Here is a 56336-nt window from a genome sequence, read left to right as displayed (position 1 = left end):
ACATCACCGATAATCTGAATGATAAAGACGATGATGAGTATAAATACTGTCGCTACAAACGTTACATCCGTATTATTGGACTGGTAGCCTTCTACATATGCAAGGTTTCCGAGTCCGCCTGAACCGATGGCGCCGGCAATGGCGGTAGATCCGATCAGGGCGATGGCCGTAACGGTGATGCCTGAAATTAACGCAGGCATTGATTCAGGAATCAGCACTTTGAAGATAATCGTCGATGTCTTTGCTCCCATTGATCTGGCAGCTTCGATGACTCCTTTATCGACTTCCCGGAGCGCAATTTCCGCAAGACGGGCGTAAAACGGCGCGGAGCCGATAATCAGCGCCGGCAATGCGGCGTTCGGTCCTAAAATCGATCCGACCAAAATCTTAGTAAAGCCGAGAAGCAGAATAATTAAAATAAGAAACGGAATAGACCTGAAAATATTAACGACCGCCGCAATCACGGTGTTAATGATTTTATTTTCCCATAAGCTTCCCTTGCCCGTTAAAAAGAGCAGAAGACCGAGAACCGCTCCGATGATAAATGAAAAAACTAAAGCGATGACCGTCATATAAAGGGTCTCGTATGTGGCCGTCCACAGCTCGGTTATATCAACGTTCGGGAACCATTTTTCAAACATTTGTGATCACCTCTGCTTCTACCTGTTTGTCTTTGATGAACCGGATCACGTTTTCTACTTCTTTTTCCTGACCGTCAATATGAATGAATAAAGAACCGTAGGCTCCGTCCTTCGTCTGTGAAATTTTCCCCTGCAGAATATTGACGTCCACATCAAAGTTTCGGATCATTTCCGTAATGAGGGGCTGCTCGGCTGCCTGCCCGACAAATGAAAGCTGAATCGTTTTTCCTGTCGCTGTTTCCTGCAGAAAATGCTGGATGGTTTCTTTCGTCTCCTCTGGTTCTGTCACCTGCTGAACGAAACGCTTGGTCATCGGTTCGCGCGGGTTTCTGAAAACTTGGAGTACTTCGCCTTCTTCAACGACTTTCCCGTTTTCCATGACTGCGACTCTGTTGCAGATTTTTCGGATGACGTGCATTTCATGGGTAATGAGCACGATCGTCAGGCCGAGTCTGTCATTTATATCGGATAAAAGATCCAAAATTGAATCGGTCGTCTGCGGATCGAGCGCTGATGTCGCTTCATCGCACAGAAGGACTTTCGGATTATTGGCGAGCGCCCGGGCGATGCCGACACGCTGCTTTTGACCGCCGCTCAGCTGCGACGGATAAGATTTTTCTTTCCCCTCTAATCCGACCAGTTTAATCAATTCATCAGCGCGGCGGACCCGTTCGCTTTTTTTCACGCCGGCGATTTCCAGCGGAAACATAATGTTCTCCCGGACGGTGCGCGACCACAGAAGGTTAAAATGCTGGAAGATCATGCTGATTTCCTGGCGCGCTTTTCTCAGCCCGCGGCTGCTTACTTTATTTAATTCCGTCCCCGCGACTTCCACGGTTCCCGACGTCGGCTTTTCAAGGCCGTTCAGGAGACGGATTAAGGAACTTTTACCAGCTCCGCTATATCCTATAATTCCAAATATTTCGCCCTTTTTGATATCAAGAGTGACATCTTGGACAGCATTGACATCCCCATGCTTCGCTTTGTAAATTTTTGAAACATTTTGAAGATGGATCAAAGCAATCACCCGCCTTACACTATTCTAAGAAATCTTCCGGGTTTCTCCGCAAAAGAAAAGCCTTTCTGCAAAAATGAGCAGAAAGGCTTATTGAAAAAGGCCTTTCTCTCATCTTTCAAAGCAGACCGCTTCGAGTGAATTGGCACCATTTCAACATTGTTGATGGTTGCCGGGCTTCATAGGGCACTTCCCTCCACCTCTCTTGATAAGAGAAAACATATCGTATTTTCGTCCGGAAATTCTTACTGTAGAATAGCACGGCGAATGATAAAAAGTCAATAAAATAAATATTGGAAGCTATTGTCACATAGTAGATTGAGTTACGGCCGTTTACTGATCGCCTGAAAAAATCCGTTTGTCAGCCAGAGGATGGCCTCCAGCTTCAGCAGAGCTCTGAATGATCCTTTCACTTTGAGTTTTCCGCTTTGGATAAGCTTTTGCAAAGAGACATCACCATGCAGGAGATGAATGATTTCCGTCTGGTTTCCGTAAAAGGTCAAATTAGATTTTTCCTTTGAAACCGACGTTTTTCTCATTTCTCCCTGTCCGTTAATTGAGACCGTTAAGGCTTCTGTTTCTCCTTGGAATGTAATCAGCAGCGTTGAGGCGTTTAATAGCGGTTTCAAAAACAGATGCTGTCCGTCATTCTCTGAAACTTCTATTTTCTCCACTCGTATAACCTCCCGTTTTAATGGCCATACATACACTTTCTCTTTTTAACGGACAGAACCCTTTATAAACCGCACGACATTTTCCTGTAAATATTGTCACATCGGGAACGTTTGCGATGTTTTTTGTTTAATCAGCTCATATAAATAGGAAACGGAGCGGAAGGCGTATCCTTTCTCAACAAGCTCTCCGCCTTTAAACAGCAAAAAGCACGGAACGCTTTCAATCTGATAGGCTTTGGCGAATGCGGGGGAATAATTCACGTTGTTTTTATAGAAGGCGGCGCCGGGCAGCATTTCTTCGACGACAGTTAGCATTTTGGACGCCAGCTGGCATGTGCCGCAAAACGGGGTGTACAAATACAGGAGATAAACGTCATCCTGAATCGATTCGAGTTCATTTTCTTGGAGTTCTTTCATGTTTACCACCTCAGGTCGTTCTTTTTCAAAAATACAGTGTCAGCATCAAAGCCGGCTCTGATCAGCACAGATGCGAGATGATGGCCCGGGCACGACTCGACTTGCCTGTATGTTCTGTCTATATAAATATGGCGCGCTTCGGGAAGCTCCCGTTTCAGCTGTTTTCTTAATTTTTCTCCGGAGTCATCTGCGTCCGTTAAAATATAGACGTCTCTGTCAAACAGGCGGTCCGCCAAATCTTCCAGTTCGGTTTGGCCGATCGTCCCGTTTGTACAGACGATTTCCACGGGTTCGATGAGCACTTCCCTGACTTTGATTTTATCAGATTTTCCTTCTACGATAATGACCTTTTCATCTCCGTTGTACATAAGCGCGTCACCTGCCGATTGTTTTAGCGTCAGATTGAAAAAGAAGGCAGTGAAATTCACCGCCAACTGTTAACACCAGCCATTCTCATAATCGCAATCGACATATTTCGGATCGCTGCCGTTTATGACATCGGCTGTTTTATAAAATTTTTGATTTTCAAATGAAAAGCCCTGTTTGAGCTCGTACTGGTCCATGCCTGTCATCTCGCCGATGGCTTCATTTTCATGAAACAAGGAAAACCGGCCGTTTTGAAAGCGGCCCGTAACGTTCTCCGTCACATCGACCTTCTGTTTATCAAAAGCCATTTTAGACACCTCCCGTTACATATAGAATGTCCAAATGGCCCCTTTGCTATCCGATCAGTCTTCTTGTGTCATTTCGTCATATTGCTCGGAAGTCATGAGGTTTTCGATTTCTTCAGCATCAGTCGGTTCCACGACGATCATCCACGCTTTTTCATAAGGAGACTCGTTTACGAATTCAGGACTGTCATCAAGGTCTTCGTTCACTTCCGTCACCGTTCCTTTAATCGGTGCGTACAGTTCGGAAACAGTTTTGACGGATTCCACGCTGCCGAATGGCTCGTCCGCTTTAATTTCGGCGCCGACTTCCGGAAGCTCGACAAAGACGATGTCGCCAAGTTCGGCTTGCGCGAAATGTGTAATCCCGATGCGGGCTTTTCCGTCCTCAACTTTGACCCATTCGTGCTCTTTGGAATAACGCATATCTTTCGGTGTGCTCATCTAAATCCCTCCATTTTTTTCTTATAATAAGAAGATACCATAATTCTTTGAACCTGGCATTACATCCAATATTTTTCGAATTGGTCTTCTTTAAAGCCGACAGTGACTTTTTCGCCGTCTGTCGTAATCGGGCGTTTCAGGAGCATACCGTCTGATGCCAGGAGTTCGAGCTGTTCATCCTCTGACATATGGTACAGTTTTTCCTTTAAGTTCAGCTCGCGGTATTTCATTCCGCTCGTGTTGAAAAACTTTTTGAGCTCAAGACCGCTCTTTTCATAGAGGTCTTTAATTTCTTCTTTCGACGGAGTTTCCTCCGCGATATGTATTTCGTTTATTTCCTTACCGCGGTCTTCCAGCCATTTTTTCGCATTACGGCACGTTCCGCATTTAGGGTACCAGTAAAAATTTAACGACATCTTCTTCACCCCTTGTAAATGATCGTCGTTATTTTAACACAATCACTTGTAAAAACCTATAACGTTGCTTCATGAAAAAGCGCCCCTGATGAAGGAGCGCTTTCAGCATGTGATCAGACCGTATATTTTTCTTCACGGAAGACGGCGGCTGCCGCTTCACGTTTTTTCTGAATGAGGTTTTTCGGCGTCAGGCGCGTCAGTTTGCGCAGCACGGAAAGCATCATGCGGAGGGAATCTCCTTCCTCCATGGCGATCAGTGATTCTTTAGCGTGCGCTTCAATGTTCTGAAGGGCTTCCTGGGCAAAGATTTCCGTATATAACAGCTTCTGCGCGGCTTTTTCGGCACCGTCCGCCGCAATCGCTTTTTCCGTTCTGAGGACGGCTGATTCCAAAGCGTACAGCGCGCTGACGATATCGGCAATGTTCACCATGATTTCCTGCTCGCCTTCGATCTCTTTTCCGTATTTCTGCGCCGCGAGACCCGCTGTCAAGAGGGCGATCTTTTTCGCCTGTCTGACAATGTATTTTTCCTGTCCAAGAGGCTCCGAGCCCGGCTCTTCAGGCATCAGCATCATGAGTTCTTCTTGGAGCGCTTTTGCTTTTTCAAAGAGCGGCAGCTGACCTTTTACGGCTTTTTTCAGGAACGTGCTCGTTACGATCAGGCGGTTGATTTCATTTGTGCCTTCAAAAATTCTGTTGATTCTTGAGTCGCGATAGGCGCGCTCCACTTCATATTCCTGCATAAATCCGTAACCGCCGTGAATTTGAACGCCTTCGTCGGCAATATAATCAAGCGTTTCAGAACCGCACATTTTGTTGAGCGAGCATTCAATCGCGTACTCGGCGATTGACTTCGCGACTTCGCGTCCGTCTTTTTGCTCCGCTTCCGTCAGTCTGCTCATATTATCTTCGAATAAGCCCACTGTTCTGTATACAGAGCTCTCCATGGCGTAAAGCCGGGCTGACATCGTCGCAAGCTTTTCCTGAGTGAGCGTGAAGCTTGAGATCGGCGTTTTAAATTGCCGGCGCTGGTTTGCATAAGCGGCAGACAGCTCAATCACCCGTTTTGAAGCGCCGATTGTGCCGACGGCAAGCTTGTAGCGCCCGATATTCAGGATATTAAAAGCGATGACATGGCCTTTTCCGATTTCGCCGAGAAGGTTTTCTTTCGGGACTTCCGCCTGATCTAAAATCAGCGTTCTTGTCGATGAACCCTTAATCCCCATTTTTTTCTCTTCCGGTCCCGTTGACACGCCCGGATAGTTCTTTTCTACGATAAATGCGGAAAACTTATCTCCGTCCACTTTAGCGTAGACGACAAAGACATCTGCAAAGGCGGAGTTTGTAATCCATTGCTTTTCTCCGTTAAGAATATAGTGTGTGCCCGCTTCATTCAAAACAGCCGTGGTTTTCGCGCCGAGGGCATCTGAACCTGAACCGGGCTCAGTTAAGGCGTATGCCGCGATTCTTTGTCCTGAAGCCAAGTCCGGCAAATAGGTTTTTTTCTGTTCTTCCGTTCCGAAGAACACGATCGGCAATGAGCCGATACCGACGTGAGCGCCGTAAGATAGCGAAAAGCTGCCGGCACGTGAAAACTTTTCCGTAATGAAGGCTGAACTGATTTTATCCAGGCCGATTCCGCCGTACTCTTCAGGCACGTCTGCTCCGAGGAGGCCGAGATCTCCGGCTTTTTTCAGCAGTCTGACCGAATGCTCAAACTGATGGTTTTCAATTTCATCGATATAAGGAAGCACATCGTTTACGACATAGTCTTCTGTCGTTTTGCCGATCATTTTATGTTCGTCTGTAAAGTCCTCCGGAGTGAATATTTGATCATATCCCGTCTCTTCAATCAGAAAGCTGCCGCCTTTTTTGACGTTGACCGTTTCCTGTTTCATGCTTCGTTTCCCCCTTGTTTTAAATGAGCTCAAATACGCCGGCAGCGCCCATGCCGCCTCCGATGCACATCGTCACCACGCCGAATTGCTCGTTTCTCCGTTTCATTTCATGAATGAGTGACAGGGTCAGCTTCGTTCCCGTGCATCCGAGCGGATGTCCGAGCGCGATGGCGCCTCCGTTGACGTTCACCTTTTCTTCATCTATCCCAAGCGATCTGATGACTTGAATGGCCTGTGAAGCAAAGGCCTCATTCAATTCAAAAAGCCCAATATCCTGTAATTCGAGTCCGGCAAGCTTGAGCGCCCGCGGAATGGCTTCAATCGGACCGATCCCCATTACCTCAGGCGGAACGCCGCCTACGGCAAAGGAACGGAATTTGACAAGCGGGGCCAATCCGAGCGACGAAGCTTTTTCGCGATCCATCAGCATGACAGCCGCCGCGCCGTCACTTGTTTGTGAAGAGTTCCCGGCCGTCACGGTTCCCGTTTTAGAAAAAGCCGGACGGAGCTTCGCCAAGACGTCAGCCGATGTGCCGGGACGAACGCCTTCATCTTGAGAAAAGGTAAATTGTTTTTTCCGCGGCTTATGGTCATCACCGACTTCTGTCAGCGATACTTCAACCGGCACGATTTCGTCATTGAATTTCCCTTCTTTAAGGGCTTTTGCGGCATTCTGATGGCTGCGGACGGCAAATGCATCCTGGTCTTCTCTGGATACGCCGTACGTTTCGGCTACCTGCTCCGCTGTGTGCCCCATGCTCATGTAATACTCAGGCGCATGCTCCGCCAAAGCGATATTCGGGCGGGTCACATGCCCCATCATCGGAACTTGCGACATGGATTCCGCACCGCCCGCAATGACGGTGTCACCCGCGCCGATCATGATTTTTTCAGCACCGTAAGCGATGGATTGGAGCCCGGAAGAGCAGTAGCGGTTCACCGTAATGGCCGGCACCGTATGAGGAAGCCCCGCCAGCGCACCGATATTCCGCGCCATATTTAATCCTTGTTCGGCTTCAGGTGTTGCACATCCGATAATTAAGTCATCGATATTTCCTTCATATCCGCCTGCCCGTTTCAGCGTTTCTTTTACACAAAGCGCGCCTAAATCATCAGGACGAACGGCTGCAAGCGATCCCTTTTTCGCTTTACCGACCGGGGTTCTCGCACCGGCCACAATGACTGCTTCTCTCATAAACACCCTCCTAGTTCCGTAAAGGTTTGCCTTTGACGAGCATATGCTGCATTCTCGCTTGAGATTTCGCCTCGCCAGCGAGGCTTAAAAAGGCTTCTCTTTCAATCTCGAGTAAATATTCTTCTGAAACCTCCGTGCCGAACGGGACTCTTCCGCCGGCAATGACATGGGCCAGCTTCTTCGCAATCTTCATATCGTGATCGGATAAATAACCCGACCGTCTCATTTGGTCTGCTCCGAGCAGTAATGCCGCACATCCGGTTTCCCCGGTGACTTTCACTTTTTTGCGGGCAGGCGGGCGGTATCCGCTGTCATATAAGGAAGCAGCCAGCTGTTTCGCATCGTGCAGCAGGTGATCCTGATTCATGCTGACACGGTCAGCCGCGGACAAAATCTGCATATCACGGGCTTCGTGTGCCGAACCGGACACTTTGGCAAGCGCGATTGTTTCGAAGGTTTTAATCGCTGCGTCCATCAGTTCACTTCCGCCGTCCAAATAATTCATGTACAGCTCTTTGTTTCCTCCGCCGCCCGGAATAAGACCGACGCCGGTTTCAACGAGACCCATATACGATTCGCTCGCCGCCTGAACGCGTGCCGCCGGGAGACAGACTTCCGTGCCGCCGCCGAGTGTCATCCCAAATGGCGCCGCGACAACGGGTTTAGCGCTGTATTTGATGTTCAGCATCGTCTGCTGAAAACGGCGGATGACAAAATCGACTTCCATGAAGTTATCATCCTGAGCTTCCATCAAAATCATCGCAAGGTTTGCCCCCGCGCAGAAATGTCTGCCTTGGTTACCGATGACAAGACCTTTATAATTCCGCTCCGTTTCCTCAAGCGCATTGTCAATCATCTGAATAATGTCTAAGCCGATCGCGTTGCTTTTCGTATGAAATTCCAGCAGCGCGACATCATCGCCGAGATCAATCAGACTTGCGCCGCTGTTTTTACTGATAACGCCTTTTGTTTCTTTTAACGTTTGCAGGCTGATCCGTTTCGGATTTTCTTTCACAGCCCTGTATTGGCCGTCTGAATAGTAAAATGGTGTTCCGTTTTCCTTCATATAAAATGTTTCATGGCCCTGATCAAGCATTTCTTTCACCCAGCCGGGGAGTGCTGCGCCTTCTTCTTCGAGCCGCTCCGCTGATTTTCTGACGCCGATGGCATCCCACATCTCAAACGGGCCGAGCTCCCATCCGAAGCCCCATTTCATGGCGTCGTCAATCGCTTTGATATCATCAGCGATCTCACCTAAAAGCCGGGCTGAGTATAAGAGTGTTTGCGATGTAATATTCCAAAGCAGGCGTCCGGCGCGGTCACCAGAGTATATAAGCGCTTTCATTTTGCCTTTGGCACCCTTTGCCTGTTTGGCGGCTTCTAAAGCGGGTGTCTTCATTTTCGAGCGCTCACCGTATGTCATGGTCAGCGGATCGAGTTCATATATTGTTTTACCTTCTTTTTTGTAAAAACCTTGGCCTGATTTGCTGCCCAGCCAATTGTTTTTCAGCATGTCATTCATAAATTCAGGAAGCTTAAACATGTCTTTTTCAGCGCCGTCGGCTTTATCATACACATTTTTTGCCACATGGGCGAAAGTATCAAGCCCCACAACGTCAAGGGTTCTGAAGGTCGCGCTTTTCGGTCTGCCGATCAAAGGCCCGGTCACCGTGTCCACCTCGCCGATGCGGCAGCCGGAAGAAAGCATTTCTCTTACCGTGACCAGCAGGCCGTACGTACCGATGCGGTTGGCGATAAAGTTAGGCGTGTCTTTTGCGATGACGACCCCTTTCCCAAGCGTGTTTTCTGCAAATGAAGTCATAAACTCCAGCACGTCAGGATCTGTTTCCTGAATCGGAATGATTTCCAGAAGCTTTAAGTAGCGGGCCGGATTAAAGAAATGGGTTCCTAAGAAATGAGCTTTAAAATCGGCAGATCGGCCTTCCGCCATTTTTGTGACGGAGATACCGGACGTATTGCTCGACACGATGCTTCCCGGTTTCCGGTATTCATCAACGAGTGAGAAAATCTGTTTTTTTACGTCAAGATTTTCGACGACGACTTCAATAATCCAATCAGCATCCTTCAATTGAGCTGCGTCATCTTCCAAATTCCCCGCCGTTATATAGTCGAGATTGGCAGCCGAAGTCAGCGGCGCCGGTTTTTGCTTCAGCAGCTTTTGCATGGCCGATCGGCTCAGTCTGCTGCGGACCTCCGGGCTTTCTAATGTCAGCCCTTTTTTCATCTCATCCTTTGTCAGCTCGTTTGGCACAATATCAAGCAGCAGGACGGGAATTCCGATGTTAGCCAAGTGCGCGGCAATTCCGGACCCCATAACGCCTGATCCGAGAACGGCTGCTTTCTTTATAAACTTGTGCATGAGTCATCCCCCTTGAACTTTGAATGAATAGTCATTCATTTTTTCGGCAAAAAAAATGAAACCCTTTTCTTCTTTCATCTTAAAAGATTTTCAGGATGACTTCAATAGCAAATATGGAATTTTTTTAAATTTTTCTGCTTCCGCATGTTCCATGGCGCGGGCGGGAAACTTAAACCCGGAGGTGAAGGGAATGGTGCGAGGGAGAAAAGATCCGTCTTCTGCCGCAGTGAGCGCGGCCAGCATGAAAGGAAATGCGGGACCGAAACAAAAATACGGCGGCGGCAAACGGACGAGCCAAAATCAGCAATATAAAAAAGACAACATGGAATAACATGCTGCGGCTGCTTTTTGGAGCAGCCGTTATTTTTTGAAGATCCCTTTCAGCACAAATGCCGCATTTGCCGGGCGCTCGGCAATTCTTCTCATCAGGTACCCGTACCAATCGGTTCCGTACGGGACATACACCCTCATCCTGTATCCTTCTTCGGCAAGCTCCTTCTGGCGCTCCGTTCTGATGCCGTACAGCATTTGGAATTCAAACTGCTCCCGGGGAATCTGATGTTCGCTGATGAGTGTTTTCGTAAAAGAAATGATGTCATCATCATGTGTCGCCACCGCCGTTTCATGGCCGCTCAAAAGCTGCAGCTTAATCAGCTGCTGAAAATGAAGATCGGTTGCTTTTTTATCAGGGAATGCAACGGCCGCCGATTCTTTATAAGCGCCTTTTACAAGCCTGAGCCGCGGCTTGTATGGCATCAGACCGCTGATATCTTCAGCTGCGCGGTACAAATAAGCCTGAATGACGGTGCCGAGCATCGGGAAATCCGGCTTGCACCGCTTATACAGCTCAAGCGTACGGCCGCATCTTGAATAGTCCTCCATATCAATCGTTACAGGCACGCCGCGTTCTTTTGCCTCCGTCAATATGTCTCTGACATGCTGTTCCGCAAGTTTCTCGGAAATATCCAGACCGATGGATGTTAATTTCAGCGACAGCTCACAATCCAGTTGATTCTCGGCAATCGCCCTGATTGCTTTTTTACATTCTTCCGCCGTCCTTTTCGCATCCTTCTCTGAACCCGCATATTCACCTAGATAATCAATCGAAGCCGACAGCCCTTTTTGGTTCAGCCGCTTTACCGTTTTAACAGCTTCCGTGAGTGTTTCCCCTGCAACGAACCTTCCCGCACCGAAGCGGATTCCGTAAGCCTGGGCGAATTTTGTAAGCATTTTATTTTTCGACAAAAATAAACATATGCTCCGCAGCAAGGATGAACTCCCTCCTTTTTCTTTTATCGTGTATGAAATCCCGATCGCAGAGAAAGCTAAAACACAAAAGCTATGCAAATTGCCAAGATATCAGTTCATATATCCATACAGACTCTGATGTCAAAGCAATGTATTATATTATCAAGATATTCAAACGGTTTTAATGAGTCACAAAAAGAGTCAATAAAAATCACTACTTCTTAAATTGAGTTTTCGAGCTATAATTCCGCTTCTTCGTTAAATTTTTCCCCGAAAAACTTTTAATTTATATTTCTTTATCCCCTTATAATTTGAAAATATTCCTTAAAAGATAATTGATTTATAATTTACAATGGCTTATATTTAAAATTGATAATTCAGTTTATTGAACGTATCTATTAAGAAGGAAAAGCAGAATTTCAAAATGATAATTCTGCTGAATTTATCTTTGCCTCACAAACATACCTCCAAAGCATTATTATTTCTTTCTAATAGCTTTACGATCCTTCATTTTTAAAGATGGCTTCTCTTCCCTAACGGAATTTAAAGAAGGGACCTGCCTGAGTTATCCATTCACCTAATTTTGAAGAATCACTATGCTCGAAACATATGAAAAGAGGGAACCTTCAAGTGGATTCAACAGGAAAATCTAAACGTACACTTTTATTAATTGGACTTATTATAGCCATGTTTTTTTCTGCTCTAGACGGAACAATCGTAGGAACGGTTATGCCTAAGATTGTAGGAGATCTCGGCGGCCTGAGCATGATGACTTGGCTGACTACGGCCTACCTATTAACATCTACCTCCATCGTTCCGATCGCTGGAAAACTTGCAGATCTATTAGGCCGCCGGGCAGTATATGTGGCCGGGCTGATTATATTCATGATTGGCTCTTCACTGTGCGGCTTGGCTGATAATATGAAAGAATTAATTGTGTTTCGAGGTTTACAAGGTCTTGGCGGAGGCATTATGATGCCGATGGCTATGATTGTCATTGGAGATTTATTCACAGGCAAACAGCGTGCCAGATTTCAAGGCGTATTTGGCGGTATTTACGCTCTTGCTTCTGTAATCGGACCGCAAATTGGGGGATGGATTGTAGATTCTTTCAGCTGGCATTGGGTATTTTTTATCAATTTACCCGTGGGAATGGTAGCTGTGTTCTTTATTGCGATGGGATTGCAGGCCAGAAAATACACGGGTCCGATTCATTTTGATTTCATCGGGATGTTTACAATGATTACGGGTGTAGTCTGTTTGCTGCTTACACTCAGTTTCGGCGGAAAAGAATTTGACTGGTTATCATGGCAGACATTTTGTCTGTTAGCTTTGGCCACTATAAGTATTATTAGTTTTGTATTTGCAGAAAAAAAAGCTGAAGAACCAATTCTGCCTATACATCTTCTAAAAAGCAGAACTTTTATCTTCCTAAATTTAATAGGGTTCTTTATGAGTATTGGGATGTTTGCAGCAATCACCTTCGTCCCTTTCTTCATGCAAGGAATAATCGGCATGAGTGCATCAGAGTCCGGGACAATCATGATGCCGATGATGGTCGCAATGATTATGTCCAGTATTATAGGCGGGCAGCTGGTCTTTAAAATCGGCATTAAAGCTCAGATTATCACGGGGATGGCAATCATATCCTTTGCCTATTTTTTATTATCCACATTAGAAGCTGACACCAGCAAATTAACTGCAACTACTTATGTAGCTATCATCGGCTTCGGTATGGGCCTTGTTATGCCCATTATTACTCTGGCACTTCAAGAGAGTTTCTCTAAAGAAACGCTCGGCGTGGTTACTTCGTCAAGCCAATTTTTCCGCTCTATCGGAGGTACGTTTGGAATTACGATTCTGGGAGCAGTGATGAATGCCAAGTCAGGAAATATATTAACCGATAAATTAGTTCCTTTTTTAGACAATTTCCCAAAACAAGAAAACGCATTGGCAACTCATCTCAAAGACTTGATCAGCAGCAATCCTCAAGTCCTGCTACAGAGGCTATTCAGTTCTGATTCATTCGAACAATTTCCGCATTCTATAGCAAAGCACATCATACCGATACTGAAGACAGCGTTAATGGACTCTCTTCGCAGTGTATTTTTCGCAGGGCTTATACTATTAATTGCCGGAGTATTTTCTGCTTTTCTTTTACCAAAAATAAAAATAACCGAAAGAAAAGCCGGCACTGATCTAGACAATAAACCGGCAGCTGAAGTCCAATCCTAGTGCCGCTGCTGACTTTCGCATATATTGAACTGTTAACATGAACAGGCATTATCCGAAGGTTTATTCTTCTGATAGTGTCTTTTTTTATTGTAAATATTGATGTCTCTGCTGCAAATCGTGGTTATTTTAATTTATCTGTATGAAATCCCGATCGCAGAGAAAGCTAAAAAGAACAGAATTGAAGGAGGCGTTTATATGAACAATCAAGAGCAGCACGGAAACTTGCCGCCTGCCGTCATCTCAACGAAAGACCATTTGTATCTTGAGGACATGCTGAACTGGAATCTGCTTGCCATGAAAAAAGCGCATTTTATGGCGGAACACTGCCAGAATCAGACGTTAAAACAAGAGCTTGATCAGATCGGCCGGATGCATCAGAAGCATTATCAGCACATATTAGGCCGCTTGAACCCCGATCAAGGCGGACAGACAACAACAGGCTATATGCAATAGGAGGACAATACATGGAACAGCAAAACCAAAAAATCACGAATCCGCAAACGGCCGTGCCCAATACGGCGCAAATGAATGACCGAGACTTGGTGAATGAGCTGCTGACAACGGAAAAATACATCACGGCTTCATATTGCACAGCCCTGCACGAGTTCAGCCACGAGTCTCTTTATCAAGATATTCAGGCGATTTTCGATGAGTCACAAAAAGCGCAAAGAAGATTATACGATGTGATGTTTCAAAATGGCTGGTATTCCATTGAAGCAGCCGATACCCAAAAGCTTCAGCAATCGTATCAGAAGTTCCGGCAGACCATTCAGCAGCAGTCTCCCTACCAGCAGTAAAACGAAGAAGGATTTGATGTTTTCGACAAGCATCAATCCTTTTTTTATTTTTGCACAAAAAGATTGACTTGTCATTAATCCTTATTTATATTTAACTAATGTTAATTATTTTCTCAAGGAACAAGATGAGGAGGAGTTATGAAAAACGCGGATCAATATGTGTCTGACATCCAGAAATCTCTTCAGACGCTGCTGCAAAACATACAGCCTGAAATGGTGGAAAGCATGGCAAAACACGAGGTGACGCCTGCCCAATTATTTGTTTTAGCCAGCCTGAAAAAACACGGGAGCTGCAAAGTTTCCGAAATTGCGGAACGCATGGAGGTAAAGCCGAGTGCAGTGACGCTGATGGCCGACCGCCTCGAACAAAAAGGACTTATCGTCCGCAAACATAACCAGCAGGACAGACGCGTCATCGACATCAGCCTCACCAAAAAAGGCGAAACAAAATTCGAAGATGTTGTGGAAGGACGGAAAGCGATACTGGCGCGAAACCTATCCGTTCTGACTGAAGATGAACTGATTCAGTCCGTGAACATCATCCGCAAAGTAGCGGAAGCCGCCGAGAAATACGCGGCTGAGCAAAAAGAAAACGAATAGAAAAGAGGAGCTGCCGAAACATGAGCATTGAAAAGAAAGATCCAAAACGCACATTATTAATAACCGGCTTAATCATCGCCATGTTTTTCTCAGCCCTTGACGGCACCATCGTAGGAACGGCGATTCCTAAAATCGTGGGTGACCTCGGGGGATTAAGCATGATGACGTGGCTGACCACAGCATATCTTTTAACTTCGACGACGATCGTTCCGATTGCGGGGAAACTTGCAGATTTATTGGGGCGCCGCGTCGTCTATGTGTCAGGTTTATTGATTTTTATGGGAGCTTCCGCACTGTGCGGAATGGCCAGCAACATGACGGAACTGATTATTTTCCGCGGACTTCAGGGAATCGGCGGCGGTGTCATGATGCCGATGGCTATGATCGTCATCGGGGATTTGTTCACAGGGAAACAGCGTGCCAAGTTCCAAGGGCTTTTCGGGGCGATTTACGGGCTTGCTTCCGTGATCGGCCCGCAAATCGGGGGCTGGATTGTTGACTCATTAAATTGGAAATGGGTTTTCTATATCAACCTGCCTGTCGGAATTTTAGCCGTGATCTTTATCGCAAGAGGACTTCAAGGCAGAAAACAGACCGGGCCGATTAACTTTGACATCGCCGGCATTTTCACAATGATCGTCGGAATCGTCAGCCTCCTCCTCGCGCTCAGCTTCGGAGGAAAGGATTACGCATGGGGCTCTTGGCAGATTCTCGGTCTCTTCGCGCTTGCACTTGCCGGGATTGTCGGATTCATTTTCGCTGAAATCAAAGCAAAAGAGCCGATTCTGCCGATGTACCTGTTTAAAAACAGAACGTTTACCGTACTGAATCTGATCGGCTTTTTCATGAGTATCGGCATGTTCGGCGCCGTTACGTTCGTTCCTTTCTTTATGCAGGGAATTATCGGAGTCAGCGCCACCGCGTCCGGCACGATTATGACGCCGATGATGGTATCTATGATTATCACAAGTATTATCGGAGGCCAGCTGGTTTATAAGATCGGTATTAAACCGCAAATCATGATCGGCATGCTGATCATGGCCGTCGGCTTCTTCTTATTAACAACCTTACAGCTGGATACAAGCAAGCTCGCGGCTACATGCTATATGGCCGTGATCGGTCTGGGAATGGGGCTCGTCATGCCGCTTCTCACACTCGCTCTGCAAGAAACGTTTTCAAAAGAAGAGCTGGGTGTTGTGACCTCTTCAAGCCAATTTTTCCGGATGATCGGGGGAACGTTCGGTATTACGGTGCTCGGCGCTGTCATGAATGCCAGATCAGGAAGCCTTTTAACCGACAGACTGGTGCCTTACTTAGACTCACTCCCGAAACAGGCAAGTGCCTTTGCCGCCCAGTTTAAAGGTATGATTGACAAGAATCCTGAAGGGCTGCTTCAATCCTTGTTCAGCCAGGAATCGATTAAGCAGATTCCGGCCGCATTTTCTTCCCATATCGTGCCGGTTTTGAAAACGTCACTGATGGATTCGCTTCACAGCGTGTTTTTCACAGGCCTGGCCTTTATCGCTGCCGGATTGATCCTCACGCTGTTTGTTAAATCAATTAAGCTGACAAATAAAAAGACAGGCAAACAAGAAGAAAAGGCGAAAGCCGTTTAACAAAGAAAAATCCCGCGGATGCCGCGGGATTTTTTTATATCATCTGGGAATGACCAGTCTTCCGCCTCATTGGAAATGGGGGGTGAAAATTCAAAAAAATAGTGATGGAATTCTTTAATAAACCTTAAACATTTCATAGTTATCTTTATAGTACGACATAATAAAGTCACGAAAATTTCTTACCGAAGAAGATAATAGCTTATGTCTCATCCAAGATAAGCCGACTGGATATGAAGCAGAGTGATCAGTCACTTTTATAAAATTCAGCCCCAATGTTCTGCAAACTGAAATAGGAAGCAACGCCACACCTTGATCCAGCTTTATAATCTCGACCAGTAAATGAGAATCTGCCTCAAATGCAATATTTGGGGTGAAACCAGCTTTCTCACAAAGCGAGGCTGTGAAACCTCTATACTCTTCATTATTAGCAAGGGTAATAAATGGTTCATCGGCGACAAGACGTAAAGAAATTTCAGTTTTACCCGTAAATCGGTGGTTTGAGGGCAAAGCCAGAACGATATCTTCATTTACCAGCACACAACTCTCTATCTCTTCATCTTGAATCGGATGACCTGTTATTCCTAAATCAATGTCCCCTTTTTTTAAACTTGTTATGATCTCGCTTTTAACTCCGATTGCTTGGAGAATTTTTGATTGAGGAGAGCGGTTGATATATTCACTCATCAGTCCTGCAAGGAATCTTGGATTGGAAATAGATATTCTGATGGTGCCAGAAATTTGATGTTCCTCCAATTGAATTTCCGTTTGTGCATTTTCAATCTCAGTAAAAATCCTGTTTACATGTTTTAAAAGAATTTTCCCTGCTGAACTCAGCTTAATATTTCTGCCTTTTCTCTCAAACAAGGTTGTTCCCAGTTCATTCTCAAGTCTTTTTATAGTGAGACTTAAAGAAGGCTGGGCAATCTTTAATTGTTCTGCTGCTTTAGAAATATGTTCAGTATAGGCAACTGTCTGAAAGTATTTTAGCTGCAGCAATTCCATCTGTCTGCACCCCCTCATTTATTTCAATAAATATATATATACCTTATTATGTATTGGATTAAATGTAAATGCGAATGTAAGATAATAGCATAGTTAAAGAAAAGGAAAGGGTGTCATTCAATGAAAATTGATGTGAAAGATATAGCAAAAAATTTAAGTACGCCACTAACAGCCCCTGCTTATCCTATCCCAAATTATAAATTTGTTAACCGTGAATATTTAAATATTATTTACCGAACGGATGAAAAAGCTTTACGTGCGGCAGTGCCGGAACCTCTTCAAATTACTGAACCTTTAGTGAAATTCGAAGTCATGTGGATGCCCGATGTTTCCGGACTTGGTGCCTATACAGAGGCAGGACAAGTCATCCCTGTCAGCTTTAATGGTGAAGAAGGAGATTATGTACATTCTATGTATGTTGACAATTTCCCGGCTATTGCAAGCGGACGGGAACTTACTGCATATCCAAAGAAATTGGGTGCCCCTAAGCTGTATATAGACTCTGATACTCTTGTTGGCACATTGGATTATGGCAGTCTTCGTGTGGCAACTGCCACTATGGGATACAAACATTTCGAAATGGACAAGGAAAAAGCGAAAAGGGAAATTTGCCGACCTAATTTTATGGTTAAGATTGCTACTGATTACAATGGTGATTTAAGGGTTTGTGATTTGGTGCGGACGCAAATAACGAATATAGAAGTTAAAGGTGCCTGGACTGGACCGGCGCGGCTTCAATTATTTGAACATGCTCTGGCACCTCTTGCAGATTTGCCTGTATTAGAAGTCGTTTCAGCATCTCATATTATTACGGATCTAACCTTAAATGCAGCACAGCCGGTTTATAACTACTTAGAGGAAAAATAAGGAGCGTTGACAATGAGAATTGCAGTTTTAGGAGCAGGTTCTTTAGGAACCATAGTTGGAGCATATCTGTCTGCTGGCGGAATGGATGTCGAATTGATTGATTCATACAAAGAACATGTAGATACTCTAAATCAAATAGGTGCTAAAGTAGTTGGTACAACGGCATTTCAGGCAAAGGTAAAAGCCATTACCCCTGAAAACAAGTCAGGCAAGTATGATTTCATATTACTTCTGACGAAACAATTATATAATGACTCCATTCTTAAAGAGTTGCTGCCTTTTTTAAAGGATGACAGTGTAGTATGTTCCTTGCAAAACGGTATACCTGAACAGAAAGTTGCTTCGATCGTTGGTGATGAACGTGTTATTGCAGGTTCTGTTGAATTTGGTGCTACGTTTATTGAGCCGGGCGTATCCAGACTTACAACTGAGTATACTCAATTTAAAGAGTACGCTTTTCAAATTGGAGAATTACATGGTGAAACAACAGAAAGAATCCAGCGTATTAAATCGGTTTTAGACCTTATCGGCGGAACACATATTTCCGATAATTTAGTTGGAACGAAGTGGTCAAAATTACTTATCAATAATGCATTCAGTGGTTTATCGGCAGCATTAAACGGAGAATACGGAGACATTCTTGACCATGAAATCGGCATTGTTAGTGCAGTCCATATCGCAGATGAGACGATTAAGGTTGGACACGCCAATGGTGTCAAATTTGCGAAAATGGGCGGCCTTGATTTAGAATCTTTGGAATTAAGAAGTGAAAATGATATTCCTGAACGTATCCAAACTTTTAGGTCAGCCATGGCACCATCTAGGCTGCTAAGAGCAAGTATGCTCCAGGATCTTGAGAAAAAACGCAAAACTGAAATTGATTATATTAATGGAGTTATTCCCAAAATGGCAGAAGGTACGGGCATTTCAACACCTTTTCATGATTTGGTTGTAGCACAAGTCAAATGTGCCGAGGAATCTCAAACAGTGCCCAATTTTGATACAAATATAAAAGCATTTGAAGAGTTATTACGTATCCGAAAGGAAATGTGATATATAGGAAAGAGAGAAAGGGATTGCTGCGGCGGTCCTTTTTTCTTGGTTCAGCAAGCGGAAGAAATATACGTTAACAAACGGGTGCATTAGTTACATTAAAGTTCTTCGCTATGAATTAAACGGCGCCTTTATTGATTCCTTTTCAGCAAAAAAAGCTTCCGGCACCTCTCTTTGATGCCGAAAGCTTTTTTATTGTTTTTTTCTGTGTGCTTCATTGAGCTGTTTAATATGCTGTATCGCAGCTTTGATGCCCTCTTTGGCGTCCGGGTAGGATTGATTCCAATGTTTGACGAGCGGAGGCATGCTTTTTGCGATATGTGTATACAAAATCCACTGCCTGACTTCTTCCTTTACATCCGGGTTTGTTTCGCCAAGCAATAGTTCCGTGTATTTCTCAAGCAGGCCGTCCAGCTGCTGCTGCAGTTTCTCTTCCATACCGTTCCCTTCCCTTTTTCATGATTATGACAATCGGGCGGTGAGGGCCGCTTCCTGCACGATACATCTGCCGCGTCCGTGCGGAATGCAAAGCGGCGTGCCGAACAGCGGGTCTTGCGTTACCTGGCAGTTCATCGCAAAGACCTGCTGTACAAGCTCGCAAGTGATGACTTCTTCGGGACGGCCCTCTGCGTAAATCTGTTTATCCTTAATGGCGACCAGATAATGGGCATAACGGCATGCCAGATTGAGGTCGTGCAGCACCATGACGATTGTGCGTTTTTCTTTTTCATTTAATTCAAACAGCAAATCAAGAATTTCAATTTGATGCGTCATGTCGAGATAGGTTGTCGGCTCGTCAAGCAGAATGATATCCGTATCCTGAGCGAGTGTCATCGCAATCCATGCGCGCTGGCGCTGTCCGCCTGACAAGGAATCCACCGGACGGTCGGCCATTTCCTCAAGCTTCGTCGCTTTAAGCGCTTTTGCCACTGCGTCTTCGTCCTCTTTGGACCATTGCTTCAGCCAGCTTTGATAAGGGTATCTTCCCTGCTTCACAAGCTGATGCACCGTCAGGCCTTCGGGAGCTGACGGACTCTGCGGCAAAATAGCGAGCTCTCTTGCCACTTCCTTCGTCGGAAGCTTAGCGATGGCTTTTCCTTCTAAAAGCACAGTACCGCCCCTCGGTTTCATCAGCCGGGCCAATGAACGTAAAAGCGTCGATTTTCCGCAGCCGTTGCTTCCGATCAATACAGTGATTTCGCCTTTTGGAATCGCGACATCCAATTCGTCAATGATAACAGTTTCTCCGTACCCTAAGCTCAGCGTCTCTGTAGAAATTGCACTCATACCGCTAACCGCTCCTTTTTTGAGTTTCCCAACACTATGTATATAAACAAATTGCCTAAACATTCAACGTGAGATCATGATTATATTGTAACAGAAATTAATGACTCTGAATATCATTATCAATTAGTTTTGGGCAAAAAAGCAGCGGGCGGCAGTTATTTTTTTATTTCCGTCATTTCTCCGTCGTTCTTTTTCAGTTTCAAATAAAAATGGTCATAGCGGCTGTCCAAATTAAAAGCCGAGAGCACCTGCCGGACGACCTCGCTTTCCTGCATCCGGCTGTTTACAGCAAGTTCTCCAAGGATCATCTTCATTTCATCAAGCGCTTCCTCGCCCTCTCTGTGAACCCCTGAGAGCTTGTCCCGGATGTCAGCCTTTTCATGACCGCCTTTACTTTCATACAAACCTTCATAGCGGTTATGCTCTCCGGGTCCGTAGCTGACGCGAAGGGAAAAGCTGCTGTAAGGAACCGGCTTCGCGGATGACACGGGTGTGCTGTCTTGTTCCGCTTCCCGTTTTTCTTCATTCAATCGGCAGCCGGCAATCAGCATCAGCGTAAGACATAAAACGCCCGCCGTCCTGAACCATTTCATGCGATTCACTCCCATTCCATTCCGATCGTTTTTAGGTATTTCCAAGGGAGGCGGCTGTCATTCATTTAAAAAAAAGAACCGGAGCGGTAACACTCCGGCCGGTTCATCTCAAGATTATCATTCAGTCAGCTCTAAAAATTCCCGCACATCCTGTACGGCAAGGCGGACCGCGTCTTCCCAAAACGACCGTTCCGTCAGATCCGCTCCAAGGTGCTTCATCGCCAAATCCTCAACAGTCATCGAAGCCGTGTCACACAAAAGCGCGATATATTTTTCTTCAAAATCCGCTTTTTCCCGAAGAGCTCTTGCATATATTCCAAGCGAAAATAAATAACCGAACGTATACGGAAAGTTGTAAAACGGCACTCCCGTAATATGAAAATGCAGTTTTGACGCCCAGAAATGAGGGTGGTATTCCCCTAATGAATCGCAAAATGCTTCTTTCTGCGCCGCTTCCATCAGTTCATTCAGTTTCTCAGCCGGAACGACGCCCTGCTTGCGCTCTTCATAAAAACGCGTTTCAAATAAAAATCTCGCATGAATATTCATAAACATGGCTACGCTTCTTTGAATTTTATCTTCAAGCAAGAACACCTTTTCATCCTTTGTCTCCGCTTGTTTCAAAGCGGCGTCGGCGACGATCATTTCCGCAAAGGTCGAGGCTGTTTCAGCCACATTCATAGCGTAGGCTCTGTTCAGCTGCCGCACTTGAAGCATGGCCTCCTGATGGAACGCGTGACCGAGCTCATGCGCCAGCGTCGATACATTCGAAGCGCTTCCGGAAAACGTCATAAAAATCCGGGATTCTCCGCTGTCGGGAAAGCTGGTGCAGAAACCGCCGACCCGTTTGCCGCTGCGGTCTTCCGCTTCTATCCACCGATCACGGAACGCTTTTTCCGTAAATGCGGACAGCTTTTTGCCAAACGTCGAAAATTGGCTGACGATCAGATTGGCCGCTTCATCATATGTATATTCTTTCGGAGCCTCGCCGATCGGCGCGTCCACATCATACCAGTTCAGCCGCTCAAGCCCTAAAAGAGACGCCTTTCGATTCAGGTATTCGGCAAAAGGCTTTTTATGATCGGTAATGACCTGCCACATGACATCCAGCGTTTCTTTTTTCATCCGGTTGATCGCAAGCGGCTCTTCCAAAGCGCTTTTCCAGCCCCGCGCTTTATAGATTTCCGTGCGGAAGCCGGCCAGATGGTTCAGCGTGCTGCCGAAAAGCTCCTCTTCTCCTTTCCACGCTTCATTAAGCTCTTTGAACACTTGATGTCTGATGCGGCGGTCCGGGTGCGCCATCATATTTTCCGCTTGGCCGACCGACAGCTCTTTATCCTCAAACGGAATCTTCATTCTGCCGACAGCCGCATTATACAGGTCGCCCCATGCGTGATAGCCGTCAACGGCCAGGCCTTCAATCAGCCTTTCTTCTGAAGCGCTGAGCTTCTCTTTGACACGATCTCTTCTCTCATTTAAAACATATGTGAGATCCTGAAGTTCCGGTTTTTGCAGCAGCTCCTCCCAGACCGGCTCGTCAATCCGGGCAAGTGTATCGTCAAGGGTGACCAGAGCGGATTTAAAATCACTGCTCAGCTGATTGATCCGCGCCCTCCATTCATTCGCTTTCTGATCATGAGTGTTCTGAGCCTGAAGACAGCCGACGAACGCTCCCGCCTGCCTGATCATGATCGCTGACCGTTCAAACCTATCAATCAGATTGATCATCTCCCGGCTTTCATCCGCATGCGTCGGAACTGTAAACGCTTCAACCGCATGTTGAAAAGCGCTTAGATGCTTTTTGAGCTCTTGTATGTATTGCTGAAACTCTTCCGACCGGCTCCCGCCCTCAAAAATGGAGTTTAAATCCCATGTTTCCTTCAATCCCTCTAATGCCATCTTTTCTTTACCCCTTTCTATCCGAAGCTGACTCCATTATAAAACAATTCTGACATATTTCCGAACGATTTCTCCTTCTTTCCGCGAGATGTTATACACTATGAGATAAGAACAAACGGGGAGGATTATAAGATGAACAGAAAAATTGCCATTGTAACCGGCGCGACGAGCGGATTCGGGCTGCTGACAGCGCTGAAGCTCGCCCGGTCTTATCACGTCATCGCAACAGCCAGACAGCCGGAGAAAGCTGAAATACTGAAAGAGGCCGCCGCTCAAGCGGGTGCATCCGAACATGTTACGGTCGTTTCTTTAGATGTGACAAATGAGCAGTCGGTGTCTGACTTCGGGAACACCATCAGCGGTTTCGGACCGATTGACCTGCTCGTCAATAACGCCGGCACTGCGTACGGGGGGTTTATTGACGATGTGCTGATGGAACATTACAGACAGCAGTATGAATCAAATGTATTCGGTCTGATTCACGTCACAAAAACCGTGCTGCCTTATATGCGAAAACATAGCGGGGCGAAAATCTTCAATATCAGCAGTATCAGCGGACTGACCGGTTTCCCGGCTCTATCTCCGTATGTCTCTTCCAAATTCGCGGTTGAAGGGTTTACAGAGAGCCTGCGCCTCGAACTGCTGCCTTTAGGAATTGATGCCGCTTTAATAGAACCGGGCTCCTACAAAACGTCTATATGGGAGACATCTCTCTCCAATCATCTTACGGCACCCGGCAAAGATTCGCCTTATTACCGCTATTATCAGCAAATCGAAGCTTACTTCAAAGCCAACGCATCCAAAAGCGGCGATCCTGATGACGTAGCGGAGCTGATTTATCAATTGGCACAAAGGAAACGGCTGAAGAAACTGCGGTATCCGATCGGCAGGGGCGTTAAGCTGACATTGGCTTTCCGCTCACTCTTTCCGTGGTCCGCCTGGGAATCGATTATAAAGAAAAAGCTGTTCACTTAAACCTAAATTATAATTATTATAATTTAGTATTGATTTTTATTTAATACGTGATATAATTAAATTATCAGATCACAGGGAGGACGATGAATATGAATACACAAAACGCGAAAAAAACTGAAACTCTTGTTGAGAAATCAATGAACACACAATTATCAAACTGGTTTATCCTTTACTCTAAACTGCACCGCTTCCATTGGTATGTAAAAGGCCCTCATTTCTTTACGCTTCATGAAAAATTTGAAGAGCTGTATAACGAAGCGGCGGAAACGGCGGATGCCATCGCAGAGCGACTTCTGGCCATCGGAGGACAGCCTGCGGCGACTTTACACACTTACCTTGAACAAGCTTCCATTACGGATGAAGGCCAGGAAAAAACGGCTTCTGAAATGGTGGAATCACTGGTTCAAGACTATAAACAAATCAGCCGCGAATCAAAATTTGTCATCGGCATCGCCGAGGAACAAAATGACCCGTCAACTGCCGACCTGTTTGTCGGATTAGTTGAAGAAGCGGACAAGCATGTGTGGATGCTGTCAGCCTACTTGGGAGAATAACGAAAAAAGCTGAACCTCAGTTGCAGGTTCAGCTTTTTTTATGCGTTCAGCTTGCGCTTTCGGTTTGTTTCGTTAATGTGACGTTCAGCGTCTTTTTGCTTCCGTTTCTGAGAACTTGAACAGTCGTTTTATCGCCGATTTTCAGCTGGTTATATAAGATCTGTCTGATATCGGCGCTGCTGCCGACATCTTTGCCGTTCAATTGTACAATGACGTCATTTGATTTGATGCCCGCTTTCGCAGCCGGCGAGCCGGACTGCACTTCTTTTACGTAAACACCCTTAGACAGCTGGTCGCCGAACAGTCCGAGCGTGTTTTCCTGATAAGTTTCCGGCACTTGCGCCATGTCAATCATCTGCACACCTAAAAATGGGCGCTCGACTTTTCCTTTTGCAAGCAGCTGGTCGACTATCGGTTCTACATCATTGCTCGGAATGGCAAAGCCGAGTGACTCCACGCCGTTTTCACTGACTTTCATGCTGTTGATCCCGATAACTTGGCCGCTTGAGTTGATTAACGGGCCGCCGCTGTTTCCGGGGTTAATCGCCGCATCCGTCTGAATCACGTTCATTTCCACTGTGCCTTGGGATGTATCGGCGTCTACCGTTCTGTTCAGCCCGCTGATGACACCTTGTGTGACGGTGCCGGAAAACTGCTGGCCGAGCGGGTTGCCGATGGCAATCACTTTATCGGCAATGCGGAGCTTGGAGGAATCCCCGAAGCTGGCCGCTTTTTTGACATTGGACGAGCTGATTTCCAATACAGCCAAGTCACTGATGGCATCCTTTCCGACAAGCTTCGCCGTTTCGGTTTTCCCATTGTAAAGAGTGACCGACAGTTTGTTCGCACCTTCTACGACATGATTGTTTGTAATGATGTACGCTTTTTCGCCGTCTTTTTTGAAGATGACGCCTGACCCCGTGCCGCTCTCCGTTTCAGAGCTTGAACCGCCGTCAAGTCCGAACTGGCTGCTTTGCGAAGCTTGGTAGTTGGACACTCCGACAATCGCGGGCTCCAAGTCTTCCACCATATCCGCTACGCTTGAGGTATTTTTCAAAGGCGTTGACGTAAAATTCGAAGACTGAACTTGTTTCGTATCAGAAACGGCTTCTGTCTTATGCTGCTCACCCGGCAGGTTCGGCACAATGCCAAGCACGAGGCCGCCGCCGATAATGCCGCCTAAAATCGGGCTCAGCCAAGCGGCTCTCCGTTTTTTTTCTTTTTTCACGGCAGCCGTTTTTTCAAATTCCGTACCGGCCGCCGTCTCGTTTTCCGCTTCTTTCGAGACGGGCCCTTCGAGCAGCTCGGGCTCCTGATGGCTGATCTGCTGCTGTTCATTTCTGTTTTGTTCCGTATGTGAAAGATCTGACTGATCGCGGCTTCTGCCGTCATCTCGATGATCATTCATATTCACGCACACTCCTTCAGCATGTTTTCATTCTATCGATTACATATTCATCGCATGTACAAGTTCTATTGTCCCAATAATAAGGAGAAAAGCAAAGCTCCAAAACAAAATGTGTTTGAACATGTTATCTTCCCCGCTTTTTTTCTTCCTTTCTTCCCTTATACACATCATAAACAAACATTGTGGGATAAAAATGAAAAGAATATGTGAAATTATGAAAATGCGGCTTGAGTATGTTAAAACTAGTATAATGACGTTGAAAGGATGTGAAATGCCTTGTCATACACCATTTATCTAGTTGAAGATGAGGATAACCTGAATGAACTGCTCACAAAATATTTAGAGAATGAAGGCTGGAACATTACATCTTTCACAAAAGGCGAAGATGCCAGAAAGCAGATGCAGCCGTCTCCCCACTTGTGGATTCTTGACATCATGCTTCCAGATACGGACGGCTATACATTGATAAAAGAAATAAAAGAAAAAGATCCCGATGTGCCGGTTATTTTCATTTCCGCGCGGGATGCCGATATTGACAGAGTCCTCGGGTTAGAGCTTGGAAGCAATGATTATATCGCCAAGCCTTTTTTGCCGAGAGAACTTATTATACGGGTCCAGAAGCTGCTCGAGCTCGTGTATAAAGAACAGCCCGCCGCAAAGAAAACCGGCATCACCGTTTCTTCCTACAATGTGATCGAAGATGCCCGAGAGGTTTATGATGAAACCGGCAGCCTGGTCAATTTGACGTCTAAGGAATTTGATCTGCTGCTTTTATTTCTTCACCATAAAGGACACCCCTTTTCCAGAGAAGATATCCTGCTGAATATATGGGGCCATGATTATTTCGGCACTGACCGGGTGGTCGATGATCTTGTGCGGAGGCTGCGGAAAAAAATGCCCGGGTTAAAGGTTGAAACCATTTACGGATTCGGCTACAGGATGATGACGTCATGAAAAATAAGCCGCTTGCTTTTCAAATATGGGTGGTCATCTCAGGCATCCTCTTAGCCATTTCGATTCTGCTTCTCGTGCTGTTCTCAAATACGCTGCGTAATTTTTTCACGGATGAAACGTATACGACCATTGAAAATGAACAGCATGTACTGACGGAGTACCGGCTGCCCGGATCGATCGAGCGGGGATATTACAGCGAGGATGCGACCGCGCCGACGACTTTCCGATCCGTTCAGCACGTTCTTCTGCCGGAACGGGAGGAATCGGCCAGTGACAAAGACTTGAACTACTTTTCTTCTTCCTTTATCCATAAGGTGTACAAGCTCGCGGGCCGCCAGCACAGCGTCACGAAACGATACAGCGCGGACATCAGCGGTGAAAAAGTGTTTTTCGTCATTAAAAAAGGCCTCACCATTAACGGCCAGGATGCGATGATGCTGTCTTACGCCCTTGATTCTTATCGTGATGATCTGGCATTCACCCTGTTCAAGCAGCTGCTCTTTATCATTGCCGGCGTGATTTTGTTAAGCTGGATTCCGGCGATTTGGCTTGCCAAATATCTCTCGCGCCCGCTCGTTTCCTTAGAGAAGCATGTCAAACGGATTTCAAAACAGGATTGGGATGATCCGGTCATCGTCGACAGAAAAGACGAAATCGGAAAATTAGGCCATACCATTGAAGACATGCGGAGCAAGCTGGTGCAAAAAGACGAAACGGAAAGAACGCTCCTGCAAAATATCTCTCATGATTTAAAAACGCCTGTCATGGTGATAAGGGGCTATACTCAATCAATAAAGGACGGGATTTTTCCTAAGGGGGATCTGGAAACCACAATTGATGTCATTGAAGGCGAAGCAGAAAAACTTGAGAAGAAAATTAAGGATTTATTATATTTAACGAAGCTTGATTATTTAATGAAGCAGCGGGTGCACCATGAGACATTTGACATTGTGAAGGTCACGGAAGAAGTCATTGAACGGCTCAAATGGGCCCGGAAGGAATTATCGTGGACCGTTGAAACAGAAGATGCATTAATGATGCCCGGTGATCCGGAACAATGGAGCAAACTTCTTGAAAACATTCTCGAAAATCAAATCCGCTATGCAGAAACGGCGATTCACATTCGGATCAGCCAAAATCAGCAGCAGATTGTCATGACGGTTAAAAATGACGGGCCTCCGATTGAGGATGAGATGCTATCCAGCTTGTACGAGCCTTTTAATAAAGGGAAGAAAGGCGAGTTCGGCATAGGACTCAGCATCGTAAAACGGATTTTAACCCTGCATAAAGCATCAATTTCAATTGAAAATGACCAATCGGGTGTAATCTACCGAATTATCATACCAAAGTAGACTGTAGTGTTTCATTGCAGTCTTTTTTTATGTGAAGGAATAGCCGTTAAAATCTCTGTAGTTTGCTTTCAGCGGTTTTTGGCATTGATGAACCCATTTCTTTTCACAAATTGTCTTTTTCGGATATTTCACCTTTTCGACTTTAATTCCTCTGTTTCGCAAGCGGCTGATCATTTCATCTAATTCTTTCATTTTCAGATTCACCCTTTCGCCAGAACTTTGACCATTCGGTCAGCTCACTTTATAATATAAATAAAACAAAACAAAAAAACAAGTTACAATCAGGTTAAATTTACGGAATATCAATATGACCATATAGTCATACATGAGAAGCACAAGCCAGCCTCCTGGCTCCGAAAGGGTGGAACCATTGAAGGAAAAAGAAAAGCTGATCATTGAAGCAGCAATCAAACTGTTTGCCCGAAAAGGGTACAAATCTACATCGGTTCAGGAAATCGCCGATGAATGCAAAATCTCAAAAGGCGCTTTTTATCTTTACTTTCCTTCCAAAGAAGCACTGCTCCTATCCATGCTGAATTACTACTATGATAAAACGTTTACCCGAATCACGACGATCCAAACGGAGGGTGACAGTCCGAGAGCCGCTTACCAAAAACAGCTTGCGGTGTTTTACGAATCGATTCTCGCCCATCAGGATTTTATTACCGTGCAGATGAAAGACGGTTCACTTCCTTATACCGAAGAAGCGGCGCAGTGCGGAAAGAGAATCCGCCGGTCGATCCTGCAGTTTCATATCGACAGTCTTCTTGCGATTTACGGAGAAAAAGCTGAACCATACACAGCCGAGCTTTGTTTTTTAATAGAAGGAATCAGTCAGATGTATCTTGAATATCTCATTCTGACCGGCCGGTCCGTACAGCCTTCGCTTTTGGCAAATACCGTGATTCACAGAATTGATGACATCGTAAACGGAATGGCGGACAGACATGATGAAGCGTTTATTTCTCTTGATGAGGCAAGCTCACTGTTTGGGCCCCTTCATAACGGGCAGCCCGATCCTTTAAGCCAATCGATCTTGCAGACCCTCCGCACGCGCATCGGCACGATGGATAAGACGCAAGCATCTGAATTCACCGAGAGCTTGGATATTCTGGAAGCGGAAATGAAGAAAAAGTCGCCGAAACCGGCAATCATCAAAGGAATGATTTTGAATTTGAAGGAATCCGACCTGCTGGCTGAAGATGCAGAACAGCTCAGATTTTTACTGAAACAGCAGTTTATTTAGAAGAACGGCCGCAATGACTGCAGCCGTTCTTTCTTTTTATGCTTTCGGGTGCACCATATCTTCCGGACGCACCATTTCATTAAATTGTTCTTCTGTCAGAAGGTTCAGCTGTAATGCCGCTTCTTTCAGCGTCAGGCCTTCTTTGTGGGCAAGCTTGGCGATTTTCGCGGCGTTTTCATAACCGATGTGCGGGTTAAGCGCCGTAACAAGCATTAATGAGTTAGAGAGATTTTCCTGAATCGTCTCTTGGTTCGGCTCAATACCGACAGCGCATTTGTCATGGAAGGAATTCATTCCGTCACTGAGCAGCTGCACGGTCTGCAGGAAGTTATAGATAATAACCGGTTTGAAGACATTCAGCTCGAAGTTTCCTTGGCTGGCCGCAAATCCGATTGTCGCGTCATTTCCCATCACTTGCGCGGCGATCATTGTCAGCGCCTCACTTTGCGTCGGGTTGACTTTGCCCGGCATGATAGAGCTTCCCGGCTCATTTTCAGGAATGACGATTTCGCCGATTCCGCAGCGCGGGCCGCTTGCCAGCCATCTGACATCGTTGGCAATCTTCATCAGGTCGGCAGCCAATGCTTTTAACGCGCCGTGAACGTGAGTGATTTCATCATGGCTTGTGAGCGCGTGGAATTTGTTAGGCGAACTCTTGAATGTCTGCCCCGTTACTTTTGTGATTTCTTCCGCGACGAATTCACCGAACTGCGGATGGGCGTTGATTCCCGTGCCGACTGCCGTGCCTCCGATGGCAAGCGCGCGGATTTTTTCCGTTGACTCAAGAATCATTTCTTTCGAACGGTCAAGCATGTATACCCAGCCGCTGATTTCCTGTCCGAGCGTCAGCGGAGTGGCGTCCTGCAAATGCGTGCGTCCGATTTTCACAATATCCTGATAAGCTTTCGCTTTTTCATCAAGCGTCGCGCGCAGCTGATCAAGCGCCGGAACGAGCTGCTCATATACGGCAAGAACCGCCGCAACGTGCATCGCCGTCGGGAATGTATCGTTTGAGCTTTGACTGCGGTTGACGTCATCATTCGGATGAATCTTCAGCTCGGAATTTTTTTCTTTCAGTAAAGCAGTCGCGCGGTTGGCCACCACTTCATTCATGTTCATGTTGCTTTGCGTGCCGCTTCCCGTCTGCCAGACAACGAGCGGAAAGTTATCGTCGTATTTGCCGTTTAAAACCTCGTCACATACAGCGGCAATCGCCTGTGCTTTTTCAGACTCTAAGTTGCCGAGGCGTTCGTTGGCGATCGCTGTGCTTCTTTTCAATATTGCAAACGCCTTCACAACACGCTGAGGCATTTTTTCTGAACCGATTTTGAAGTTCTCTTTGCTGCGCTGTGTCTGAGCGCCCCAAAATTTATCTGCCGGAACTTTAACTTCTCCCATGGTGTCTTTTTCAATTCTGTAGTCCATTTATGTATCCCTCCATAACAGTTGCTTCACCCTGAGTATTATTCGCCAGTAACAGATGAAACCCTTTTTATTTTTCGGCCTTGGCCGTTTTTAATTTCAGCTCAAGATAGACGCGCGAATCCTTAGAGTATTTATACTTCGGATTTGTTTTACGGTATTCTTTCGACGTGTAAGCCACTTCGTAATGCGCTTCAAATGATTTGATGAGCTGTTCAATTTCTTCGGCATTCCCTGCCAGTCTGACTTGTGCCACATCTCTCCTCCGCTTTCATAAAAAAACTTGTACCATTAAATACTTTATCATAGTATATCATTTTTTTAACAGGAAAAGATAACCTCAATTAAGGATTGGAAGGCGGGTGACTGTCGTTGGCGCAATCGGAATTCAAGGAATACATACACGTTAACCTGGCACTGGTGCTTCCCCACGTAGAGCAGAATGATGACCTGGTTCAAAATAAAAAGATGCTTCCGAACGGGCTTGTTTTTTATTATATGTATCTGAGTGAAATGAACGATGAAGACAAAATAAAAGAAGCGATTGAAACGCTGCTTCGGGAAGAAGACACTCTGACGCTGGATACGGTGTCGAAACGTCTTGATAAGATTGACGCCCGTCCCGTCTTTACGTCGAAGGAAGCCGTCATCTCCATTCTGCGGGGAAAATGCGCCTTATTTATTAACGGACTTGACAGCGTATACATTTTGTCCACGGGAAAAAGAGAAAAAAGAAGCGTGAATGAACCCACATCCGAAAAGGTCGTAAGAGGTCCGAAAATCGCCTTCATAGAAGATTCTGATACAAACGTCGCCATGATCAGGCAGCGCACGAACCATCCGAAGCTGAAAACGAAAAAGGTTCCGATCGGAGAAAATAAGTTAAAATACGCCACGGTCATGTACATAGATGATAAGGCGGACCCATCTGTCGTCAGCGATGTTGTAAAGCGCCTCAGCGAAGTGAAGATGGACGACATTCAGGATTCCGGAACGCTTGAGGAGCTTATTGAGGATAATAAGTATTCGCCCTTTCCGCAAATACAAAATACGGAACGGCCTGATAAAGTCTCTTCCGCCTTGTTCAACGGCCGCGTCGCCATCCTTGTCGACAACTCGCCGTTTGCGCTGGTGGTTCCGGCTTCTTTAGGAATTTTAATGCAGTCTCCCGATGATTATTATGAACGGTGGATTTCCGCCTCGCTCATCCGGGTGCTGCGGTTTACGTCTATTTTTATTACGCTGTTTTTTTCGTCCATTTATATCGCCCTCGTTTCGTTTCACCAAGGGCTGCTGCCGACGTCGCTTGCAGTCACCATCGCGGCGAACAGAGAAAACGTTCCCTTCCCGCCTATCATTGAAGCGATGGTAATGGAAATTACGATAGAGCTGCTGAGAGAAGCGGGCTTGAGGCTTCCCAGCCCGCTCGGCCAGACGATCGGATTGGTGGGCGGAGTCGTCATCGGCCAAGCGGCCGTTGAAGCGAATATTGTCAGCTCCATCATGGTCATCGTGGTCAGCATTGTCGCGCTTGCTTCATTTACGGTGCCGCAGTACGGGATGGGTCTGTCATTCCGTGTGCTCCGTTTCATTTCGATGTTTACCGCCGCAGCTTTCGGGCTGTACGGCATGATTTTATTTATGCTGGCGATCTACACTCATTTATCGAGACAGCGAAGCTTCGGTTCTCCATATTTCTCGCCGAATGGATTTTTCAGCTTAAAAAACGCAAACGACTCTATTCTCCGTCTCCCTATTAAAAATCAACCAAAAGAGGCGAAAAACGTAAATGAGCCAGAAAACAACTCTCAATAAGCTTACAAGCTATCAAGGGACGGCATTGATTTCCAACACGATGCTCGGGGCGGGACTCCTTACCATGCCGCGGTCGCTGTCATCAAGGGCGAATTCGCCGGACGGCTGGATTGCATTATGTCTGGAAGGCGTCATCTTTATCTTTTTGATTTATCTCAATACGCTCATTATGAAAAAGCATCAGTACGGATCATTGTTTGATTATATGAACGAAGGCCTCGGCAAATGGGCGGGAAATATCGTCAATCTTATGATCTGTCTCTATTTTATAGGAGTCGCCAGCTTCGAAGCCCGGGCGATGGCGGAAATGGTCAAATTCTTTTTATTGGAAAGAACGCCTGTGCCGGTTACGCTGTTTATCTTTATCGCCTGTTCCGTTTATTTAATTATCGGCGGCATGAGCGATCTCGGCAGGCTCTTTCCTTTCTATTTAACGATTACGATCATTATTTTGCTGGTGGTGTTTTCTTTCAGCTTTAAAATATTTGATCTGGACAACCTGCGGCCGGTGCTCGGACAGGGGTTTTCTCCCGTTATGGCTTCCTTGACCGTCGTTTCTGTTTCATTCTTAGGAATTGAGATTATGCTGTTTCTCCCTGAGCACATCAAAAATAAAAAGCACACGTTCCGTATGTCGGCCATGGGCTTTGGCATCCCGATTATTTTATACATCATTACCTACGTGCTCGTCGTCGGCGCCTTAACCACCCAGGATGTCAAAACAATGATCTGGCCTACGATTGCGCTTTTTCAATCATTTGAAATCAAAGGGCTTTTTATCGAAAGATTCGAGTCTTTTTTGCTTGCCGTCTGGATTATCCAATTTTTCGCCACCTATGTATCGTACGGATATTTCGCGACATCGGGTCTTAATAAAATTTTCGGGCTGAAGCACAAAAAGGGCATCATTTTCGTAGGCATTGCGACATTCTTCGGATCATTGATGCCCAAAGACGCTAACAAGCTGATGCTGTTCAGTGATATTCTAGGCTATATCTTCTTGGTTTTCTTTTTGCTGCCTTTACTGATGTTTGCAGTCGTCGCTGTGAAAAGGAAGGTGAAAAAAGCGCAATGAAGAAATATATCGTAATCATTCTTTGCACATTGCTTTTAGCCGGATGCTGGGACAGCCGCAATATAGAAGATTTGAGTCTCGTTATCGGCGTCGGGCTCGATAAACCCGAGGAAGAAAACGTGGAAGTGACGCAGCAGATTCTGGTTCCGCAAAAAGCAAGTTCCCAGCAGTCGTCGTCAGGGAGCGACACGACAAAGGTGACTTCCACTTCCGGAGAAACCGTCCATCAAGCCTTACGAACGGCATCATTAAAAAATCACCCCGCTTTCTCCCAGCACTTGCGTATCATGCTGTTTTCCGAGGCGCTGTTAAAGGACGACATCCCGCTTGACGCATTGATGAACCAATTTATCAGGGACAACGGTACGAGAAGAAGCTGCAATGTGATGACGGTGCCGGATAAAACGAAAGATATTTTCAAAATCAGTGACCAAGGAGAGCCTGCGTCAAATACGATCTATGACTTAACGGAGAATAATGCGGTCACCATCCGGATGATGGAGCCCGTGACATTGGGGGAAATATCCGAGAGAATCGCCAAGGGCGAGACCTTTGCCCTTCCTCAAGTTCGCCAAGTGGGCAGCAGACTGGAAATCTGGGGCGCTACCATTATTAAAAATAAATTCTGGTATGCGAATCTAACTCCTTTACAAGTCCAGAATATGAACCTGTTCACAGGCACGGTAAAGGGAGGCGTTACGTTTGCAAAGCATGACAATTATTATTTGTCTTTCGAGGTATTTTCCAGCAAATATGATGTAAAAACACAATATAAAAACGGAAAATTCAAGTTTATCGTTACCCGGTTTGTTGAAGGCCGTCTATCTGAGGATTGGAACCCGAAAGAAGATTCCTTCAAGGAGTCCTATATAAATGAAATCAAAAACGCGGTAAAACGCAGCATTCATTCAGATGTCATGGCATTCATTGATTACATGCAGCATGAGTTGAAAGTGGATATTACCGGGTTAGGCGATCAAGTCCGGATTCATTATCCCGATAAATGGAAAAAGATATCCTCTGACTGGGATCATCACTTCAGTGAATCGGATATTGAATACAAAGTCAAAGTCGCCATCAGGGATTTCGGAACAAAGGGAATGTCCCAATGACCCCGTTCCTCGGGAGAGTGTGCTGGCACCGCTCTCCTTTTCTTATGTCACGAGATGATTGCGGTGGGCATATACGGCTGCCTGCGTGCGGTCACTGACATCAAGCTTTGACAATATATTCGTAATGTGGGTTTTCACCGTTTTAATCGTAATGAACAGCTCTTCACCAATCTCTTTATTCGTCTTGCCTTCCGCGACGAGACAGAGGATTTCCAGTTCTCTTTTTGTCAGCGTTTCATGCGGAAGCTGATTCTCTGAATGGCGCAGCCTTGACAGCACTTTTCCCGCCACCTTCGATTCAAGCTTTGGTTCGCCCTTGGCAGCCGCTCTGATGGCTTCGGCTATTTCTGCCGCCTTGGACGTTTTCAGCAAATAGCTGAGCGCTCCCGCTTCGATCACCGGATACACTTTGTCGTCATCAATAAAGCTCGTCAGCACGATGATTTTCGGGTCATTGAGTGTCGCGCAGATCTGTTTTGTCGCTTCGATACCGTCCATGCCGTCCATGACGAGGTCCATTAAAATCACATCCGGCAAAAGCTTTGCGGCCAGATCGACGCCCTGCTGCCCGTCTGATGCTTCACCGGCGACTTCAATGTCCGGCTGTGCTTCTAAAAATGCGGCCAGACCCATCCTGACCATTTCATGATCATCAATCAGTAACACTCGAATCACTGTCGTTCTCTCCTTTTGTTTTCTGATAAATCGGGACTTTCACGTCGATCTGCGTGCCTTTTCCCTTTACGGAGATAATTTCCGCTATGCCGCCGATTTCACTCGCTCTTTCCTTGATGGAATGCAGGCCGTATGAGGATGCTTTCACTTGATCCATCGTAAAACCCGCCCCGTTATCAATGACTTTAAGCTGAAGTTTTTGATGTTTCGCGCCGAGCCTGACGGTGACCTTGGTCGCCTTTGAATGTCTGAAAACGTTGGAAAGCGCCTCCTGCACGATGCGGAACAGATGGTCTTCAACGCCTTTTGACACACCCGTATCGCTGATGTCCCACTCAATATCCAGCGGCTGCTTCGCTTTGAACTCTTTTAACAGCTCAATCAGCCCTTCTTTTAAGCCTTTTCCTTCTAAAGTGACGGGCCGCAAATGCAATAGCAGCGCTCTCATCTCGTTTTGCGCTTCCCCCGCCATATGTTCAACCATGCGAATCCGTTTGACGATTTTGTCATCCGCATCTTTCACCTGCTCTAAGACGGCGGATGTCATCATAGAAATGGCAAAGAGCTGCTGGCTGACGGCATCGTGCAGATCGCGCGCCAGCCGCTGGCGTTCTTCAGTGATGACCGATTTTTTCATTTGATCCTGCCATTCCGCCCGTTCGTTGGAGAGCTTTTGCAGCGATGTGACCTGGAGCTCGACCCGCTTGGCCATTTCGTTGAGCTGGTCTGCCGCCAGACCGATTTCATCATCGCCGAGCGGCGGCACCCGATAAGCAAAATTGCCGTTTTCAAATTTCAAAACCGCTTCAATCAGTGTATCCATCCTTGTTTTCAGGCGGCCGCCGTATACATAACCGGAAATCAATCCCGCCGAAAGAGACGCCAGAAGCAGGATCACCACAAACGGAATACCGAACCAGCCGGAAGAAAACAGCAGCATCGGGTCAAGCCCGTAATACAGCAGCATCAGCGTAATAAACACCGCGCAAAGGAGCAGACTGAGTCCCGCGGTCATCCGCATGGCGCGCCACTGAATATTGGCGAGTAATTTTTTCCTCATAAATACTTCACATCCACATCGCCGATGAATAACGAAATTGAAATTTTAATCCGCCGCGGCGAGTCGCCGTACTCAGACGATACTTTATACAGATTCGGGCTCATGCCGCTTTTCTTAGAGCCGAGCAGGTTCATATCGCCGATAAAAGCCGATGAACTGACGGACACTTCGATATCCGGCGGGACGTACACATCGACATTGCCGATGACACCGCTGATGGTCATCGTGCTTTCTCCTTCGGGAATCATCGCTTTTGACAAATCAATTTTCACATCGCCGATGAATCCGGAAACATTTAAATCATTCAGCTCAAACGGGTCCTTCATCATCCGGAGCTCGCCGATAAAAAAGCTGCGGAGGTCCGGCTGTCTGCTTTCCGTCTGGGCGGAAGGCTTTTCTTCTTTTTCAAGATTGATTTTCTTCTCTTTATGTTCATACACGCGCTTTCCTTTCAGGAGCCTGTAGCCCGCGTATATGAGAAAGGCGGCGAAGGCATAGCCGAACAGGTTAAAGGTGGCGCTGAACAGGTTCCTCAAAAATAAAAAAGCGGCGAAGATATACAGGACGGAGCCGAGCCAGCCGCGGGAATATTTATTAAAAATATAACCTGTGATCAGAAAAAAGAGCGGCCAAAACAAGAAGTCGCCGATGCCGATAATACGCAAAAACATGCTGACGCCTAATAAGGCGATGATAAGTCCGAGAATCTGTTTTTTTGCCATCAGCTGCTTGCCCCTCCTTTCCTTGACTATTGCAGTGCAATATTGCCGCTCGTCACTTTTATATCAATCGGCCTGGCGCCGCTGCCTTTCATGCCGGTAAATGCCCCGCCTTCCTTACTCGTTTTCTCAAAGGAATAAGACGGCCGAATCCTTCCGCTTGCCGTCTCGGCGTTCACCGTAAAACTTCCGTCTTTCGGCAGGCTGATCGCTGCGCTGCCGCTCGCAAGCCTGACGGATACGGGAGCATCCGCCGTCTCAAGCGAGGCATCGACACTGCCAGAAGCGACCCGCACGTCAAGGGCGCCCGCCACATGTTGAAGCCCGACATGTCCCGAGGATAAACGGACAGCCCCCGTTTTTGCCGCAAGGCCTGCTGCTGTGAGATTGCCCGACAGCCCCTTCGCTTCAAACACATCCGTCTTCACGTGCTTCAGCGACATGTTCCCGCTTACAGAACGGACGCCGAGGTGCGCAAGAGACAGCCCCTTGTTTCCGTCGACGGCAATGCTGCCGCTTGATGTATGGACGGTGATGTCCCGATGATAATCATACGGAATGCGGACAATCAGCAGAGGGCGCTGAAAGAGATTCAGAAATTGGAACCCTTTCTCCTTCGCTTTAAGATTGAGGGTCTTTCCCCTGCTTTGGACAAACATTTTCCCCGCCGGTCCCGTCATGTTTGCCGCGATATCATTCCGCGCTTCCGCGATGATTTTTACATCCGTCTGTTCCGATGAAACCGACAGGCTGTTGACGGCACGCGGCGGTATGCTTGCCGATTCCGCTTCTGTTTCGCACAACGGAAAAAAACGCCCGGCAAACACTTCTTTCACCAAAAACAGACAGCAGATCAGAACGGACGCCGCCATCAGTCCTTTGGCAATCTTACGCTTCATTACGTTCCATCCTTTTTCATTCATTTTATTATAAAGGAAAAGCCGGATAATTGATACGTGCGTATAGGGAAGAGGCGTAAACGCGCCGATCTTCCCTTGTGCACATTATTCATGAGCCGCTTTTTGACGCTCTGTTTTTTCCAGAGAAAGCGAGCGCATTTTTTCAATCTCAGCTTCCACCTCGTCTGAATATTGGGAGCGGCTGTATTCTGTGTTCGCCTCAGCTGAAGTGCCGTATTTGACGCGGACTTCCATTTCTTCAATGCGGCTTTCCATTCGAAGGAACTCTCTGTAGGCGCTTTCGCTGTCAATTTTGTCGAAAGAAGCGTTCATATGTTCCTTCGCATTTGCCGCGTTTGCGCGGGCGATGAGCGCCTGTTTTTTATCCTTTACGTCGCGGAGGCGCGTTTCTAAAGTTTCCAGCTGCTCTTTCAGCTCTGCCAGCTGTGTTTTCGCCTGCTCATACGCTTTTTCATGTTCGGCCGCTTTTCCCTCAAGGTATTTCATTTCAGTCAGCGCCTTTTTCGCCAGCTCCTCTTCCCCGGCATCAAAAGCAAGCTGAGCCTGGTTTTTCCGTTTTGCCGCCGTTTCGGAGGCGTCTTCCTGTTTTTTCTTAAACTGATGGACGATCGTATGCTGTTTGACAATCGTTTGTTTCGCCTTAGCGATGTCACTTTCCATATCACGCACATATTGATTCAGCATGACTTTCGGATTTTCTAATTTATCAAGCCCTTCGTTAACAGATGCGACGAACATATTTCTTATTCTTTTTAAGACCATTTTGTCTTCCTCCTTATTTTTTCTTCAGAAATTCTTCCCATTCAGAGTCAAATCCGGATTGATAGCCCGGTGATGCCGCTTCCGGTTCATACTGGCGGGAAGCGGTATCTGAGCCGCCCTGCTTCATCATCTTCCACCCGAAATACACCATGGCGCCGGCCAGTCCGATCGCAACGATAAATGGAAGAGAACCGACGAGAATCATAGCTCCGATGACGCCCGCGATGATACCCGATACCGCCCGGCCTTTTGAAAAACGTTTGATTCCCCAGTAAAGCATCAGGCCTCCGATCGCCAGCGGGATGATAAATGCGAAATGGCCTCCTCCGAAAAAGACAGAAAGTCCGAACACAATCAGCAGAAAGCCGCCTGCCGTTTTGCCATTTATATTCATGCAGATCCTCCTTTCGTTTTCCTTGTCTTTACTATAAACAAATCCCGCGGCCGGCAAAACGAGTCAGAGATTGATTTTCATATCAGACCGGAGTCGTATAAGCCCCCGGACCTTCGCATAAAAAAACGCCGCTGCACCGGACGGCGCAGGGCGTTTCACGAAAAATCTATATTCTGATGCTCGCTTCTTTTTCCCTGATGAGATCTGAGCGTTCGGCTTTGGCCAGCTTCGTAAAGAACAATATTCCGAGACCGGACAGGACTTCAACGAGACCGCCGGCGGCAATGACTTTTCCGGGACCGAAGGCGTTAGCCGCGTATCCGCAAAGAACCGCGCCGAGCGGAATGGATATGTTTGAGATCATATGGATGACGGCATAGACTTGCGGCTGGTCATCATGGTCCACAGACGTCTGAATAATCGTATATTCCGGCACATTAATCGCGCTGACGGCAGATCCGAACGCAAACGCGGCGAGGAAGACGAGCGGCAGAAAAGTGTTGAGGCCGGTGATGAAAAATGCCGCTCCTTCTATGATTCCCGCTGACACAAACAGGAGACCGTATTTGTTCACCTTCACCTTAGCCAAAATAAAACCCATTAAAAAGGCTCCGCCCGTGCCTGTCGCTTTCAAAAGCGAGTAGATAATCGGCGGCATGTTTAAATCTTCGGCGACATAAACGGCAGAGAGCGCCTCCCACGGAGCGGCCGCAAAATTCATGAAGATACAATAGATGGCGAGCGGGTATAAAATCTGGTGTTTCCTGACAAGAACGAAACCCCGTTTGAGCCTTCCGAAATACGTCCCGCGCTGTCTGACGGCGACTGTATCCTGTTTGGCATGCTGGACTTGGTATGACATAAAGAGTACGAGAAAACCTGATAGAAGATAGAATATGAGAGCGATAAACAAAGAATAAGCGGGACTGATAAATGTTAAGAACACCCCGCTCAGCGTAATGGCGGCAAGCCTGACGATCTGGCCTGATGACTGGATGACCGCATTCGCTTTCTGCAGGCTGTTTTCTCTGACAATATTGGGGATTAATGAGATAGATGCAGGATTATAAGCGGCTCCCGTGGCTGAATGCACAATCATAAGAAGCATGACAAACCATAAAGGAGAAAAACCGTTAAAGTAACAGACCGGAATGATCAACACGACCGCCGCGCGCGTCAGGTCGGAGAAATACATCCAGAATTTCAGCGTATGCTGCTTCATAAAAGGCCCGGTAATCGGCGCCAGCATCGCCTCCGGAAGGAACGTGACCGCAATGAGCAGGGACGTGCCGATCGCGCCTTCCCCGTCAAAAATCAAAAACCACAGAATGGAATTAAAGGCAAAACCGTCGCCTGACAATTTAACTAGCCTTGAGATAAACAGAAGGGTGAAATTTTTATTCCAGATGCTCTCGCTCTTATTATATGTATCCATCTATCAAATCCCCCATTATTTTACAATGTTTCTTATAATATCTCATTTTTTAATTTTTCAGTCAATAATGCATAAGATACATTTTCCTCCTGTCAATAAAGGTTCAATTGATGGATATCTCTATAAAAAAACAGCCGGCTTGCTGATGCCGGCTGAACAAAACATTATTCATCATCACGGAATACCGCGGCGCTTCTTTCATATTCTATATCCTGAACGCCCTGTCTTGCGTTAACCGCTCTTGCCGCCGCGAAAAAATAATCAGACAGGCGGTTCAAGTAACGCATCACCGTATCGTTTATCTCTTCTGTTTTGCCGAGTTTCACGATGAGACGCTCAGCCCGTCTCGTGACGGTCCGCGCGATGTGAAGCTGAGCAGCCGCCTTATGCCCGCCCGGAAGAATAAATTTCTCAAGCGGGGGCGCTTCAGCCGTGTAACGGTCTATGCAGTCTTCCAATGCGGAAATAGATGTCTCTCTTAATGTATAGCTTCTATGTTCAGTGACCGTCGCCAAGTCGCCGCCGCAGTCAAACAGCTCATGCTGAATGTTTCGGAGTTCGGCTTTCACATCACCGCAATTCTCACAATCATCAAGCTCCGCAAGCGCAAGCCCGATAAAGCTGTTCAGCTCATCAATCGTCCCGTAGCTTTCAACCCGCAGACTGTCTTTATCCGTTCTGCCGCCGATCAGGCTTGTCTGTCCTTTATCACCGGTTTTCGTATACAGCTTCATCGTTGTATTCCTCCTTCTTCCGCCGCTTTTACACATGCCGCGGTTCCTCTTCTGACGGCTCTTTCCGCGTGAGGGACATCCATCGCCTCTCCTGTCTGCAAGGCGCAAATGACAATGTCGCCTTTTGCCTGTCTGCCGGAAAGAGCCTGCATTCTCGCTTCAGCCGCTGCCGTTAACAGCCGTACAAATCCCTGTTCCGATAAACGTCCGCTGATCAGCACCCAAACGGTATGCTGCGCAGTCACGGCAATTGTGACCGAATCAAACGTACGGCAGATCAAACCAGCGGCCGCTGAGCCGGAAAGCCGGCGGCTCCACGAAAAGCCCGGGCCGTCAGATGCGGTTGACAACATTCTGAACGGCCGTTCTGTATGAAGCGTTACGGTATTTCCGCTTTTGTTTATCAGAGAGGCGAACGGAACGTTGACAGGCTCTCTTTCCTCCTGCGCTTCCGGCATGAAAGCGATCAGCGGTTTCGGTGACGATTGCTGGGCAACAGCGCTGACGGTGATGCCGTAAATGTCTTCAATCGTCTCTTTTTTCAAAGCCTGATCCGGCGTCTGCTTCGGAAAAGCGCGTCCGTCTTTCATCATCAGGAGCTGATCACAATATTGGCCTGCGGCGTTTAGGTCGTGAAAAATACTGATGACCGTCAGGCCTCTTTCTCTCGTCAACCGCTTCACCGTATCAAGCAGGTCTTTCTGATATTTGAGATCAAGAAAGGTCGTCGGCTCATCCAGACACAGCACCTCAGGCTGCTGAGCCAGCGCCTGCGCCAGAAAGACGCGCTGCCGCTCCCCGCCGCTCAGATTGCGGACGGATTGCTGCGCATATCGGTCGATGCCCGTCATTTCCATCGCTTCCCGGACAATGTCTTCGTCATGTTGATCCATCTGTCTGAAGAGTCCTTTTTGATACGGATATCTGCCGAAGGACACTGTTTCCTTAACGGTAAATGTAAAAGCTTGCTCCGTATGCTGCGGCAAAACGGCCATGATTTTCGCAAGTTCCCGCGGCTTGTATCCGCCGACGGGCCTGCCTGCTACGAGCCCCTCGCCTTTTGACGGAGAGAGCATTCCCGTCAGCAATTTCATCAGCGTTGTTTTTCCCGAGCCGTTCGGACCGAGTATGCCGACAAATTCACCTTTTCCGGCGGTAAAGCTGACATCTTCTACAATCATCCGGCCTCCGTACCCGCCGGACAGGCTGCTCACCCTGATCATAAGCGTTTCCCTCCATGATGCTGGCGAAGCAGAATCAAGGCAAACACAGGCGCTCCCGCCAAAGCCGTCATAATGCCGATCGGCAATTCGACAGGCTCAATGACGGTGCGGGAAAACAAATCCGCCAAAATGAGAAACCCGGCGCCCGTCAATGCTGACAGCGGCAGTAAATGGCGATGATCCGTCCCCCACAAAAGCCGTGTCACGTGGGGAATGACAAGGCCGACAAATCCGATCGTCCCCGAGACGGCAACCGCTCCTCCCGTCAGCAGAGATCCGGCGGCGATCATCAGCCATTTTCTTTTTCCCGTACTGACGCCTAACAGCCTTGCCTTTTCTTCTCCATAAGTCATAATGTTTAATTCTCTGCCATTGATAAGCAGAAGCGCCGTCCCGGCCAGAAAAAAAGGCAGAAACAGCGCGACATAGCCCCAGCCCCTCATTGACACGCTTCCTAACAGCCAGCGGACAATCGGGAGCAGATCATTGCCCGTTAAAGCGATCACAAGCGATATGAGAGCCCCGAGAAAAGAATTCATGATGATGCCTGTCAAAATGAGCGTCGAAACCGACATCGACGCATGAACGAGGCGGCTGAAAAACAGAACCGCCGCCATGACCGCAATGGCTGCGGCGATGCTGACAACCGGTAGTGTGAACCGGCCGAGGACGGGAATCTGAATGCCGAAAAACAAGGTGATAACGGCTCCCGCTGAGGCTCCCGAAGATACCCCGAGTGTATAAGGGTCGGCGAGCGGATTTTTCAGAAGTCCCTGAAACGCCGCTCCCGCAATGGATAACGCGGCTCCGACAAGGGCAGCCAGAACGACTCTCGGCAGGCGGATATTCATCATAATATTTACATTCATAGGGTCAGCCGAGGATGTCCGGCCGATCCCGATCCAAAAAACGTCGGATAAAGGAATATGCAGACTGCCGATTGAAATGCCGAGTGCCGTACAAACGGCTAAAAACAGCAGGCTGACCGTGTAGGCCAGCGGGCGGTTACTTTTTAAACGTTTCAGGATAAACGCTTTCTGCAAGCTTCTCGACCCCTTTGACAAGGCGCGGGCCTGAGCGTGTGACAAGGTCGGGATCAACAGAATAGACATTGTGGTGTTTGACCGCATTGACGGCACCCCAGCCGGCGCGTTTTTCCACTTCAGCGGCCTTTACGCCGTCTGTCGTAATGATGACGTCCGGATTCATTTTGACAATCGCTTCATCCGTCAGCTGAACCCAGCCGGTCTGGCTGCCGGCGGCGTTTTTCGCGTGTATATCTTCAAGCATTTCGTTCATAAACGTGCCTTTCCCCGTCGTGTAGCCGTCAGGAGACACTTCGACGAATACTTTCTTTTCGTCTTTTTCAGAAATGGCCGCCGCTTTCTTTTCTATGCCGGAAAGGTCGGATTTCATCGATTTGATCAGCTTATCCGCCTGCTTTTCTTTGCCGGCCGCTTTTCCGATCATGCTGATTGATTTGTACACATCTTGGAACGATTGCGCATCATTGACCGTTAAGACGGTGATGCCCGCATCTTTCAGCTGCTTCATCGCATCGGCGGAAGCGGACATAGAGGACGCGTGGGCAAGCACGAGATCCGGCTTCAGCGCGATGACTTTTTCAGCGTTCACATTCATATCTCCGACTTTCGGTTTTTTTACCGCTTCTTTCGGATATGTATCATTTGTCGTGACGCCTGCGACCTTATCTCCCAGTCCGAGCGCGTATGTAATTTCCGTATTGCTCGGCATGAGGGAAACGATTTTTTCCGGTGCCTGCTTTATGGTTACTTTTTCGTTCGCGGCATCCTTAATGGTTACCGGGAATGCTTCGGTTGAGACGGCTTTTTGTTTGGCCGCGCTTCCTTCTTCCTGTGCGCCGGAACAGCCGGCGATCACAAAGGCGGTGACCAAAAGCGCCGCCCAGACGGCAGTGATCTTCTTCATTCTTTTAACTCCCCCTGATTATGGTAAACGATTGTCTCTTTGACATTCGTATCCTTTTTTCGCAGTAATTATACTATAAGTCTTTAAGGCTTGTATATCCGGCCTTTTTGCATGAAAGCAAATTGTTCGTACACACTAAAATTCATCATGTATACTGTTACACAATGGTGTAAAAAGGAGGATTATCATGGAATTACAGCTTGAACGAAAGCTCGTTTTGATTACAGGATCAACCTCAGGCATCGGAAAAGCCGCGGCAAAAAGCTTTTTAGCCGAAGGCGCCGAGGTGATTATAAACGGAAGAAAAAAAGAAACTGTGGAACGGACGGTTGAGGAGCTTTCCGCTTACGGAACGGTCCACGGCATCGCTGCGGATTTATCGCGTCAGGATGAGGCGGATGACTTGATAAAGCGCGCAGGTGTAATCGGGGAAGTCGATATTCTCGTCAATAATCTCGGTTTTTTTGAAGTAAAAGACTTCGCTGAGGTGTCTGATGACGAATGGACTCGGTATTTTGAAGTGAATGTTATGAGCGCCGTGCGCCTGTGCCGGCGTTTTCTGCCGCAAATGCTCGAGAGAAACAGCGGACGGATTCTGAACATCTCCAGTGAAGCCGGTGTCAAACCGCTTGCGCAAATGATTCCGTATTCAATGACGAAAACGGCGTTAATCAGCTTGTCCCGGGGAATGGCGGAAATGACGAAAGGCACAAATGTCACGGTCAACTCCGTGCTGCCGGGACCGACATGGACCGAAGGCGTCGCTTCTTACATGGAAGGAGCCGCAAAGGCTGCCGGAGAAGACACAGACAGCTTCGTCCGGGATTATTTTAAAGTGAATGAACCGACATCATTGATTCAGCGCTATGCAACCCCGGAAGAAGTCGCCAATACGATTGTATTTCTCGCTTCATCAGCGGCTTCTGCCATTAATGGCACCGCACAGCGGGTTGAAGGCGGCATCATCCGCTCCATTTAACACAAAAAAGCCCGGCACAATGGGAACTTCCCCATATGCCAGGGCTTTTTTTTACATCATGCCTGCAAACGGAACCGGCTCCCAGCCGCCCGTCTCAAGCTCTGCTGAAAACAGGCCGCCCGCATGCGGCTGCTCAAGTCTTTCGGCTTCCGTCAATTTTTCCGTCGCGGTCGTAATGTATAACGTGTTCAAGTCTCTGCCTCCGAACGCGCAGCAGGTGACGTATTTCGCCGGAACTTCGATAGATGCAATTTCCTTATGCAAAAACGGGTCAATCCGGACGGCACGGCCGCCTCCGAACAGAGCCACCCACAGCATTCCGTCACGGTCAATGGTCATTCCGTCGGGAGATCCTTGCGACTTCGGAAAGCGGTAGACCGTTTTCGGATCTGATACGGCTCCGGTTTCAGGATCATATGAATAACAGACGATTTCCTGCGTCGGAGTATCGATATAGTACATCAGGTTTCGGTCCCGATCCCAATCCAAACCGTTCGAGGTGGAGACCTGGTCTTTTATTTTGGCAAGGCTGCCGTCCGTATTCAGACGGTACAGCGAAGCCTCCTCTTCTTTGCCTTCCATGCTCGTCGTTCCCGCCCATAATCTGCCGGACGGATCGCATTTTGCGTCATTGAAACGGATATCTTCCCGCATGTCTTTCGGCTGCTTCATCTTCGTCAATGTATCTTCCCGAAGATTGTACAGGTAAAAACCGTCTTTCATCGTCATCACCAGCTCTTCCTTTGAATACAAGGCCAGAGCCGTGACAAATGATTTGAATTTAACGGAACGGTTGATTCCGTCAGCCGGAGTGAAGATATGCAGCTGGCTGCCCAGTATATCCACCCAGTACAGGCATTGCTTGTCCTTATCCCATAAAGGGCCTTCTCCGATAACTGCTCTCGTATCTGCTCGTAATGCTGCTTCCATGTGTGAACACCTCTTTTGCTTGTCAGTCTTCTATTGTTATTCCCGACAAAGCGGCGTCCAAACTCAATCTTTTTTAAAAAGAATCGTAATCACCGTTCCGGCGCTGATTCTGCTGTTGACATGGATGGTTCCGTTATGAAGGTGAACCAGCTCCTTGGCAATGGCGAGCCCGAGTCCCGTTCCTTCTGACGGTCCCTTCGTATTCGTTCCCCGATAATAACGGTTAAACAGCTGGTGAATCGTTTCATCGTCCATTCCTCTTCCGTTATCTTTCACCTTCAGAATGAGCTGTTCGGCTGATTCCTCAAGCACGACCCGAATGGCGGTCCCTTTCTTATTATGCTTAACCGCGTTTGCCAGCAGATTCTCCAGAATACGGCGGAACCACGCTTCATCAATGGCGAAAAGAATGTCTTCCTTTTTGGTTTCAAAGGCGATGTCATATCCTTCCGAGAACGTGTTTTTCGTGAAATCGTTCGTGACGTTTCTGATAAACGGCACGACGTTGATCAGCCGCCGTTCGATCGGGAGGGCCGCGTTTTTGAGGCGGTATGTTAAGTTTAAGTCCTCAATCAGCTTAGACATATATTCTGATTTTTCCCGGACGATCTGCCCCATTTCTTTGACTTCTTCCGGGGTCCAGTCGTATTGCTTCGATTCAAGCATCATGCTGTAGCCGTAAATCGTGCTCAGCGGGGTTTTTAAGTCATGGCTCAGCCCGGCGATCCATTCTTCCCTTGTCGCCTGGATTTTTTCTCTGTTTTTCTTATCCCGCTTCAGCGTGTCGGTCAGCTGATCCATCGATTCGAAAATCTCGGCGAAAAAGCGGAACGGCTGTTTTGTTTTGCCTTTTTTGTTTTTGCTGACCGGCTGTCCTTTGCGGTTCTTCGGCTCTTCAAGCCGGCCCTTTGATAAATTGACGAGCCATTTGATGGTATGAAACAGCGGCCAGCCGAAACGGAAAGAGTACCAGATGGTCAGGATGCAGATCATAAATACTAAGATTCCGATCAAGAGGAAGAGGGTTTTCATCACATTTCTCAAAAATGATTTGTTAAACTCGTGATCGGGGATGTACACGGGGTTCGGCACCGACGCGACCATCCATTTCGTTTTATCGAGTCTTTTAAAAGAAATTTCCCGTTTGTAATTCCACGGCTTGGAACTGTATTTCAGCAATTCAAGCTCATTGACGGTGTTCCGTTCTTTTTTCGTGCTGTTGATATCCCCGAGCAGTCTGCCGCTGTCTTCGAGAAGGTAGACCGCCCCTTTTTCCCGTTTAATATAATCAATCGTGCTCTTTTTATATTGAGAAAGGGAAGCGAGGGATGGCTCCTGTGATTCGATGTATGTGAGAAGCTGCTCACTGGCGGATTTCCAGCCGAACAGAATCAAATAGGTCTCATCATTTATCGTGACCGTCCAGTAATTCAGCTTGTAGTTGTCAAAATTCCGGTACTGGTAAATGGATAAGAGATCTTTTCTGCTGTAATGGCTCGGGACGTCTTTCGGCACTCTGTACGCGTAGTCCGTTTTTTCATTGTCATTAATGATCTGAAGCCAGCCCTTCTGCTTTCGGACCGACATCTTTAAAAATTCATCGACATCCCATGTGCCGTCTTCGTTTTTATCAAGCCACGCTTCAAACGAGTCCGCGGTCGCTTTGGTCAGTCCCGCATTGGCTTCCGCTTCGCTGAAACGCCAATCCAAATAGAAAAAAGAAGCGACGGCCAAAACGGACATCAGCAGGATGACAAGCAGAAGCTGTCCGAAAAAGTGGAGCAGAAATTTTCCGCGCATTCTCATGAGCGGGTTCCTTTTTCTCCTTGATCGGGAATAAACCGATAACCGAGGCCGCGCACCGTTACAATATAGGACGGATTGCTGGGGTCTTTTTCAATTTTTTCTCTGAGCTTGCGGATATGCACCATGACGGTGTTGTTGTCGCCGTAAGACGGATATCCCCATACTTTTTCATAGATCTGATCTTTTGAGAGCACCACATCAGGGTGTTCACAGAAATATTGAAGCAGCTGCAGAAGCTGTGCGGAGCAGCTGACGGGCTCGCCCCCGACGATCAGCTCGGCGTTTTGCGGCGAATAGGAAAAATGGCTGTATGAATACGTCTTTACCGCCGTTTTCTCTTCGCGCTTATAGGTTCTCTTTAACGTCGCTCTGATCCGCGCCGCCAATTCGAGCGGATTAAACGGCTTTGTTATATAATCGTCAGCTCCCAATGCAAATCCTGACAGCTTATCCGCATCAGAAGAACGGGCGGTCAGAAAAAAGATCGGAGCGTCGGTATAGTTCCGGATTTCGGTGCATGCTTCAAAACCGGACATGCCTTCCATCATCACATCCAGCACGAGCAGATCCGCGGTTTCATGTTTAACAAACTCGATCGCTTCCTCAGCGCTTCCGGCTGTCTTAATGTTGTGATAGCCTTCTTTGACGAGAACGCGTTTGACCATATCAACGATCGCCTTCTCATCGTCTACAATTAAAATTGACGCATTTTCCACCTTGGACGTTCCTTTCTCTTTGTTTTTTTCATCATATCATTATATGGATAAGATTTGGTACCTTTTTAGTGCGGAGGTCTTGCGGGGAAACAGAAAAGAAAAACGAGACCGGACATCTCTTCTCGTTTTTCTCACGTTGTCAGAGCGGAATATCCATCATTCCGCCGCTTTTGTCAGGAGCTTTCATTTATAAGATGAAGAATAAATTCCCAAAAACCCGGCACTTCCTGGCATAACAGCATGTCCGCTTTTTCAACGATTTTAATCTTCAATTCTTGTTCAAGATCTTCTCTTTCCTGGTATGATGTATTGCTCAGTTTTTTTTTTATCATTGGCGAAAAACGCGAAATCAAAAGTTCCATTTCGTCGGTATCTGTGTTCTCTTTGTTGAAGTCAAATGGCCCGTTCACTGCTTATTTTCCCCCTTTTTTTGCTTGTCCAGCTGCTTTCTGAGATTGTCGAGCCCTTTTTTATGAATATTGGAAATGTTCTGCCGTGATTCACCCAGCGACTCGGCAATCTCCTTCATCGTCGCTCCGTGAAGATAAATATTCGTCAGCACGCTTTTTTGTTTATCGGTTAACGTCTGAAGCGCTTCGTATAAATCACGGTTTTGGACATGCTGGCTCAAATCCCCCTGCTTCCGCAGAAACTCTTCAAACGCGTCTTTTCCCATTTCATAGGGAAGCGCTTCACCTCCCTCCGGCTGATCCACCGTCAGCGGATAGCGCTTCTGATTTTTACGGATGCGCTTGTCAAAATCGATGGAGAAAATCCGGATCATAGAGTTCATATATTTGATGATCCGGATTTCCTTATAAAACTGTTTAAAATGGTCGTCCAGTGATTTTGCATCCTTCTCGTCTGAATGTTCCAGCACATTTTTAAATTTCTCGTAATGCTTTGGGTCACTTAAAAAATGTTTAACGATCGGATGTTTCATAATTTCCTTGCATTTTGACCGTAAAAGAACTTGATAGTCCATAAAACCGCCCCCTATTTAAATTAAATGAAAGAAAGCAAAAAAAAGTAAACTACTCCTTTCCGACTAAGATTCCGCACTCCTTATGTCCCGGTTTTGCCGGAACAAAAAAAAGACCCTCAATCGGGATATCAGGTTTACAAGAGCCGCTCTTTCTTTCACTTATATACATGACTGCAGGTCAAGTCAGGAGGTGGCTGACAATGGATCAGGTTTTTATAGAAGAAGCGGTCAGACAGATCGGCAATCTCGGCTTTCCGGCTCTGATTGCCATGTATCTTCTCACACGGTTTGAGAAGAAGTTTGACGCCCTGATCGAACTGATGACGGAACTGAAAGATCAGAAAATGAAAAATTAATTTTCACACGAAGTTGACTTTTCATCGGAACGCATCACTTAACAAAGCAGAAGGGAAAACGAAAGGCCTTTCACATTCTCTTTCTGAAAAAACAAAGCTTGAGAGGAGACGATTTACATGTCAAAAGAAAACAACTGCAATATCCCGCAGCCGATCAGAGGAGACAAAGGAGCGACCGTCACGATTCCGCGCAACCTTGAAAGAGACCGCCAAAATCCGGATATGCTGACGCCGCCGGAAACGGATCACGGCACAGTGGATAATATGAAATTCTCTTTCTCAGATGTGCACAACCGGCTGGAAAAGGGCGGATACGCGCGTGAGGTGACCGTTCGCGAGCTGCCGATTTCTGAAAATCTGGCATCTGTCAACATGCGTTTAAAACCGGGCGCCATCCGTGAGCTGCACTGGCATAAAGAAGCGGAATGGGCATATATGCTGACGGGCAAAGCGCGGGTCACGATTGTTGATGAACAGGGACGCAGTTTTATCGATGACGTGAAGGAAGGAGATCTGTGGTACTTCCCGTCAGGCCTGCCGCACTCCATTCAGGCGCTGAAAGAAGGCTGTGAATTCCTCTTGGTTTTTGATGACGGTTCTTTCTCAGAAAACAGCACATTCCAAGTAACTGACTGGCTTGCCCACACACCGCTTGATGTCATCGCCAACAACTTTGGGGTTTCAGAAAAAGACCTCGCCGGCCTGCCCGGGAAAGAAAAATATATCTTTGAAGAGCCGGTTCCCGGGAAGCTGAAAGATGACATCGTGGAAGGCCCGAACGGTGAAGTGCCTTATCCGTTCACTTACCGCCTGCTGGATGAAGGCCCGACTGCTGAGACAGATGGCGGCAAAGTATATATCGCGGATTCCACAAACTTCAAAGTGTCCAAAACGATCGCTTCAGCGCTTGTCGTGGTCGAACCGGGCGCAATGAGAGAGCTGCACTGGCATCCGAACACGCATGAATGGCAGTATTATATTTCCGGTAAAGGACGGATGACGGTTTTTGCATCGGACGGCCATGCGAGAACATTTAACTATCAGGCCGGGGATGTCGGTTACGTCCCGTTCGCAATGGGCCACTATGTGGAGAATTTGGGAGATGAGCCGCTCGTCTTCCTGGAAATCTTCAAGGATGACCACTATGCCGATGTGTCCCTGAACCAATGGCTTGCCATGCTTCCTGAGAAATTCGTCCAGCAGCATCTGGATCTGGGCAAAGACTTTACGGATATTCTTTCGAAAGAGAAACACCCTGTCGTCAAAAAGAAATGCTGAAGATACATCGACTTGCAGAGTTCCGTCTCTGCAAGTCTCCTCTGTGTGAAAAGGAGCTGAACAGATGATCAATCAAAACGGGACGAAAATGTTTTTTCTTCAGGTGCTCCGGTATGCCCTGGCAGCCGCTGCCGTATTATTCGGGTATTTTATCGTGATGATGGCCGTATTTTCATTAGCCGGGACGAGCTACGGATCGATGGCGTACGTCCTGCTTTTTTCCGTGCTTTTTATTTTTCTCGGTTTATGTTTTGAACCGCTTGAGCGGCTGATGATACATAGCTTTACCTTTTTTGGGACGGGCAGGCTGCCTTTTCTCCTTTTAGCCAGCACCGTTCAGCTGCTGTTCCTCTGGATGACCGCGTATACGACGGATAAACTGATTGAAAAGATTTGGCTGTCAACGACGGAGGAGCTGATTGTGGCGGGGGTTTTTTTCGTTTTGGATAAATGCGTCTCCGGACAAAAGCAGCCCCGGGCGCAATAAAAAAACGCAGGCCGGAATGGCTCTGCGTTTTTTTTCATCATACCGTTGCGTTTTCATGCCGGATTAAATCGTAGGTTAAGCAGACCGGTTTGTTCGTGCGCGGATCTTTTACAATCTGTGCGTCAATTTGGAAAACGTCTTCCAATATGCCGGGAGTCATGACTTCCTCCGCCGTTCCTTCCTTGATGACGCGCCCTTTTTTCAGGGCGATCATGTAATGGGAAAAACGGGCGGCATGGTTCAGATCATGAATGACCATTAAAATGGTGCGGCCCTGCTCCTTGTTTAATTTGTCCAGCAGCTGCAAAATTTCAAGCTGATGGGCGAGATCTAAATAAGTGGTCGGTTCATCAAGAAGCAGCAGCTCCGTTTCTTGAGCGAGCGCCATGGCGATCCACACACGCTGCCGCTGCCCCCCGGAAAGCGCTTCGATCGGCCGGTCGTAAAATTCGGCCATCCCCGTCTCTTCAAGCGCCCATTTGATCATGTCACGGTCTTTATCACTCAAACGGCCCATTCCGGACTGATGCGGAAACCTGCCGTAAGAAACAAGTTCGTACACCGTCAGCCCGCTCGGCGCTTCAGGCGTCTGCGGAAGAATTGCCATTTCCTTGGCGATGTCTTTCGTGGATTTTTGCATGATCGCCTGTCCGTTTAAATAGACGGCGCCGGATTTCGGTTTCATGATTCTTGACATCGTTTTGAGAACCGTCGATTTTCCGCAGCCGTTCGGACCGATCAGCGTTGTAATTTTTCCTTTCGGGATGGCGATATCCAATTCTTTCGCTATCAAACGGTCGCCATAACCGACAGTAAGCTGTTCCGCCGATAATGAGTTCATCGCGGCAGTCTCCTTCCTCTATTTCGTTTTCATCAGCAAATATACAAAATACGGCGCTCCGAGCACGGAAATCACCAGGCCGACGGGAACTTCGGACGGTGCAAGCACATTTCTCGCCAGCGTATCGGCAAGCAGAAATAAAAATGCTCCGATTAAAGCCGAAACCGGGATAAGCGTCTGGTGGCGCGGTCCGGTAAGCCTTCTGGCCAAATGCGGCGCAATGAGTCCGAGAAAAGCGATTCCGCCGGCTGCCGCAACACATGACGCGGTCAGGGCAACGGCGCACATCAGCAGAACGCGCCGCTCCTTTTCAACCCGGGTGCCAAGCCCCGCCGCCAGCTGATCACCGAGCTGGAGCACATTTAAATACCTGGCTTTATAGAGGCTGAACGGTAAAAGAACCAGCAGCCACGGCAAAATGGACAGCACCATTTTCCAATTGGCGTTCCAAATCGAACCGGAAATCCATACAAGCGCCTGCATGAAATCCCGCGGGTCCATTTTCAGCTGAAAAATCAAGAGAAGCGCATTAAACCCCGCATTGACGCCGATCCCGACCAAAACGAGCCGGACAGGTGAAACGCCTTTTTTCCAAGCCAGCACATAGATGAGCAGCGCAGCCAGAAAAGCCCCCGCCAAAGCGCTCACCGGAAGCAGCCATGTACCGGCCATGCTTAAATCAGCAGCTGATCCTTGGAAAAAGAAGATAAACAAAACGACCGCCAAAGACGCCCCGGCGTTAATCCCGAGAATGCCCGGCTCCGCCAAGTCATTTTGAGACACGCTTTGAAAAATCGCGCCTGAAACCGCGATTCCGGCGCCGACCAGCAATGACAGCACCATGCGCGGCAGTCTGAATTCAAATAAAACGAGCTGATCCCGGGCATCCCCTTGTCCGAAAAAGACACGTAGCGTATCAAGAGGCGCAATCCGGATCACGCCCATGTTTAAGCTGATAAAAAAGACGATGCATATGAGCAAAAACGTAACGGCCATGACCGCCAGCGGTTTTTTCGATTTTACATTCATTACAGCCCTCTCCTTTCCCTGCGCGCCAAATAAAAGAAAAAGGGAACGCCGATAAGGGCGGTTAAAGCGCCGACCGGTGTTTCAAACGGCGCATTGACAAGTCTTGCGGCAATATCACTGAAGACTAACAGAACGGCGCCGAATACCGCCGAACAGGGAATGATCCACCTGTAATCTACCCCGACTAAAAATCGGGTGATATGCGGAATCACCAAGCCGATAAAAGAAATGGCTCCGGCGACTGAGACTGAAGCCCCCGTCAAGAGGACAACGACAAACATTCCGATTACTTTCACAAGCGATGTGTACTGCCCGAGCCCTTTGGCCAGCTCCTCACCCAAGCTCAGCACCGTCACTGAGCGCGCAATCAGAAATGCCAGCAAAAGTCCGATAACCCCGACCGCCAACAGCAGCTGCACGCCTTCCCATTTCACGGAAGCAACTCCTCCGGCATACCAGAACTTCACATCCTGGGCGACATCAAAACGGATCGCAATCGCGCTTGAAAGCCCCGTTAAGAAATAGCCGACTGCCGTACCGGCCAGCGCGAGCTTCACCGGTGTCAGACCGCCTTTTGAAAACAGGCCGATGCCAAACACAATAAGCGCTCCGATTCCCGCTCCCGCGAAGGACCACAAAACAAGTCCCGCCGCAGACAGGCCCGGAAAAAAAGCAAACGCCAATGCGATCGCAAATCCTGACCCCGACGTCACGCCCATAATGGAAGGCTCAGCAAGCGGGTTCCGCGTCAGCCCCTGCATAATCGCCCCGGACACAGCTAAAAAAGCCCCGACGAGCGCGGCGGCGGCGGTTCTCGGCAGCCTCAGATCGCGTATGATTTGATGAGATGTATTTTGCGGCTGAAAGTGAAAGAGAGCATCCCACACCGTCCGCAGATGAATATCGGCAGCTCCGATGGAAACAGACAGGGCCGCGCCGATCAATAAAACCGCAATCCCGGCACACAGCAGCACAGCCGCTCTGAATGAACGCGCCGTCCACTGGATTTCACTCCCTGATGCCCCTAGAGCCGTCATTGTCTGTTTCTTTTTCAATAGACCCAACACTCGTTCTTCCTTTCTCAAAACAAGAATGGTAATGATAATGATTATCAATGACTTGTTTCAGTATAGCACTTTTATCTTCTCTTTTAATAGACCTAATTTCATATAAAAAAAGAAAGTTTTTCTTAAAAAAGAGCGTGCTTCTCTATGAAAGCAGTGATATAATCACACTGATAATGATTCTCTTTATCACTAATACTCATGAAAGAAGGAATGTCAGATGTTCCATACATACAAGAAAATCGGCGCAGCGCTGATTGCCATGCTGCTCATCGCCGCTTTGGCCGCATGCGGCAATTCTTCAGACTCGAAAGGTTCTTCTGAAAAAGAAGAAACCATCACGTATAAAGCCGAAAACGGCAATATTAAAATTCCGAAGCACCCGAAACGGGTCGTCGTCATGGCTGACGGCTACTACGGCGACTTTAAACAGCTCGGCATCAATATTGTCGGCGCGCCGCAAAACGTATTTAAAAACCCTTATTACAAAGGGAAAACAAAAGGTGTGACAAACATCGGCGACGGCACGTCCGTTGAAAAAATCATTGACTTAAAGCCGGATTTAATCGTTGTCTGGACGACACAAGGCGCCGATATTGAAAAACTGGAAAAAATCGCGCCGACCATCGCCATTAAATATGACAAGCTCAGCAACATTGATCAATTCAAAGAGTTTGCGAAAATGACAGGCACTGAAGATAAAGCAGACAAATGGCTGGCTGAATGGGATAAGAAAACCGCTGCCGCTAAAACAAAGGTTCAAAAAGCGGTCGGCTCAAAAACCATCTCCATCATGCAGACAAACGGAAAAGACATCTATGTATTCGGTAAAGACTTCGGCCGCGGCGGAAGCATCATTTATGACAAACTCGGGCTGAAGGCCACAAAACTGACGCAGGAAAAAGCCATTAATCAAGGACCGGGCTACGCCAGCATTTCACTCGAGAAACTGCCTGACTTCGCGGGAGACTACATCTTTATGGGGCCATGGCAGGCCGGCGGTGACGACAAAGGCGTGCTTGACAGCTCAATCTGGAAGAACCTCGATGCCGTCAAACAAAACCATGTCTACCGCATTGATCCGATCGGCTTCTATTTCTCAGACCCGATCTCACTTGAAGGCCAGCTTGACTAC

60 protein-coding genes, 1 pseudogene and 1 riboswitch (2 of these 62 only partly in view) are annotated in these 56336 nt (G+C 47.3%); of the genes and pseudogenes, 21 read left to right on the top strand and 40 right to left on the bottom strand.

All coding sequences use genetic code 11. The features are described 5' to 3' along the window. The 11 genes from AC1RRX_RS02625 to AC1RRX_RS02575 form a co-directional block, all read right to left on the bottom strand. Positions 1-641, bottom strand: partial view of a methionine ABC transporter permease gene (locus tag AC1RRX_RS02625; protein ID WP_007410086.1) — the 5' portion only. The gene continues 28 nt to the left of window position 1, outside the view; 641 of the gene's 669 nt are visible here — the first part of the coding sequence; it begins with the start codon at positions 639-641; its stop codon lies off the left edge, out of view. Beyond that, positions 634-1659 carry a methionine ABC transporter ATP-binding protein MetN gene (gene metN, locus AC1RRX_RS02620; RefSeq protein ID WP_003151850.1) on the bottom strand — a complete coding sequence of 342 codons (1026 nt, stop codon included), beginning with the start codon at positions 1657-1659 and terminating at the stop codon, positions 634-636. The genes AC1RRX_RS02625 and metN overlap by 8 nt, the downstream gene beginning before the upstream one ends. Positions 1660-1764: 105 nt before the next feature. Further along, positions 1765-1871, bottom strand: a riboswitch (SAM riboswitch). Positions 1872-1979: 108 nt separating this feature from the next. Next, complete coding sequence (locus AC1RRX_RS02615) at positions 1980-2330, bottom strand: SCP2 sterol-binding domain-containing protein (RefSeq protein WP_007410085.1); 351 nt, start codon at positions 2328-2330, stop codon at positions 1980-1982. A 96-nt stretch (positions 2331-2426) separates the two neighbouring features. Continuing rightward, positions 2427-2747 carry a thioredoxin family protein gene (locus AC1RRX_RS02610; protein WP_003151847.1) on the bottom strand — a complete coding sequence of 107 codons (321 nt, stop codon included), beginning with the start codon at positions 2745-2747 and terminating at the stop codon, positions 2427-2429. A 2-nt stretch (positions 2748-2749) separates the two neighbouring features. Then, complete coding sequence (locus tag AC1RRX_RS02605; protein ID WP_144463918.1) at positions 2750-3115, bottom strand: toprim domain-containing protein; 366 nt, start codon at positions 3113-3115, stop codon at positions 2750-2752. Between the two features lie 69 nt (positions 3116-3184). Next, positions 3185-3421: a YusG family protein gene (locus AC1RRX_RS02600; RefSeq protein ID WP_003151845.1), complete on the bottom strand. Its 237-nt coding sequence runs from the start codon at positions 3419-3421 to the stop codon at positions 3185-3187. A 54-nt stretch (positions 3422-3475) separates the two neighbouring features. Further along, complete coding sequence (gene gcvH / locus AC1RRX_RS02595; protein WP_144463917.1) at positions 3476-3859, bottom strand: glycine cleavage system protein GcvH; 384 nt, start codon at positions 3857-3859, stop codon at positions 3476-3478. 59 nt (positions 3860-3918) lie between these two features. Then, positions 3919-4275 carry an arsenate reductase family protein gene (locus tag AC1RRX_RS02590; protein WP_003151843.1) on the bottom strand — a complete coding sequence of 119 codons (357 nt, stop codon included), beginning with the start codon at positions 4273-4275 and terminating at the stop codon, positions 3919-3921. Between the two features lie 113 nt (positions 4276-4388). Continuing rightward, positions 4389-6173 carry an acyl-CoA dehydrogenase FadE gene (locus tag AC1RRX_RS02585; protein WP_020956311.1) on the bottom strand — a complete coding sequence of 595 codons (1785 nt, stop codon included), beginning with the start codon at positions 6171-6173 and terminating at the stop codon, positions 4389-4391. A 19-nt stretch (positions 6174-6192) separates the two neighbouring features. Beyond that, positions 6193-7368, bottom strand: coding sequence for an acetyl-CoA C-acetyltransferase (locus tag AC1RRX_RS02580; protein WP_003151841.1), 1176 nt, complete (start codon positions 7366-7368; stop codon positions 6193-6195). Positions 7369-7378: 10 nt separating this feature from the next. Further along, positions 7379-9748: a 3-hydroxyacyl-CoA dehydrogenase/enoyl-CoA hydratase family protein gene (locus AC1RRX_RS02575; protein ID WP_032868011.1), complete on the bottom strand. Its 2370-nt coding sequence runs from the start codon at positions 9746-9748 to the stop codon at positions 7379-7381. 190 nt (positions 9749-9938) lie between these two features. Here AC1RRX_RS02575 and AC1RRX_RS02570 point away from each other — a divergent pair, with 190 nt between their 5' ends. After that, positions 9939-10079 carry a YuzL family protein gene (locus AC1RRX_RS02570; protein WP_003151836.1) on the top strand — a complete coding sequence of 47 codons (141 nt, stop codon included), beginning with the start codon at positions 9939-9941 and terminating at the stop codon, positions 10077-10079. A gap of 29 nt (positions 10080-10108) precedes the next feature. Here the strand turns inward: AC1RRX_RS02570 and AC1RRX_RS02565 are convergent, their stop codons facing one another. Then, complete coding sequence (locus AC1RRX_RS02565; RefSeq protein WP_094032468.1) at positions 10109-11017, bottom strand: proline dehydrogenase family protein; 909 nt, start codon at positions 11015-11017, stop codon at positions 10109-10111. Positions 11018-11605: 588 nt separating this feature from the next. Here AC1RRX_RS02565 and AC1RRX_RS02560 point away from each other — a divergent pair. The 5 genes from AC1RRX_RS02560 to AC1RRX_RS02540 all read left to right on the top strand — a co-directional run bounded on the left by AC1RRX_RS02560 (position 11606) and on the right by AC1RRX_RS02540 (position 16244). Then, complete coding sequence (locus tag AC1RRX_RS02560) at positions 11606-13231, top strand: MDR family MFS transporter (protein WP_053574098.1); 1626 nt, start codon at positions 11606-11608, stop codon at positions 13229-13231. Between the two features lie 195 nt (positions 13232-13426). Further along, positions 13427-13684 (top strand): hypothetical protein, encoded by a 258-nt coding sequence (locus tag AC1RRX_RS02555; protein WP_015418171.1) that lies wholly within the window; start codon positions 13427-13429, stop codon positions 13682-13684. Positions 13685-13695: 11 nt separating this feature from the next. After that, entirely contained in the window at positions 13696-14028 is a 333-nt protein-coding gene (locus AC1RRX_RS02550) for a spore coat protein (RefSeq protein WP_144463916.1), read from the top strand. A gap of 138 nt (positions 14029-14166) precedes the next feature. After that, a complete protein-coding gene (locus AC1RRX_RS02545) occupies positions 14167-14628 on the top strand; it encodes a MarR family winged helix-turn-helix transcriptional regulator (RefSeq protein WP_032868005.1) in 462 nt (153 codons plus the stop codon). Positions 14629-14648: 20 nt separating this feature from the next. After that, positions 14649-16244, top strand: coding sequence for an MDR family MFS transporter (locus AC1RRX_RS02540; RefSeq protein ID WP_007410079.1), 1596 nt, complete (start codon positions 14649-14651; stop codon positions 16242-16244). Between the two features lie 114 nt (positions 16245-16358). On the opposite strand, the gene AC1RRX_RS02535 is transcribed toward AC1RRX_RS02540, so the two are convergent. Continuing rightward, positions 16359-17246, bottom strand: coding sequence for a LysR family transcriptional regulator (locus AC1RRX_RS02535; RefSeq protein WP_061581442.1), 888 nt, complete (start codon positions 17244-17246; stop codon positions 16359-16361). Positions 17247-17366: 120 nt separating this feature from the next. Here AC1RRX_RS02535 and AC1RRX_RS02530 point away from each other — a divergent pair, with 120 nt between their 5' ends. Continuing rightward, entirely contained in the window at positions 17367-18113 is a 747-nt protein-coding gene (locus AC1RRX_RS02530) for an acetoacetate decarboxylase (protein WP_053104480.1), read from the top strand. Positions 18114-18125: 12 nt separating this feature from the next. After that, positions 18126-19166 (top strand): ketopantoate reductase family protein, encoded by a 1041-nt coding sequence (locus AC1RRX_RS02525; RefSeq protein WP_144463915.1) that lies wholly within the window; start codon positions 18126-18128, stop codon positions 19164-19166. A 192-nt stretch (positions 19167-19358) separates the two neighbouring features. Here AC1RRX_RS02525 and AC1RRX_RS02520 read toward each other — a convergent pair. The 4 genes and pseudogenes from AC1RRX_RS02520 to AC1RRX_RS02505 all read right to left on the bottom strand — a co-directional run bounded on the left by AC1RRX_RS02520 (position 19359) and on the right by AC1RRX_RS02505 (position 22945). Then, positions 19359-19626, bottom strand: a pseudogene (locus tag AC1RRX_RS02520) (YusU family protein). Between the two features lie 2 nt (positions 19627-19628). After that, positions 19629-20453: an ABC transporter ATP-binding protein gene (locus tag AC1RRX_RS02515; RefSeq protein ID WP_007410075.1), complete on the bottom strand. Its 825-nt coding sequence runs from the start codon at positions 20451-20453 to the stop codon at positions 19629-19631. A 155-nt stretch (positions 20454-20608) separates the two neighbouring features. Then, positions 20609-21046, bottom strand: coding sequence for a YusW family protein (locus AC1RRX_RS02510; RefSeq protein WP_032867996.1), 438 nt, complete (start codon positions 21044-21046; stop codon positions 20609-20611). 117 nt (positions 21047-21163) lie between these two features. Beyond that, a complete protein-coding gene (locus tag AC1RRX_RS02505; protein ID WP_061581440.1) occupies positions 21164-22945 on the bottom strand; it encodes a M3 family oligoendopeptidase in 1782 nt (593 codons plus the stop codon). Positions 22946-23077: 132 nt separating this feature from the next. Here AC1RRX_RS02505 and AC1RRX_RS02500 point away from each other — a divergent pair, with 132 nt between their 5' ends. Both AC1RRX_RS02500 and AC1RRX_RS02495 read left to right on the top strand, forming a co-directional pair. After that, positions 23078-23920, top strand: coding sequence for an oxidoreductase (locus AC1RRX_RS02500; RefSeq protein WP_012118400.1), 843 nt, complete (start codon positions 23078-23080; stop codon positions 23918-23920). 89 nt (positions 23921-24009) lie between these two features. Then, positions 24010-24474, top strand: coding sequence for a Dps family protein (locus AC1RRX_RS02495; RefSeq protein WP_007410071.1), 465 nt, complete (start codon positions 24010-24012; stop codon positions 24472-24474). A gap of 46 nt (positions 24475-24520) precedes the next feature. Here the strand turns inward: AC1RRX_RS02495 and AC1RRX_RS02490 are convergent, their stop codons facing one another. After that, positions 24521-25882, bottom strand: coding sequence for a S1C family serine protease (locus AC1RRX_RS02490; protein ID WP_007410070.1), 1362 nt, complete (start codon positions 25880-25882; stop codon positions 24521-24523). A 276-nt stretch (positions 25883-26158) separates the two neighbouring features. Between AC1RRX_RS02490 and cssR the strand changes: the two genes are divergently transcribed. Together cssR and cssS are read left to right on the top strand one after the other, a co-directional pair. Beyond that, positions 26159-26836, top strand: a complete 678-nt coding sequence (cssR, locus tag AC1RRX_RS02485) for a two-component system response regulator CssR (RefSeq protein WP_032869720.1) — start codon at positions 26159-26161, stop codon at positions 26834-26836. Beyond that, positions 26833-28188 carry a two-component system sensor histidine kinase CssS gene (gene cssS / locus AC1RRX_RS02480; RefSeq protein ID WP_007410068.1) on the top strand — a complete coding sequence of 452 codons (1356 nt, stop codon included), beginning with the start codon at positions 26833-26835 and terminating at the stop codon, positions 28186-28188. Before cssR ends, cssS begins: the two co-directional genes overlap by 4 nt. A 27-nt stretch (positions 28189-28215) precedes the next feature. On the opposite strand, the gene spxO is transcribed toward cssS, so the two are convergent. After that, the gene (gene spxO, locus AC1RRX_RS02475) at positions 28216-28380 is read right to left on the bottom strand and encodes an anti-adapter protein SpxO (protein WP_003151811.1); all 165 of its coding nucleotides are present in this window, start codon (positions 28378-28380) and stop codon (positions 28216-28218) included. 178 nt (positions 28381-28558) lie between these two features. Here spxO and AC1RRX_RS02470 point away from each other — a divergent pair, with 178 nt between their 5' ends. Next, on the top strand, positions 28559-29434 hold the full coding sequence (locus tag AC1RRX_RS02470; protein WP_007410065.1) for a TetR/AcrR family transcriptional regulator: 876 nt from the start codon (positions 28559-28561) through the stop codon (positions 29432-29434). A gap of 36 nt (positions 29435-29470) precedes the next feature. On the opposite strand, the gene fumC is transcribed toward AC1RRX_RS02470, so the two are convergent. Both fumC and AC1RRX_RS02460 read right to left on the bottom strand, forming a co-directional pair. Further along, positions 29471-30859 (bottom strand): class II fumarate hydratase, encoded by a 1389-nt coding sequence (gene fumC / locus AC1RRX_RS02465; protein WP_108724739.1) that lies wholly within the window; start codon positions 30857-30859, stop codon positions 29471-29473. Between the two features lie 67 nt (positions 30860-30926). Next, positions 30927-31112 (bottom strand): YvzF family protein, encoded by a 186-nt coding sequence (locus AC1RRX_RS02460; protein WP_003151806.1) that lies wholly within the window; start codon positions 31110-31112, stop codon positions 30927-30929. A 116-nt stretch (positions 31113-31228) separates the two neighbouring features. On the opposite strand from AC1RRX_RS02460, the gene gerAA reads away from it, so the two are divergent. Genes gerAA through AC1RRX_RS02445 form a run of 3 tightly spaced genes read left to right on the top strand, consistent with a single transcriptional unit; the run spans position 31229 to position 34858 of the window. Then, positions 31229-32671, top strand: coding sequence for a spore germination receptor protein GerAA (gene gerAA, locus AC1RRX_RS02455; protein ID WP_108724738.1), 1443 nt, complete (start codon positions 31229-31231; stop codon positions 32669-32671). Next, positions 32646-33746, top strand: a complete 1101-nt coding sequence (locus AC1RRX_RS02450; RefSeq protein ID WP_007410062.1) for a spore germination protein — start codon at positions 32646-32648, stop codon at positions 33744-33746. Before gerAA ends, AC1RRX_RS02450 begins: the two co-directional genes overlap by 26 nt. Beyond that, positions 33743-34858, top strand: a complete 1116-nt coding sequence (locus tag AC1RRX_RS02445) for a Ger(x)C family spore germination protein (RefSeq protein WP_020956323.1) — start codon at positions 33743-33745, stop codon at positions 34856-34858. Before AC1RRX_RS02450 ends, AC1RRX_RS02445 begins: the two co-directional genes overlap by 4 nt. 42 nt (positions 34859-34900) lie before the next feature. On the opposite strand, the gene liaR is transcribed toward AC1RRX_RS02445, so the two are convergent. From liaR to AC1RRX_RS02390, 11 genes are all read right to left on the bottom strand, one after another. Beyond that, the gene (liaR, locus tag AC1RRX_RS02440) at positions 34901-35533 is read right to left on the bottom strand and encodes a two-component system response regulator LiaR (RefSeq protein WP_007410060.1); all 633 of its coding nucleotides are present in this window, start codon (positions 35531-35533) and stop codon (positions 34901-34903) included. Next, positions 35511-36593, bottom strand: coding sequence for a two-component system sensor histidine kinase LiaS (liaS, locus tag AC1RRX_RS02435; RefSeq protein WP_003151796.1), 1083 nt, complete (start codon positions 36591-36593; stop codon positions 35511-35513). Before liaS ends, liaR begins: the two co-directional genes overlap by 23 nt. Next, positions 36590-37315, bottom strand: a complete 726-nt coding sequence (gene liaF / locus AC1RRX_RS02430; protein WP_020956324.1) for a cell wall-active antibiotics response protein LiaF — start codon at positions 37313-37315, stop codon at positions 36590-36592. Before liaF ends, liaS begins: the two co-directional genes overlap by 4 nt. 26 nt (positions 37316-37341) lie before the next feature. Then, positions 37342-38211: a LiaG family protein gene (gene liaG, locus AC1RRX_RS02425; RefSeq protein ID WP_007410058.1), complete on the bottom strand. Its 870-nt coding sequence runs from the start codon at positions 38209-38211 to the stop codon at positions 37342-37344. A 105-nt stretch (positions 38212-38316) separates the two neighbouring features. Next, complete coding sequence (gene liaH / locus AC1RRX_RS02420; RefSeq protein ID WP_007410057.1) at positions 38317-38994, bottom strand: stress responsive protein LiaH; 678 nt, start codon at positions 38992-38994, stop codon at positions 38317-38319. Between the two features lie 13 nt (positions 38995-39007). Next, positions 39008-39388, bottom strand: a complete 381-nt coding sequence (locus tag AC1RRX_RS02415) for a protein liaI (protein WP_007410056.1) — start codon at positions 39386-39388, stop codon at positions 39008-39010. 166 nt (positions 39389-39554) lie between these two features. Beyond that, a complete protein-coding gene (locus tag AC1RRX_RS02410; RefSeq protein ID WP_007410055.1) occupies positions 39555-40823 on the bottom strand; it encodes an MFS transporter in 1269 nt (422 codons plus the stop codon). Between the two features lie 164 nt (positions 40824-40987). Continuing rightward, positions 40988-41557, bottom strand: coding sequence for a cob(I)yrinic acid a,c-diamide adenosyltransferase (locus AC1RRX_RS02405; protein WP_007410054.1), 570 nt, complete (start codon positions 41555-41557; stop codon positions 40988-40990). Beyond that, complete coding sequence (locus tag AC1RRX_RS02400) at positions 41554-42780, bottom strand: ABC transporter ATP-binding protein (protein ID WP_144463914.1); 1227 nt, start codon at positions 42778-42780, stop codon at positions 41554-41556. Before AC1RRX_RS02400 ends, AC1RRX_RS02405 begins: the two co-directional genes overlap by 4 nt. After that, positions 42777-43823, bottom strand: a complete 1047-nt coding sequence (locus AC1RRX_RS02395; protein ID WP_020954312.1) for a FecCD family ABC transporter permease — start codon at positions 43821-43823, stop codon at positions 42777-42779. The genes AC1RRX_RS02400 and AC1RRX_RS02395 overlap by 4 nt, the downstream gene beginning before the upstream one ends. Then, a complete protein-coding gene (locus AC1RRX_RS02390; RefSeq protein WP_012118415.1) occupies positions 43786-44730 on the bottom strand; it encodes an ABC transporter substrate-binding protein in 945 nt (314 codons plus the stop codon). Before AC1RRX_RS02390 ends, AC1RRX_RS02395 begins: the two co-directional genes overlap by 38 nt. A 187-nt stretch (positions 44731-44917) precedes the next feature. Between AC1RRX_RS02390 and AC1RRX_RS02385 the strand changes: the two genes are divergently transcribed. Further along, positions 44918-45709, top strand: a complete 792-nt coding sequence (locus AC1RRX_RS02385; RefSeq protein ID WP_007410049.1) for an SDR family NAD(P)-dependent oxidoreductase — start codon at positions 44918-44920, stop codon at positions 45707-45709. A 51-nt stretch (positions 45710-45760) separates the two neighbouring features. On the opposite strand, the gene AC1RRX_RS02380 is transcribed toward AC1RRX_RS02385, so the two are convergent. The 5 genes from AC1RRX_RS02380 to AC1RRX_RS02360 all read right to left on the bottom strand — a co-directional run bounded on the left by AC1RRX_RS02380 (position 45761) and on the right by AC1RRX_RS02360 (position 50104). Then, entirely contained in the window at positions 45761-46639 is an 879-nt protein-coding gene (locus tag AC1RRX_RS02380; protein WP_007410048.1) for an SMP-30/gluconolactonase/LRE family protein, read from the bottom strand. Positions 46640-46702: 63 nt separating this feature from the next. Further along, positions 46703-48445, bottom strand: a complete 1743-nt coding sequence (locus AC1RRX_RS02375; protein WP_012118418.1) for a HAMP domain-containing sensor histidine kinase — start codon at positions 48443-48445, stop codon at positions 46703-46705. After that, on the bottom strand, positions 48442-49161 hold the full coding sequence (locus AC1RRX_RS02370) for a response regulator transcription factor (protein WP_003151779.1): 720 nt from the start codon (positions 49159-49161) through the stop codon (positions 48442-48444). Before AC1RRX_RS02370 ends, AC1RRX_RS02375 begins: the two co-directional genes overlap by 4 nt. Positions 49162-49334: 173 nt before the next feature. Beyond that, positions 49335-49571: a sigma-O factor regulator RsoA gene (gene rsoA, locus AC1RRX_RS02365; RefSeq protein WP_003151778.1), complete on the bottom strand. Its 237-nt coding sequence runs from the start codon at positions 49569-49571 to the stop codon at positions 49335-49337. Beyond that, on the bottom strand, positions 49568-50104 hold the full coding sequence (locus AC1RRX_RS02360) for a sigma-70 family RNA polymerase sigma factor (RefSeq protein WP_106080001.1): 537 nt from the start codon (positions 50102-50104) through the stop codon (positions 49568-49570). Before AC1RRX_RS02360 ends, rsoA begins: the two co-directional genes overlap by 4 nt. Before the next feature lie 242 nt (positions 50105-50346). On the opposite strand from AC1RRX_RS02360, the gene AC1RRX_RS02355 reads away from it, so the two are divergent. From AC1RRX_RS02355 to rsiO, 3 genes are all read left to right on the top strand, one after another. After that, positions 50347-50502 (top strand): YvrJ family protein, encoded by a 156-nt coding sequence (locus tag AC1RRX_RS02355; RefSeq protein WP_012118419.1) that lies wholly within the window; start codon positions 50347-50349, stop codon positions 50500-50502. 117 nt (positions 50503-50619) lie between these two features. Further along, positions 50620-51780 carry an oxalate decarboxylase family bicupin gene (locus AC1RRX_RS02350; protein WP_007410043.1) on the top strand — a complete coding sequence of 387 codons (1161 nt, stop codon included), beginning with the start codon at positions 50620-50622 and terminating at the stop codon, positions 51778-51780. 64 nt (positions 51781-51844) lie between these two features. Continuing rightward, a complete protein-coding gene (gene rsiO / locus AC1RRX_RS02345) occupies positions 51845-52267 on the top strand; it encodes an acid stress-sensitive anti sigma factor RsiO (protein WP_032876551.1) in 423 nt (140 codons plus the stop codon). A gap of 37 nt (positions 52268-52304) precedes the next feature. On the opposite strand, the gene AC1RRX_RS02340 is transcribed toward rsiO, so the two are convergent. The 3 genes from AC1RRX_RS02340 to AC1RRX_RS02330 are packed head-to-tail and all read right to left on the bottom strand — an operon-like array spanning position 52305 to position 55174. Continuing rightward, positions 52305-53108: an ABC transporter ATP-binding protein gene (locus tag AC1RRX_RS02340; protein WP_007613715.1), complete on the bottom strand. Its 804-nt coding sequence runs from the start codon at positions 53106-53108 to the stop codon at positions 52305-52307. An 18-nt stretch (positions 53109-53126) separates the two neighbouring features. Next, positions 53127-54137 carry a FecCD family ABC transporter permease gene (locus tag AC1RRX_RS02335; RefSeq protein ID WP_007410040.1) on the bottom strand — a complete coding sequence of 337 codons (1011 nt, stop codon included), beginning with the start codon at positions 54135-54137 and terminating at the stop codon, positions 53127-53129. Further along, a complete protein-coding gene (locus AC1RRX_RS02330) occupies positions 54137-55174 on the bottom strand; it encodes a FecCD family ABC transporter permease (protein WP_031378357.1) in 1038 nt (345 codons plus the stop codon). Before AC1RRX_RS02330 ends, AC1RRX_RS02335 begins: the two co-directional genes overlap by 1 nt. A gap of 247 nt (positions 55175-55421) precedes the next feature. Here AC1RRX_RS02330 and AC1RRX_RS02325 point away from each other — a divergent pair, with 247 nt between their 5' ends. Further along, positions 55422-56336, top strand: partial view of an iron-hydroxamate ABC transporter substrate-binding protein gene (locus AC1RRX_RS02325; protein WP_007410038.1) — the 5' portion only. It continues 24 nt past the right edge of the window; 915 of the gene's 939 nt are visible here — the first part of the coding sequence; it begins with the start codon at positions 55422-55424; the stop codon falls past the right edge of the window.

This window comes from Bacillus sp. GW821-FHT11D08 (assembly GCF_058808515.1).
The sequence above is the reverse complement of the archived record's forward strand: the minus strand, read 5'-3'. Positions and strand labels throughout refer to the sequence as shown.

Bases quoted from the DNA above. Each gene is read 5' to 3' on its own strand.
- spxO (WP_003151811.1), bottom strand. From the start codon at position 28,380: ATGAAAGAATTAGATGAAATGATCAGCCGCTTGCGAAACAGAGGAATT.
- AC1RRX_RS02535 (WP_061581442.1), bottom strand. From the start codon at position 17,246: ATGGAATTGCTGCAGCTAAAATACTTTCAGACAGTTGCCTATACTGAA.
- AC1RRX_RS02500 (WP_012118400.1), top strand. From the start codon at position 23,078: ATGAACAGAAAAATTGCCATTGTAACCGGCGCGACGAGCGGATTCGGG.
- AC1RRX_RS02605 (WP_144463918.1), bottom strand. From the start codon at position 3,115: ATGTACAACGGAGATGAAAAGGTCATTATCGTAGAAGGAAAATCTGAT.
- AC1RRX_RS02530 (WP_053104480.1), top strand. From the start codon at position 17,367: ATGAAAATTGATGTGAAAGATATAGCAAAAAATTTAAGTACGCCACTA.
- AC1RRX_RS02450 (WP_007410062.1), top strand. From the start codon at position 32,646: ATGAGCCAGAAAACAACTCTCAATAAGCTTACAAGCTATCAAGGGACG.
- AC1RRX_RS02525 (WP_144463915.1), top strand. From the start codon at position 18,126: ATGAGAATTGCAGTTTTAGGAGCAGGTTCTTTAGGAACCATAGTTGGA.
- AC1RRX_RS02570 (WP_003151836.1), top strand. From the start codon at position 9,939: ATGGTGCGAGGGAGAAAAGATCCGTCTTCTGCCGCAGTGAGCGCGGCC.
- AC1RRX_RS02510 (WP_032867996.1), bottom strand. From the start codon at position 21,046: ATGAAATGGTTCAGGACGGCGGGCGTTTTATGTCTTACGCTGATGCTG.
- AC1RRX_RS02405 (WP_007410054.1), bottom strand. From the start codon at position 41,557: ATGAAGCTGTATACGAAAACCGGTGATAAAGGACAGACAAGCCTGATC.
- AC1RRX_RS02390 (WP_012118415.1), bottom strand. From the start codon at position 44,730: ATGAAGAAGATCACTGCCGTCTGGGCGGCGCTTTTGGTCACCGCCTTT.
- AC1RRX_RS02585 (WP_020956311.1), bottom strand. From the start codon at position 6,173: ATGAAACAGGAAACGGTCAACGTCAAAAAAGGCGGCAGCTTTCTGATT.
- AC1RRX_RS02490 (WP_007410070.1), bottom strand. From the start codon at position 25,882: ATGAATGATCATCGAGATGACGGCAGAAGCCGCGATCAGTCAGATCTT.
- AC1RRX_RS02360 (WP_106080001.1), bottom strand. From the start codon at position 50,104: ATGAAACATCCGATCGTTAAACATTTTTTAAGTGACCCAAAGCATTAC.
- AC1RRX_RS02380 (WP_007410048.1), bottom strand. From the start codon at position 46,639: ATGGAAGCAGCATTACGAGCAGATACGAGAGCAGTTATCGGAGAAGGC.
- AC1RRX_RS02555 (WP_015418171.1), top strand. From the start codon at position 13,427: ATGAACAATCAAGAGCAGCACGGAAACTTGCCGCCTGCCGTCATCTCA.
- fumC (WP_108724739.1), bottom strand. From the start codon at position 30,859: ATGGACTACAGAATTGAAAAAGACACCATGGGAGAAGTTAAAGTTCCG.
- AC1RRX_RS02375 (WP_012118418.1), bottom strand. From the start codon at position 48,445: ATGAGAATGCGCGGAAAATTTCTGCTCCACTTTTTCGGACAGCTTCTG.
- AC1RRX_RS02330 (WP_031378357.1), bottom strand. From the start codon at position 55,174: ATGACGGCTCTAGGGGCATCAGGGAGTGAAATCCAGTGGACGGCGCGT.
- AC1RRX_RS02580 (WP_003151841.1), bottom strand. From the start codon at position 7,368: ATGAGAGAAGCAGTCATTGTGGCCGGTGCGAGAACCCCGGTCGGTAAA.
- AC1RRX_RS02495 (WP_007410071.1), top strand. From the start codon at position 24,010: ATGAATACACAAAACGCGAAAAAAACTGAAACTCTTGTTGAGAAATCA.
- AC1RRX_RS02515 (WP_007410075.1), bottom strand. From the start codon at position 20,453: ATGAGTGCAATTTCTACAGAGACGCTGAGCTTAGGGTACGGAGAAACT.
- AC1RRX_RS02505 (WP_061581440.1), bottom strand. From the start codon at position 22,945: ATGGCATTAGAGGGATTGAAGGAAACATGGGATTTAAACTCCATTTTT.
- AC1RRX_RS02385 (WP_007410049.1), top strand. From the start codon at position 44,918: ATGGAATTACAGCTTGAACGAAAGCTCGTTTTGATTACAGGATCAACC.
- AC1RRX_RS02610 (WP_003151847.1), bottom strand. From the start codon at position 2,747: ATGAAAGAACTCCAAGAAAATGAACTCGAATCGATTCAGGATGACGTT.
- AC1RRX_RS02600 (WP_003151845.1), bottom strand. From the start codon at position 3,421: ATGGCTTTTGATAAACAGAAGGTCGATGTGACGGAGAACGTTACGGGC.
- AC1RRX_RS02335 (WP_007410040.1), bottom strand. From the start codon at position 54,137: ATGAATGTAAAATCGAAAAAACCGCTGGCGGTCATGGCCGTTACGTTT.
- liaG (WP_007410058.1), bottom strand. From the start codon at position 38,211: ATGAAGCGTAAGATTGCCAAAGGACTGATGGCGGCGTCCGTTCTGATC.
- AC1RRX_RS02400 (WP_144463914.1), bottom strand. From the start codon at position 42,780: ATGATCAGGGTGAGCAGCCTGTCCGGCGGGTACGGAGGCCGGATGATT.
- AC1RRX_RS02560 (WP_053574098.1), top strand. From the start codon at position 11,606: ATGAAAAGAGGGAACCTTCAAGTGGATTCAACAGGAAAATCTAAACGT.
- liaF (WP_020956324.1), bottom strand. From the start codon at position 37,315: ATGGCAAAAAAACAGATTCTCGGACTTATCATCGCCTTATTAGGCGTC.
- liaS (WP_003151796.1), bottom strand. From the start codon at position 36,593: ATGAGGAAAAAATTACTCGCCAATATTCAGTGGCGCGCCATGCGGATG.
- AC1RRX_RS02445 (WP_020956323.1), top strand. From the start codon at position 33,743: ATGAAGAAATATATCGTAATCATTCTTTGCACATTGCTTTTAGCCGGA.
- AC1RRX_RS02545 (WP_032868005.1), top strand. From the start codon at position 14,167: ATGAAAAACGCGGATCAATATGTGTCTGACATCCAGAAATCTCTTCAG.
- AC1RRX_RS02415 (WP_007410056.1), bottom strand. From the start codon at position 39,388: ATGAATATAAATGGCAAAACGGCAGGCGGCTTTCTGCTGATTGTGTTC.
- gcvH (WP_144463917.1), bottom strand. From the start codon at position 3,859: ATGAGCACACCGAAAGATATGCGTTATTCCAAAGAGCACGAATGGGTC.
- AC1RRX_RS02575 (WP_032868011.1), bottom strand. From the start codon at position 9,748: ATGCACAAGTTTATAAAGAAAGCAGCCGTTCTCGGATCAGGCGTTATG.
- AC1RRX_RS02340 (WP_007613715.1), bottom strand. From the start codon at position 53,108: ATGAACTCATTATCGGCGGAACAGCTTACTGTCGGTTATGGCGACCGT.
- AC1RRX_RS02355 (WP_012118419.1), top strand. From the start codon at position 50,347: ATGGATCAGGTTTTTATAGAAGAAGCGGTCAGACAGATCGGCAATCTC.
- cssS (WP_007410068.1), top strand. From the start codon at position 26,833: ATGAAAAATAAGCCGCTTGCTTTTCAAATATGGGTGGTCATCTCAGGC.
- AC1RRX_RS02540 (WP_007410079.1), top strand. From the start codon at position 14,649: ATGAGCATTGAAAAGAAAGATCCAAAACGCACATTATTAATAACCGGC.
- liaH (WP_007410057.1), bottom strand. From the start codon at position 38,994: ATGGTCTTAAAAAGAATAAGAAATATGTTCGTCGCATCTGTTAACGAA.
- AC1RRX_RS02550 (WP_144463916.1), top strand. From the start codon at position 13,696: ATGGAACAGCAAAACCAAAAAATCACGAATCCGCAAACGGCCGTGCCC.
- AC1RRX_RS02350 (WP_007410043.1), top strand. From the start codon at position 50,620: ATGTCAAAAGAAAACAACTGCAATATCCCGCAGCCGATCAGAGGAGAC.
- rsiO (WP_032876551.1), top strand. From the start codon at position 51,845: ATGATCAATCAAAACGGGACGAAAATGTTTTTTCTTCAGGTGCTCCGG.
- AC1RRX_RS02410 (WP_007410055.1), bottom strand. From the start codon at position 40,823: ATGGATACATATAATAAGAGCGAGAGCATCTGGAATAAAAATTTCACC.
- AC1RRX_RS02590 (WP_003151843.1), bottom strand. From the start codon at position 4,275: ATGTCGTTAAATTTTTACTGGTACCCTAAATGCGGAACGTGCCGTAAT.